Genomic DNA, 57671 nt, shown 5'->3' with positions numbered 1-57671 from the left:
GGCTGGATTGCAAAGCTACTTGGACCCGGTGTTGTAGCATTTGCAATTCCTCTTTATAAACAACGTCATGTTCTGCAAAAGTATGTTGTCCCGATTGCCGGCGGGGTATTAGTAGGTACAACAGTTGCAATCGCTAGTGATTTTGCCATTGCTTCACTTATGGGAACAGATAAAAGCTTAATCTTATCGTCTTTACCAAAATCGGTGACAATGCCAGTTGCGATGAGCGTTTCTGAACAAGTTGGTGGTGTACCTTCCTTAACAGCAGCTTTCGTTGTTATCGCAGGTATTACTGGAACGATTACAGGACCTCTCTTATTAAAATGGAGCCGTGTTACAAACTCAGTTGGTAAAGGTATCGGATTTGGATGTGCTTCTCATATTATGGGCGTTATGAGAGCGATGAAAAATAACGAACATGAAGGTGTTATTGGATCGGTAACAATGACATTAACAGCAATTTTGACATGTTTACTTGGACCGTTATTTGCAATGATGTTTATGTAATGGAAGAAAAGCGGGAGCGACTCTATAGCTCTCGCTTTTCTATAGGATTTATGCTACAGTTACAATAACTGAATCTTTGTAGGAGGTACGCCAAGTGCATACGTTATTATCCGTTTTACTTATTACTGTATCGATTTTAATGATTGTTATGGTACTTATGCAGTCTAGTAATAGCTCAGGCCTTTCAGGTGCAATTTCAGGCGGTGCAGAGCAATTATTTGGTAAGCAAAAAGCACGTGGAATTGAAGCAGTATTAAACCGTATCACAATTGTTTTAGCTGTATTGTTCTTTGTATTAACAATTGCTGTTACGTACTTAAACTTATAGAATTGAAAGAAGAAGCGTTAGTAAGATGTACTAATGGTTCTTCTTTTTTGTTTTGCCATTTGAAAGATGTTTCTAATTAGATTATAGAAATATAAATATGGTACACTAGATATAGAAAGAATACGACTAGATTACAGAAGAGAAAGAGGAGAAGTACATGATGAAATTAGCATCTCCGAAACCATTTACATTTGAGGGTGGAGACCGCGCTGTTTTATTACTACATGGATTCACAGGGAACTCAGCTGATGTACGTATGTTAGGGCGTTTCTTAGAGAAGAAAGGCTACACTTGTCATGCGCCAATTTATAAAGGGCACGGTGTACCACCAGAAGAGCTTGTTCATACAGGCCCTACAGATTGGTGGCAAGATGTAACGGAGGCATATCAGCTTTTAAAAGATAAAGGTTTTGAGAAAATTGCTGTTGTTGGATTGTCACTTGGCGGCGTATTTTCTTTAAAATTAGGTTATACAGTACCGGTTTTAGGTGTAGTACCAATGTGTGCACCGATGTATATTAAGAGCGAAGAAACGATGTACCAAGGTATATTGGCATATGCCCGCGAATATAAAAAGCGTGAGCAAAAGTCACCAGAGCAAATCGAACAAGAAATGTTGGAATTCCAAAAGACACCGATGAATACATTAAAAGCATTACAACAATTAATTGCTGACGTACGTAACAATGTGGATATGATTTATGCACCAACATTTGTTGTACAAGCACGTCATGACGAAATGATTAATACAGATAGTGCTAACATTATTTATAACGGTGTAGAATCTACGTTAAAAGACATTAAATGGTATGAAGACTCTACGCATGTCATTACACTTGATAAACAACGTGATGAGCTACATGAGGATGTATATAACTTCTTGGAGCAACTAGATTGGTAAGATCTAGTTGCCTCTTTTTTTCATAAGGAATTTTTTGTGAAAACTGTAAAAATCATAAGGGGAGTATTGAAGTTTCGCTTTATACATCCCCTATCTTTCGGATACACTAAATAATATAAGGTTTTAAAGGAGGTATTTTTGCTTGGAAGAAATCACACAAGAACATATTGATAAGTTGTTATTATTTATGAGAGAAGAAGCGTATAAACCGCTAACGATACAAGAGTTAGAAGAGGCATTTGGAATTGAAGGTTCTGAGGGCTTTAAAGATTTTGTAAAAGCACTTGTAATGATGGAAGAGAAGGGACTTGTTATTCGTACACGTAGTAATCGATACGGTCTTCCTGAAAAGATGAATTTAGTACGAGGTAAGTTAATTGGACATGCACGTGGCTTTGCTTTCGTTGTGCCAGAAGAGAAGAAAACTGGAGACGATGATCTTTTCATCCCTCCTACAGAATTAAACGGTGCACTTCATGGCGATACAGTATTAGCACGCCTTAGTTCTCAATCGAGCGGTTCACGTCAAGAAGGTTCAATTGTACGCATTTTAGAGCGTGGAACGAAAGAACTTGTTGGTACATATACAGAATCGAAAAACTTTGGATTTGTTATACCTGACAATAAGCGCTGGACGAGTGATATCTTTATCTTGAAAAGTGCATCAATGGGTGCTGTAGAAGGTCATAAAGTAGTTGTGAAAATTACGAGCTATCCAGAAAACCGTTTAAGCGCAGAAGGTGAAGTTATTCAAATTCTAGGTCATAAAAATGATCCAGGAGTAGATATTTTATCTGTCATTCATAAACATCATTTACCTTTAGCATTCCCTGAAGAAGTGATGGAGCATGCAAACAGTGTACCAGAAACGATTTCAGAAGAAGATTTAAAGGATCGTCGTGATTTACGTGATCAAATGATTGTAACGATTGATGGTGCAGACGCGAAAGACTTAGATGATGCTGTTACAGTAACGAAGCTTGAGAACGGTAACTACAAGCTTGGTGTTCACATTGCGGATGTAAGTCATTATGTTCAAGAAGGTTCTCCAATTGATGTAGAAGCAGCGGAAAGAGCGACGAGTGTGTATCTTGTTGACCGTGTAATTCCGATGATTCCACATCGTCTATCTAACGGTATTTGCTCATTAAATCCGAAAGTAGACCGTCTGACATTATCTTGTGAAATGGAAATCAACAACTTAGGTGATGTTGTTAAACACGAGATTTTCCAAAGTGTGATTAAAACGACAGAGCGTATGACGTATGCTGACGTAAGAAGCATTTTAGAAGATGAGGACGAAGAGTTAATTAAGCGTTATGAGCCATTAGTACCGATGTTTAAAGAGATGGGTCAATTGGCACAAATTCTACGTGAAAAACGTATGCGCCGTGGTGCAATTGACTTTGACTTTAAAGAAGCGAAAGTATTAGTAGATGAAGAAGGAAAACCGACTGATGTTGTTATGCGCGATCGTTCTGTATCAGAGAAGTTAATTGAAGAATTTATGCTTGTTGCGAATGAAACAGTAGCAGAGCACTTCCACTGGATGAACGTACCGTTTATGTACCGTGTCCATGAAGATCCGAAAGAAGATAAGCTTGAGCGTTTCTTCGAGTTTGTAACGAACTTCGGATATGCGGTAAAAGGACGTGCGAATGAAGTACACCCTCGTGCGCTGCAACAAATTCTTGAAATGGTTCAAGGACAGCCTGAAGAAGTAGTTATTTCAACGGTTATGCTTCGTTCTATGAAGCAAGCTCGTTACGATGCGGATAGTTTAGGGCATTTCGGTTTATCAACTGAGTTCTACACACATTTCACATCACCAATTCGTCGTTACCCAGATACAATCGTTCATAGATTAATTCGTGAATACATTATTAATGGTAAAGTCGACAATGAAACGCAAGCAAAATGGCGTGAAAAATTACCTGAGATTGCAGAGCACTCTTCTAATATGGAACGCCGTGCTGTTGAAGCAGAGCGTGAAACAGATGAGATGAAAAAAGCAGAGTATATGGTTGATAAGATCGGTGAAGAGTATGACGGTATGATTAGCTCTGTAACAAACTTCGGTTTATTCGTAGAGCTTCCAAATACAATTGAAGGTCTTGTACACGTTAGCTACTTAACGGATGATTACTACCGTTATGACGAGCAGCATTTCGCTATGATCGGAGAGCGTACAGGAAACGTATTCCGCATCGGTGACGAAATTACAATTCGTGTTATTAACGTAAATAAAGACGAGCGTGCAATCGACTTTGAAATCGTTGGCATGAAAGGTACACCTCGTCGTAAGTTCAAAGATCGTCCAGTCGTTATCGAGCAGCCAAGAACAGGCAGAAAGAAACGCGGTGGACGTAGCGAGCGCAGTAATGAGCGCGGCGGTGAACGTGGCACAGGTAGAAAGTTTGACCGTGGTGGCAAAGGTAAAAGCACAGGAAGAGGATCCGCATCAGCAACAGCATCCACGTCTGCTAGTCAGCCAGGGAAAAAAGATGGTAATGGCAAGAAGAAAAAAGGATTCTTCGAAAACGTACCAGGATTCAAGAAGAAAAAGAAAAAGCGTAAGTAAGAAAAGGATGGCTTCGCTTTGATGAAAAGCGAGGCTTTTTCTTTTTTTATTAGTGGCTTGAGAGCGAGCCACTTTCGCTTTCTAATGGAATCCAGCTACAGTGGCTAGAATGTTCGGCGGCTTCACTTCTTCCCGAGAGGCAAAGAGCGCCTCAAGGTCAGAAGCTCCATCCGTCTCACATTCTGAACGAGCCACTTTCGCTTTTTATTAACATTTGTTACAATAGTAAAAATAGAGGAGGGACGTTATATGCCAAAGGGTACAGGTAAGGTTATTGCACAAAATAAAAAAGCATTTCATGATTATTTCATCGAAGAAACATACGAGGCAGGGCTTGTCCTTCAAGGAACGGAAATTAAGTCGATTCGCGCTGGTCGCGTGAACTTGAAAGATGCGTTTGCACGTATACATAACGGTGAAGTATGGGTTCATAATATGCACATTAATACATACGAACAAGGGAATCGTTTCAACCATGATCCACTTCGTACGAGAAAATTACTTCTTCATAAAAAAGAAATTGATAAGCTAGCGGGCGCTGCAAAAGAAACAGGTTACGCATTAGTTCCACTTAGAATCTATTTGAAAAATGGATTTGCAAAAATGGCACTTGGTTTAGCAAAAGGTAAGAAACAATATGATAAACGTCACGATTTAAAAGAGAAAGAAGCGAAACGTGAAATTGCACGCGTGTTCCGTGATCGCCAAAAGATGTAATACAGATATTTACATTTGTAAAACGGCGCGCGTATGATATAATAACTTATGTAAGGTTGTTGCACATTGAAAAACAGCTCTTAGTAGCTATCACGATATTTTCTTCGTATGCTCCATTTTTATCATGGGGACGTTACGGATTCGACAGGGATAGTTCGAGCTTAGGTTGCGAGTCGAGGGGATCGGCCTCGTTAAAACGTCAAAGCCTATAATTGGCAAACAAAACAATCTTTCTTTAGCTGCTTAATTGCACTAAAGGTTCCTCCCTCCATCGTCCATGTGGTAGGGTAAGGGACTCAAACTAAGTGGACTACGCCGGAGTTCGCCGTCTGAGGGCGAAGGAAGAGAACAATCAGACTAGCAACTTGGAAGCCTGTCGATAGGCCGAAGAGTTCGCGAAATGCTAATATATCGACTACACTCGTAGAAGCTTAAGTGCCGATATTTTTGGACGTGGGTTCGACTCCCACCGTCTCCACCAATACATATTTGGTGGTTTTTTTATTTTGTGTGATTTGAACCATAAATTTGCCACTTTGGCAAGGTTATGGTTCTTTTTGTTTGCGGCAAAGATATGGTTCTAACAAACTCTTTTTATATTACTTATAAAAGGAGTAGCATCATGGAAATGGGTATATACAACGTTAAGAAAATTACAACATATAAAAAGGAAATTCCTAAGTGCAAAGGAATTTCCTTTTTATAACTGGCTCATGTTGCTAGCACCTTCTTTAATTTAATTACATTTACTCCCTCATTTTTCTAATAATGGAGCAAACTTTTCATGTTTATAAATTCCTTCAGATTCTGAAAATGCTTGAGAAAGAACAGTATCAATAGACTTAATTAATGAATTTAGGGCATATTGGACTGAACCATTCTCGAAATCCTCTAATTTCTCCGGTAATTCATCTTCGTCTAAAATAAAGTATTCACCATTTGGAAGTGCTAAAATATCAATAATTAAATCTTCAAAAGTCACCATTTTATCATTTATACATGTATTCTTTACAATGTTAAAATAGGAGCCTAGGTAATTCCCTTTATTGTCCCTCCAGAAATATAAATTATATGGACGATCTTTCCAATAATAAGCTATTGTATAACTTCCTCTAGGAATCGTTAATTTGTTTCGACCAGCCAACATTGTAAAGGAGTCTTCGATAATGTGAAATAGCACAAGGCTTTGATCTTGTGCATTTAAAAACTTACATTTATATTCTAGAACTTTAGAATCATATCGTATTTTCCTCTCTATAATTTCATCGCAGTGACATTGATGTGTATTTAAATTAAACAAAATTGTATTCACCCCTTCTTTAATCTACTAAATTAATTATAGTATAAGTTGGTAAAACTGTATGCCTCCTCTTGCGGTCAGCTTATGGGTTAATAATTAACTTACGGCCAAATTATGCTTCCCATTCTAGTGAATAATTAAATAATTATCTGCAAAAACAAGGGTTTTCTGGCAAACTTATGCTTCCTGTAGCGGCAACTTTATGGGTAAAGTCAAATTGTATGATATGAACCATAACTTTGCCAGGTTGGCGAGGTTATGGTTTTTTTGTTTGTGGTTTTATAGAATGCTGAAGTTGATGGGACGGTATCCTTGAAACAGAGAATAAAAAAATGGTTATTGATGATAAGTAGGGAGGTACTATAGCTGCTAGTAAACGCCCAACTGGTGAGTTTGTATTAAAATTTTAATTTATTACAATCTTCATATGTTTTGTGTTTTTAACCATACCTATTGTAAGATTATATAGAGTTCTCCTAATAAGCTGTTTTAATGGATTATTTAGGAATCTTAAATTTATAAATCTTAAATTGTTTTTTCGGGATAATTTTTTTATCTAAATAAGTTATATTGAAGTAGAGGTGAACCATCGGTGAGGCAGGTGTTAGTAATTAAGAATGAAAGGTCTTTAGCGAAGAAAATCGTAAGCGGTCTAACGCAAGAAGGCTATTTCATTTTAAAACTTCACAATGAAAACGAAGGTTTAAATATAATATATGAACAAGATTGGGATATTATCGTATTGGATTGGGATTCATTAAGTATATCGGGACCGGAAATTTGCAGACAAATACGACTTGTTAAAACGACACCGATAATTATTGTGACCGACAATATTTCTAGCGAGGATTGCGTGGCAGGGCTACAAGCAGGTGCAGATGATTATATAAGAAAACCATTTGTGAAAGAAGAATTAGTAGCAAGGGTTCAAGCTATTTTAAGGAGAAGTGATTGTAACCAGCAAAATGAGACGAATTTTTTTCAGTTTAAAGATCTCTTTGTTGATGCATCTAGCAATATTGTGAAAAAAGGTGGCGAAAACCTCTCGCTTACTAAGCGCGAGTACGACTTACTTGTATTTTTAATCAAGAATAAAAACACAATATTAAGCCGTGAAATGCTTTTGAATCAAGTTTGGGGATATAACGTAGTAGTAAATCCAAATGTAGTAGATTTATATATTGGGTATGTAAGAAAAAAGTTAAAGTGCGAGAAGAAAGACAGATATATTCAAACGATACATGGTAGAGGTTATTCAATGATTGAATGATAAAATAAGGTAATAGAAAAAAGAGTAAAACTGTTTCATTCAGTTTTACTCTTTTTTCTATTGAATCTAATAATCAAATAGTTTCTTAGAAGTATTAAAAGACGTAAAAAAATGGATTATAAAAATATTAGCTATTAATGAGCGTGTTTTGTAGAGGAAATCATGATTAATCAACACGCCTGACTTCACATATTACTTTTGGTGCCTGATTTTATGAATTCACACCATTCACAAGATTTTCACAGAATTAATGGCTATACTAATTAACAGGATGTTCAAATGAAAATGATTATCAATAGCGATTCAATTGAATAAAAATTAATTTCTAATTCAATCTATGGATGTCATCATTTTCGAAATAAATTACACTATAAGGAGTATACATATGAAAAAATCTATGCTTTTAAAATTAGTGAGTATTCTAGCAATTTTTACTTTAATGTTAGTAGCTTGCTCAAATCCAAGTAATGATACTAAAGAGTCAAAAGCTAATAAAGATAATGGTAGTGATAAGACAAAAACGGTTGAAATCACTGATGCTCATGGAACTGTTAAAGTCCCTGTAAACCCAAAGAATGTAGTTGCTTTGGATAACAGAACTTTTGAAACTTTATCTGATTGGGGAATTAAATTAGCGGCTGCTCCAAAGGATATCATGCCTGCAGATTCAGCATATAAAAAGGATGATTCAGTTCAAAACATTGGAAATCACCGTGAACCAAATCTTGAAATTATTGCAGCTGCAAATCCTGAACTTGTAATCGTTGGTCAAAGATTTGCTGGTCATTACGAAGAAATCAAAAAATTAGTACCAAATGCAGCTGTTATTGATCTTAATGTTGATGTATCTGAGAAGGCTACTAAGCCTGGCGAAAACTTAGTAAAAGGACTTAAAGATTCTACAGTTACTTTAGGGAAAATCTTTGATAAAGATAAAGAAGCTAAAAAATTAGTAGCTGATTTTGATAAATCTATTGAAAACGCAAAATCTGCTTATAACGGAAAAGATAAAGTTATGAGTGTTATCGTTACTGGTGGGAATATCGGTTTTGCTGCGCCGCACTCTGGTCGTGTTTGGGGACCAATGTATGAAATTTTCGGTTGGACTCCAGCATTAGAAGTTTCAAATTCTACTGCAGGTCATAAAGGTGACGACGTTTCTGTTGAAGCTATTGCACAAACAAATCCTGATTGGATTTTCGTATTAGATCGTGATGCTGCAACATCTGATGCAGCCACTTCAGCTCCAGCTAAGGATGTTATTTCTAAATCACCTGCTCTTCAAAACACAACTGCTGTTTCTAAAAACCAGGTTATTTATGCACCAGAAGATACTTACACAAATGAATCAATTCAAACTTATATAGAGTTATTTGGAAATATTTCAAAAACTTTAGCTAAGTAGTGTAAAGGAGTACGAAGCAGTGTCAAAAAATATAATTTCTAGGGTTGAGAATATTTCTCAACCCCAGTTTTATAATCACAATAAATTATGGACAAAACCTTTTATAATAGCGATTATAGTTGTTCTAATTTTAGGGATTATATCACTGTTTACTGGAGTTTATGATATACGTGGACAAGAGGACGGAATGGAGATGTTTTTCATCACTCGTGTTCCAAGAACAGTTGCATTAATGCTTACTGGAGCTGCAATGGCGATGGCAGGGCTCGTAATGCAACTCATTACACAGAATCGCTTTGTTGAACCTACTACAACAGGGACTATTGAATGGTCAGGCTTAGGCCTGCTTTTTGTGTATTTACTATTTCCTGCCCCAACTTTAGTTCAAAGAATGACTGGTGCAATCATTTTTTCTTTTATAGGAACTATGATTTTTTTTCTATTTTTAAGAAGAGTTAAGCTTCGTTCGTCTTTAATTGTCCCGATTATTGGATTGATGCTTGGAGCAGTTATTTCTGCAGTGTCTACTTTTTTGGGACTCCTTTTTCAAAAGACGCAAAGTATTGAAACTTGGTTCGTAGGTTCATTTGCGAACGTTCAGGTAGGAAGATATGAATATTTATGGCTGATTGTTATCATTACTTTTCTTATTTTTATGTATGCTAATAGATTGACTTTAGCTGGACTAGGAGAAGATGTCGCAACAAGCCTTGGAGTTAATTACAATAGAATTGTTCTTTTTGGGACTGCTCTTATATCTGTTGCAGTTGGAATTGTTGCAGCTGTTATTGGACACTTACCTTTCTTAGGATTAATTGTGCCAAATATCGTTTCAATGTTTAGAGGTGATGATCTTAGGAGTAATTTACCTTGGGTTTGTGTGATCGGAATGGGGTCAATAACTGCCTGTGACATCATTTCTCGAACAATTATACAGCCTTTTGAATTACCTGTTTCTTTAATACTTGCAACAGTGGGAGCAGTCGTGTTTATTACTATTTTATTGAGACAAAGAAAACCAAGGAGGCTACGATGATCACATTAGAATATAGAAAAAAAGAAAATGTCGAAATCGATTCTAGCCTTCATAATGAAAGTAGATCAGCTAGCGCTTTTCGGTCTAAGAAGGAAGCAAGACGTTATTGGATTTTACTGATTACATTGATTGCTTTAGGTCTCCTTTCTTCATATGGACTTTTAGTTTATAACAATCCAGTTCCGATAGATTCACCTTCTTTTATCCCAGTCGTTAAGAGAAGGATAGTAGCTATTGTTGCAATGATTATCGCTGCAGTTTGCCATAGCTTGTCGACAGTTGCTTTCCAATCTATTACGAATAATAAAATTATTACTCCATCGCTTTTAGGTTTCGAATCACTTTATTCAGCAATTCAAACGAGTACAATATTCTTCTTTGGTGCTAGTGCATTAATAAATTTTAATGGAATTGGATCATTTTTATTCCAAGTTGTTGTTATGGTCTTCATGAGTTTGATACTTTATGGATGGTTACTTTCCGGTAAATACGGGAATTTACAACTTATGCTTTTAGTTGGAATTATTATTGGTACCGGGCTAAATTCAGTGTCAACTTTCATGAGAAAACTACTTGCGCCTTCAGAATTTGATATTTTACAAGCAAGATTATTTGGTTCTGTTAATCATGCAGATCCTGCATATTTTCCTATTGTAATTCCTATGATCATAATTGTAGCAGTATTAATTTTGGTTCATTCTAAGAATTTGAATGTTTTGTCACTAGGAAAAGATGTTGCTACTTCTTTTGGTGTTAAATATCAACCTAGTGTAATTTATACGCTTGTATTAGTAGCTATTTTGATGTCCATTTCAACAGCTCTAATTGGACCACTTACTTTCTACGGCTTTTTAGTAGCAACTTTGAGTTATCAGGCAGCGTCAACTTATGATCATAGATACATTTTTCCGATGGCTTTTGCTATAGGATTTTTAATAATGACGAGTGCATACTTTTTAATGTATCATGTATTCCATGCTCAAGGTGTAGTTTCAGTTATTATTGAATTATTTGGTGGAATCATATTCTTAACTATAGTTTTAAGGAAGAGGGCTTTATGATAAAAATTGATAATGTTAAAAAGTTCTATACTGATAAGGTGAAGATAGGACCTTTGGATATTGAAATACCAAAAGCAGGCTTTACTTCTTTAATTGGACCAAATGGCGCTGGAAAGTCTACGACACTTTTGATGATTGGAAGACTTTTAGATATGGATGAAGGTCAAATTCAGGTAGCAAATATGGATGTTTCTGAATCCAAATCAAAAGACTTAGCAAAAATTTTGACTATATTGCGACAAGAAAATCATTTTGTAACTAGGCTTACTGTTAGACAATTAGTTGGATTTGGGCGCTTTCCTTATTCAAAGGGAAGATTGACTAAAGAAGATGAGGTTATCATTTCTAAATATATCGATTTCTTAGATTTAACTAGTTTAGAGAATAGATATTTAGATGAGCTTTCTGGTGGTCAAAGACAAAGGGCATATGTAGCGATGGTATTGTGCCAAGAGACGGAATATGTACTTTTGGACGAACCTTTGAACAACCTTGATGTTGCTCGTTCTGTTCAAATGATGGAGCATTTGAGACGTGCAGCTAATGAATTTGGACGAACAATTTTGACTGTCATGCATGACATAAATTTTGCGGCTAAATACTCTGATAAAATTTGTGCTATGAAAGATGGACAAATTGCTGCTTTTGGAACAGTAGAAGAGGTTATGGATCCAACACTTTTGACAGATATTTTTGAAACAAAAATAGAAATTATTAATGGTCCTTATGGGCCAATAGCAGTTTATTAGTTATAAAATGTCTTGCGTAGATTATGCAAGACACTCTAGTTGAAGTTGCTGTCTATATTTTATAGGCAGCAACTTTTTTTATGTGATTACTCATAAAATGCAAAAGAATGCTTCACCTTTTCAAGTATGTACCAAACGAAAAAAATATCTCTGTATAACTTTTTAAAAGAATTCAGTTTGTTTTTGATATGTAATATTGCATATCAGAGTGTATTGATAAAAGTGTAAGGTGTCACTATAATGAGGGCATAAAGATAAACCACATTATCGTAGCAAGAAAAAGGAGGAAATAATATGGAAATCGCAATGGCAGTTTTAAAATTTGTAGGTGGCGTAATCCCGTTAATTCAAGAACTTTTAAAAGCATTTATGTAAGTTTATTAATTAGCTATCATTTATCAATCATTATCATATTTTACTAAAAAAAGAACGGGGTTATTTTTCTGAATATTAAGAAAAACACTAAAAGAAGAAAGTTCCTTGCATGTTTATTAGTTAGTTTATGCACTATTAATTATTCATCTATTTCCTTCGCAGAAACACAAGCAAGCAATGTAACTGATGTAACTAAAAATGCTAGTGGCATTGATACTGGTATAGCAAATCTTAAATATAATAATCAAGAGGTTTTAGCTGTAAATGGTGATAAAGTAGAGAGTTTTGTTCCGAAAGAAAGTATCAATTCAAATGGTAAATTTGTAGTAGTGGAACGCGAGAAAAAATCACTTACAACGTCACCGGTCGATATTTCAATTATTGATTCTGTAGTGAATCGCACGTATCCAGGAGCTGTACAACTTGCAAATAAAGCTTTTGCAGACAATCAACCGAGTTTATTAGTGGCTAAGAGAAAGCCTTTGAATATTAGTATAGACTTACCTGGCATGAGAAAAGAAAATACAATCACTGTTCAAAATCCGACATATGGTAATGTAGCTGGAGCAGTAGACGATTTAGTATCTACTTGGAATGAAAAGTATTCTACAACACATACGTTACCTGCAAGAATGCAGTATACAGAATCTATGGTTTATAGTAAATCACAAATCGCAAGTGCTCTTAATGTTAACGCTAAATATCTTGATAACAGTCTAAACATTGATTTTAATGCGGTTGCAAATGGAGAGAAGAAAGTGATGGTAGCGGCATATAAGCAAATATTTTATACGGTAAGTGCTGAACTACCTAACAATCCATCCGATCTTTTTGATAATAGTGTTACTTTTGACGAGTTAACTCGTAAAGGTGTAAGTAATTCGGCTCCACCTGTTATGGTTTCAAATGTAGCTTATGGTAGAACCGTTTATGTAAAATTAGAAACAACATCTAAGAGTAAAGATGTACAAGCTGCTTTTAAAGCCTTACTTAAGAATAACAGCGTCGAAACGAGTGGACAGTATAAAGATATTTTTGAAGAAAGTACCTTTACTGCTGTAGTATTAGGCGGAGATGCGAAAGAGCATAACAAGGTTGTTACTAAAGATTTCAATGAAATCCGAAATATCATTAAAGATAATGCTGAATTAAGTCTTAAAAATCCAGCATATCCAATTTCATATACAAGCACTTTCTTAAAAGATAATGCAACTGCCGCTGTTCATAACAATACAGATTATATTGAGACGACAACTACAGAATATTCAAGTGCTAAAATGACACTTGATCATTACGGTGCTTACGTTGCTCAATTTGATGTATCTTGGGATGAATTCACATTTGACCAAAAGGGTAACGAAGTACTAACACATAAAACATGGGATGGTAGCGGAAAAGACAAAACGGCTCATTACTCTACAGTTATCCCTCTTCCACCGAACTCAAAAAATATAAAAATTGTAGCAAGAGAATGTACAGGTCTTGCATGGGAATGGTGGAGAACAATTATTAATGAACAAAACGTTCCATTAACAAATGAAATAAAAGTTTCAATTGGAGGAACAACATTATATCCAACTGCTAGTATTAGTCATTAGTTATAAAAAAAGCGCCCTATAAGTAGGGCGCTTTTTACTCTTTCCAAAATTGTTCTAATAGAATGACAAGCATGGTACCCACAAGTAAGCCATTACTTAAAACATATTGTAAGGAAGAAGGAACTCCGCTAAATGCACTTTCTGGAAGAAACAATATTCCCAAACTGATTAATAATGAAATTCCTAATATAGTTAATCGGCGTTGATTTAAATCTTCACGTAAAATGGATTGAAATGAAATGCCTATTACTTGGACAAATGTAGCTAAAAGTGCAGCATTAGCAATAGGTCCTGGTAGCAAGGATATAAAGTTTACAATTGAGGGAATAAAAGAAATTCCTGCTAATATAAGACTTGCTATAAGGAACGACTTCACTTTTCTTTGTCCTGTTAGTTGGATAAATCCTGCTGATGCAGGTAATGGTACAATTCCAATTGTAGAGAACAACGACGAGATAATATGTGATATACCTCCGACCCATACACCACGGTTCAGTGTTTGCTTTTCATTTTCTTTAGATAATGGAGCCACTTGTTTTACAGCCGAAATAGCAGCGATTGTATTTGCAACTAAAAGAAATGTAAATAAAGTTGCAGTTAGAGTCATTCCAATATCGAATCTAGGTGTGCCCCAAGCAAATATCTCTGGTAACTTAACTAGCGTTGTATGCGAAGGGATATGAGATGATTTTCCTAATACTGCATACAAAAGCCAACCACATGAAATTCCAAGTAACACAGCGTAACTTTTCATCCATCCTTTCCCTTTAATTGATAAGAAAGTAATAAGGGCAAAAACAAAGAGAGCAATAGTAGCTGTTGTATAGTCAGGATGGGTTGCAGATCCTTGTAATCCTATCATTCCTTTTAGTAACACACCACTAAGCTGAAGAGATAATATTAAAAGAAAGGTTCCTGTAACCAAGGGTGTAAATAAGCGTAAGATTCGATGAACAAGCCCTGTTATACCAAGAAAGAAGAGTAATATACCTGCAATAATTAATCCGCCTTCTAAAAGTTGCAATACGTCTTTTGCACTTTGTCCCTGATGCATAGCGACTTGTCCCAATATGACAAATATACTTACCCATGAACCGGCTGGCCCGTCCGCAATGGGGTAACGATGCCCAAACCACGCTTGTAGAAACGAACTTACTCCCACGACTAAAAAAGTTCGCTGCATTAATGTTGAGACATCCTCTATTTGTAAATGGAATATGCCACCAATAATGATAGGTAACGCAATTGCATTTGCTAATAGAAACACAAACCATTGTAGAATACTAAAACTCGTATCAAAGTGTTTTTTATTCATATTATTCTCCTTTGCCGAAAAAGAATCTCATAGTAAAAATCCATCCTTTCTACACAGTTAGATTAAAAAGGATGGATTTATTAAATCTATAAAATTATTTTAATTATATAGATAGATTTTTAATTAATTACCATGTACGGAATGGTAAGAATTTCCCATTAAGTGTAATCACGATACGAGGATCGCCACCTTTTGGATCTTCTTGTGTATCCACACCTAGGTTGAAGTTAATCGCACTCATTACACCTTCGCCGGCTTTTTCTAAGATTAACTCTCTAATAGTTGGTGCATATTGTAACATCATTTCATATAAACGATATGCAATCGGGTCCGTAGGAGGCATTTCCATCACTTGGCCGCGAAGTGGAACTACTGTTAATGCTTGAACTACTTTTTCATCTAATTCTAATAGTTTACCAATTTTTTCTGCTTCTGGACGTGTCATTGTAGCTTGTCCTAATAACGCTGTTACAACCCAAGTCTCAGAGTGTTCACTTACTTTTGCAATTTCTTCCCAAGTTAACCCTTTTTCAATTTTTGCCGCTAAAATTTTTTGCGTAGCTTCTTGTCTATTCATATCTAATACTTGTTTTTTCATATCTCATAACTTCCCTTCATATACGTGATAATTATTATTTTGTTTTACTATTTAACGCTTTATATCCATCAACCACTACATCTAATTTACCTGTGTGAGGGTCAATAACTAAACCATGTACAGGAACATCTTTTGGGATAAGTGGATGATTTCTTACTAAATCAACATTAGCTTGCGTTGAGTCGCAAACATCATCGAATCCGAATAACCATTTTTCAAGGTCAATACCAGCATATTCAATCGCTGATAAAATTTCTGATGAAGCTACTCCGCGATCTAATATTTTTTGAAGTGTTCCTTTTGGATTCGTTTGGCTCGCGCCACATCTATGGTGTCCAATAAGGAAGATTTCATCTGCATTTAAATCGTATACTGATGCTACAACACTTTGCATAACACTATCGAAAGCAGAAGCAATTTTACCACCTGCATTTCTGATAACCTTTGCATCACCATCGTGTATATCTAAAGCTTTTGGAAGTAGCTCAATTAAACGAGCATCCATGCAAGAAACAACAACCATACGTTTTTTAGGCATTTTTGTCGCTTCACGAGGAGCGTATTCCTTATTTTCTACAAAATGTTCATTGAACGATAGAATTTCTTGTAATAACATATTTGTAACCTCCTTTAAATCTAGATGTATTTTTTTGTTGTGTCCTCTGTGTTATAAGTAAATATAGCTGATAAATAATGTGATGTAAGAGGATAAACTAAGTATAGTGAATTGTATCGATAAGCAGAATAAGTTGGCGAAACACTTTCGGGCTTTCTACTTTCACGGTGAAAGGATTGGTTTATATCATTGATCAAACAGATTTTGAGATACTGAAATTATTAGGAGAAAACTCAAGAATACAATGGAAAGAACTTGGCCAAAAAATACATATGACGGGGCAAGCTGTAGGAAATCGAATTCGAAGATTAGAGGATTTAGGGATTATTGAACAGTATACAATTGCAATAAACCGAATCAAATTAGGACAAGTAGTGACTGCATTTGTTACTTTGTTCGTAACAACAGCTAATCACCAAGAGTTTATGAATTTCTTTCAAGGAGAAGAAGGGATTTCTGAAGTACACCGTATAAGTGGTGAGGGGTGTTATTTATTAAAAACACATTTTGCTTCCAACGAAGACTTAGATAACTTTCTAGGACGACTATTAAAATACGGGAACTATCGTGTTAACTTATCAATAGGAAAGTTGAAATAAGGTTTCTTTTCTTTGGAGGAGATAGTAACGTTATTTGCTAAACTTTATTTGTATAGAGATAATGAAGTCGTTTAATGTTTATCTTAAATAGTCAGAGCCTTACTACAATTTATGTGTAGTAAGGCTTTTTAAAGTTGTTATATTCAACAATTAAGCTGAAGTGTTGAGGGGGGATATGAGACGATTTCTTTCAAGAGAATCATAAATGATTTTGTCTTAAGGAAGATCTTGCAACTCAGTACAGGATCTTTAATTAAACGTTTTTAAAAGCTAAATTGTGGTTTCATATCCCCTTTATAAGGTTCATGTTCAACGAATATAGTTATATCCTTACCAGCTTGGTCTTTACCAGTTCTTTTATACGTAAATTTATTCTTATTTAGTTCAGTAAGTTCAAGAGCAGCACCATATTTATTATTTCCAATTGAAACATGGGCTCTTATTTTATTTTCATGTACAACATCGAAGTAGCCATAATCACCGCGGCTTTGACCTGTTTCGCTATTGAAGAACTCATATTTATTAGATTTGTCATCAAATTTTGCTAGACTTATAAAATTCGAATTAAATTGTGTTACATCGTTACCAGCTTCGTCTAATACCTTTGTTCCGTGCCAAAGGGTACCGCCTAAAATTTTATCTCCATCAACATTTTTAACAATATCTCCTGTAGTCGTGTTCAGCTGCTTGTCCGGATCAGTGAAAGAAAGTTCTTTTTCTTTATATGGAACATGTTCAACGAAAACTTCTACATCTTTACCGTTAGCGTCTTTCCCCATTCGTTTATAAGTAAATACATTTTTATTTAGTTTTGTCATGTCAACGACAGCATGATACTTCATTGATTCTGAAATTAATATTCTCTTCTTCCCATCATTTGTGACAAAGAAAGTTCCTTTATCGCCACGACTTGCACCTGTTTTAGCATCAAAAAATTCATATCTGCCTGACTTCGCATCATATTTTGCAAGACCAATGAAGTTTGCATTCTCTTTTGTTAAGTCATTCTTATCTTTGTCATACACTCGTGTACCTTGCCAATTTGTCTTGCTAAGAATATTAGCCATTTTTTGCCCTTTAGTTAATTTATTTTCCTTTTTTGTTTCTTTAGCAACTTGTTCTTGTTTTTGTTTCCCATGATTTTCTTCAGCTTTAGTACCAGCACACCCTGTTAATGCTAATGTGAATCCGAGCAGTATGGATGATAGTGCTTTTGTTTTTTTGTTCATGTTTTATCGTCTCCTTATTTTAGTACGGTTTGCGATTATAGTAGCAGTGCGTCATATATGAACTTAGTTGCTACGTTTCTTATGTTAATACCCGACTATAAACTGCCTCTAAATAAAACATTAAAAAAAGATAAACTAATTCCTAAAAAATGTTCATATTTATAAAAAATCGCTAGCTTGTTGTAGTGCCTACGAGTAATCCAAAAAATACATTGTAAAGAAGAAGGAAAGCCACTAACAATAATGTAATTGCTAATAGAGCTAATCGATTGTAGTGCAAAACTTTTGAGAAAAACTGTAGGGGAAATGAAGCTTTTATAGAATTCGTTTCGTATAGGAAGGGGGATGTCCATGTTTGATTCAACAGATTTTAAGATTATACAATTACTACAAGAAAACGCTAGAATGAACTGGAAGGAAATTGGGGAGATAGTACATTTGACTGGTCAGGCTGTTGGGAAGCGAATTAATAAATTAGAAGAGGCAGGTGTCATTCAAAAATATACGATAAATATTGACAGGGCTAAGCTAGAAGGATCTATTATGACCTTTGTTACACTATTTTTGCATGCACCGCATTATCATAATCAAATTCAAAATTTTTTTGAAAAAACGGACGTAATTACTGAAATGTATCGTATAAGCGGCGATGGGTGCTATGTCATGACTCTTCATACATCTTCGCATCAGCAATTAGAAGAGACTCTTGCAGATGTTTTACATTATGGTGATTATCGTATAAATACTGTCATTAAGATGATGGAAAAAAAGAAAGAATAAGATACTTATCCTTTCTTTTTTCATATGGAACTGTAATTCTTTATTTGCTTTTGGTTATAAAACAGTTTGCTGACATGACTGTTGCATAAATATCACCAAACTCTAATGCACTCATGAACGATTGATGAGCGTGTACTGCGGGGATTAGATTTCCTTGAAATTCTAAATCTTTTGTTGTACAAGCATCTTCAATTACAATACATTGAAATCCGAAGTCACTGGCAGCGCGTACTGTTGCATCAATACATACATGAGTCATCATACCGCAAATGACTAGTTGATCTATTTTTTCTGTCTTTAATGTTTCTAATAAATTTGTTCTTAAAAAACTGTTAGGGTGATGTTTTTGAATGACTCTTTCGTTAGCAATCGGTTGTACATCATCATAAATTTGAACACCTACTGTATCGGGTAAGAAGAAAGTAGCCCCTTCGTTGTTCGCAATATGTTGTACGTGAATAACTGTTTTATGCTTTTCGCGAAATACTCTCAAAACTTCTTTCGCTTTTTGTGCGGCTTTTTCAGGTTGATGTAATTCCATATTGCCACCTTCAAAGTAATCATTTTGTATGTCGACTAATAGTAACGCTTCGTTCATAGTTAATCCCCCCACATATATTTGTACAGTACGTTGTTTGTACTGTACCGTTATTATATAAAGTGTAGGTATGCGGAAGTAATAGCGTTATGAAACGATTTTAACGTATATAGTTTCATTGTGAAAAAGGTGAAAGTTGGTATAGGCACAAATGGATTTTGTGGAATTCACGGCAAAGTTATAGGTAGAGTGGCGTTGTAGGATAAAAACCATAACTTTGCTGGAGGATCGGGTTATGGTTTTTTTTATGAGGAAATGCGATTTTAAGTTTTTGCTGAAGATGTTTTTCTAGGATATGCTGTGAGTGATTGAAGTGAGGTAGTGTCGGATATTGTCGACCGATCGATATATTAGAAAAATCGTTGATATATTGTGAGTTATGATAGATATATTGGAAAAATCGTTGATATATTGCTAGTTGTGATAGATATATTGAAAAAATCGTTGATATATTTGTAAAGGGGTGTTTGAGGTGATTGTGAAAGAAAGAAAAATACCGATTTATATAAGACAGTTAGAAGCGCTTCTTAGAAGGTTACCTGTATATCATCCGAAACGAAATATAATTGGAGAAAACTTGGCAAAACACATGGCGGGGTATAAAGGGGAGCAAGCGATTGATTATCCACTTAGTTTTATTTCTGAGAAAGAGTACAGTGTTTTACATGATGTTCGCTTATCTAATCATGATCAATACTTTCAAATTGATACTATTATCATTTCCACAAAGTTTCTTCTGTTTCTTGAGATAAAAAATATAGCAGGTACATTAATATTTGATACAAAGTTTAATCAACTTATCCGAATAACAGAAGGAAATTCAGAGGGATTTCCAGACCCTGTTTTACAAATAAAAAGGCAGGAAATACAACTTAAAAAATGGTTAAGCTTACATGGATTTTCTTCTAGTCTTCCAATCGAGTCCCTCGTTGTTATTAGCTCGCCTCGTACCATTATAAAATCTTCAGATGACAATCTTCTTCATACAATTATTCATAGTGCAAATCTACCTCATAAAATAAAGTGGTTTGAAAGTAAATATAAGAAAAAAGTTATAGATAATGTAGATAGGCTCATTCATCAAATAATAGCGGAGCATTCTCCACTTCAACAAAATATACTTGAGCAATATAAAATAGAAAAAGAGGAGTTGCTAAATGGAGTACAATGTGAGAAATGCTTAGTTATTCCAATGGTTAAAGTTAAGAAGGGGTGGCGTTGTACAAGTTGTAAAGATTTTTCAAAAGTGGCACATGAGGGTGCTATACGAGATTATGCATTGCTCATTAGTAAGACATGTACGAACGGTAATTTGAAAGAGTTTCTCCATGTTTCGTCAGGTATGGTTGTAAACAGAATTCTCCACACACTAAATCTGGCCTATACTGGCAACAACAAAGGACGAATATATGATTTAACTTCTTTCCAATCGTAATTTTGCTATAATAAATAAGTACTTATACGAAGGGGAGTTTAAAGATAAAATGAAGTCGTTTAATATCGATCATGTTATAGCTAGTATTTTGCAATGGATATTAAATATAGCTTTAATTATATTATCCATTGTGTTATCGATTTTCTTAGTGAATGAGACGATCACGTTTGTGCAGTATATTTTTTCGTCAAAAGAGTATACGTCTTATAAATTGGTTGAAAGTATCATCGTCTATTTCTTATACTTCGAGTTCATTGCATTAATTATTAAGTATTTTAAATCGAATTATCATTTCCCGTTACGTTATTTTATTTATATCGGAATTACGGCTTTAATTCGGTTGATTATTGTGTCTCATGAGGAACCGATGGAGACGTTATTATACGCAGGAGCAATTCTTGTTTTAGTTATTGCTTTATACATATCGAATATGAGAGATTTGAGAAAAGAGTAGTAGTGCAGACGTAAGTTTGCACTACTTTTTTATGTGGAATTTTCCACCCTATGATTTTGGGGCTGTAATCAAATGAATAGTGTCAGGACATTCTAATTTATAAGTTACTTTGTTGTCTTCAATATCTTTCTTTATCTTTTGACATGTAGTATTCGAATATTGTATCTCTTGGTTTTCATTATGTTTCTCATTTGTTTTTGTGTAGTCGACATCATAATAGACGGAGGTAGATTCCTTTTCTTTTTTTACAGTTAAATCAATAATAATAGGCTCGTTCTTGTTATTAAATTTAGTAATTCTAACTGAATCGTCTTTATTTGAATTATAGTTTTTTACGAAAGTATCTAATTTCTCTATGTTATAAACTTCATCGTTTTTCTCAATAATATCACCACGTTTTTTGGAAGCCTCAAAAGTATATGTCTCGTTTTTATCGTTTTTTTGCTCATTATTAGTACAACCAATAAGAGTAAATAAGGCTAATGAGATTACAGATAACGCATATTTTCTATATTGTATTCTCATAGATTCAGCTCCTTTTCTTAATTTTTAACGATGATATATTTATAATTTTATTTTATCTTAATGAGCTTTTTGGAAAGCAAAAAGACTGTTCTTTTTTCGTTAAGTTACTGTAAATACCTACATTCTTTATTAATTAGTTATAAATTTCGGCATAATATTTTTACATTAGTTTTTACATCTTGACCTTCAAGTTGCTTGAAAGTTTACAATGAAATTAGGGCGTTTGAAATCGAAAAAAATTGAGAAATTAAGTGAAGAGGTTTCTTTTACTTGGAGGTTATAGGAATGAATCAGGAATTGAAGTTACGTCCATTAGAACGAGAAGATTTAAAGTTTGTACACGAACTGAATAATAATGCCCATATTATGTCGTATTGGTTTGAAGAGCCGTATGAGGCATTTGTGGAGCTGCAGGATTTATACGATAAACATATACATGATCAAAGTGAACGACGATTTATCGTTGAGAAAAATAATGAGATGGTTGGATTGGTCGAGTTAGTGGAAATCGATTATATTCACCGAAGAACTGAATTCCAAATTATTATTGATCCTAATTATCAAGGGCATGGCTACGCAGCAGAAGCGACGCGTTTAGCGATGGATTATGCTTTCGCTGTATTAAATATGCATAAGATTTATTTAGTTGTGGATAAAGAAAATGAGAAAGCAGTCCATGTGTATAAAAAGGTTGGATTTATAGTGGAAGGCGAGCTTTTAGACGAGTTTTTCGTTGATGGTAACTATCATAATGCGATAAGAATGTGTATGTTCCAGAAGGAATATTTTAAAAATAAGTAGTTGAATGATTTGGAGGTAATGTTGACGCTTCGTAAAACTGTATGCTAAAATCCCTTTTAAGTATTAAGGAAGGTGCAGAACATGCTTTATATAAAATTTGTAAAACTCATTAGAAAACTTTGCTCCGCACAAATGTATACGGTGAAGCGTTGTACGGAGCTTAATCAAGGGGCATAAATCCCTATATTCATCGACTGAATAACTTTTCTAAAAAAGTATAGTTTATCTATGCTTATTTGGTTATGGTTTTTCAGTTGATGTATAAAATAGATTAAGGGGCCATAGACAATGCTTTGTCTATGGCCCTTTGTGTATATTATTCCGATGAGTATTTACTGTAAATTGGAGTAGTATAGGAAAAACCACGAAGCAGAGGGCTAGTGTCGAATGACGCTATCTCTCTGCTTTTTTTAATTTCAGGAAAAGAGGAATAAAAATGAGTTTACTTAAAGTTGAAAGTTTATCACATAGTTTTATTGATAAAGTATTATATGAAAATGCTTCTTTTGATTTGCATAAAGGCGAGCATATGGGAATTGTTGGACAGAATGGTGCAGGGAAAAGCACATTAATGAAAATATTGGTGGGAGAAATTATTTCTGATAAGGGAGACATAAAGTGGCAACCCAATATTCAAATTGGACATCTTGATCAATACGCAGAAATTGATGAGGGTTATACCATTTCACAATATGTAAAGAGAGCCTTTTATGATTTGTATGAAATGGAAAAGAGAATGAACAAGTTATATGAAGAAAGTGCGATGACTGGAGGTGAGAATCAACTATTGAAAGCAGCTGAAATACAAGAACAGCTTGAGGCTCGTGATTTTTATTCAGTAGACAGCGTAATAAATAAGGTGGCAGCCGGTTTAGGTATTGATGCGATTGGGATGGATCGTGTTATTGGTGAATTAAGCGGAGGGCAGCGTGCAAAGGTAATTTTAGCAAAGCTTTTATTAGAAGAGCCTACTATTTTATTACTAGATGAACCGACGAATTTTCTCGATAAGGAGCATGTGGAGTGGCTTGCTAATTATTTAATGAATTTTGAAGGAGCGTTTATTGTCGTATCACATGATTTTGATTTTCTGGAAAAGGTAACTTCTTGCATATGTGATGTAGAGTTCGGAACGGTTAAGAAGTATTACGGAAAATACTCAGATTTTGTAAGACAAAAGGAGCATTTGCGAAAAGATTATATTCGCCAATATTATGCACAGCAAAAGAAAATTGAAAAAACGGAAGAGTATATTCGTAGAAATATTGCTGGGGTGAATTCAAAAATAGCGCAAGGTCGTCGAAAACAATTGGAGCGTATGGAAAGAATTGCGCCACCAAGTTTTACTCATAAACCGTCTATTCATTTTCAGGAACTTCCCATTTCAGTTCAGACAGTTTTTGAAGTAAATAACCTTGAAGTTGGTTACGACTTCGCTCTCTTACCAAAGTTGAATTTTTCAGTAATGGGTGGGCAAAAACTTGTTATTACAGGTTTCAATGGAGTAGGGAAATCTACTTTATTAAAAACAATCGTTGGAAATATTGCTAGTATTTCTGGAGAGTTTCACTTTTCAGAGCAACTAAAGATTGGATATTATGAGCAAGATTTAAATTGGAGCAATGATTCTTTAACGCCGCTTCAAATTATTTCAGAGCAGTTTCCTAAACTGAATATGAAGGAAATACGCCATCATTTAGCTGCGTGTGGTGTGAAGGATACGCACGTTTCGCAAGAAATTCGTACGTTAAGTGGTGGTGAACAATCGAAGGTGAAACTGTGCGGATTATTACTATCACCTTGTAACTTCTTAATTTTAGATGAGCCGACAAATCATTTAGATGCAGAAGCGAAGGAAGCTTTGCAAAAGGCGCTAATTCAGTTTAAGGGCAGCATTATACTCGTATCTCACGAAGCGAGTTTTTATCTTGATTGGGCAGATAGCATCTTTGATATAGAGACAGGATTAGTTAAGGGGGTGTGAAACATATGAGTGAAAACAATTGGAAAACGAAAATTATATTATTTTTGACCGCTCAAACTATTTCGTTGTTCGGTTCCTCTCTCGTGCAATACGCGATTATATGGTATATCACCCTTACAACATCATCAGGAGTGATGTTGACCATTTCAACTGTTTGCGGTTTCCTACCACAAATTGCGATATCTTTGTTTGCAGGTGTTTGGATTGATCGTTATGACCGTAAAAAGATGATTATGTTATCGGATGGGATTATAGCGATTGCGACGTTAGTTTTAGCAATTTTATTTTTAACAGGATATAAAAGTATTTGGTTACTTTTTATTGTGTTACTCATTCGTTCAGCTGGAACAGGAGTACAAACGCCAGCTGTGAATGCATTAATTCCGCAAATCGTTCCGAAAGAGTATCTTATGAAAGTAAATGGAATAAATAGCAGTATTACATCTTTAATTATGTTTCTTTCTCCAGCAGCAAGTGCTGCGATTCTTTCTATTGCCAGCATTGAAACAACATTTTTTATTGATGTTATTACGGCTATGATTGGAATTAGTATTATGCTTATCATTCAAGTAGAGGGACATGTGAATGCAGAGAATAAGCAAAAATCTAATCTACAAGGAATTAAAGAAGGATTCTCTTATTTAAAAGAAAATGTATTTATTAAAAGGCTAATCGTTTTATTGATTATCGTCATGATTTTAATAAGTCCAGCTGCTTTTTTAACACCTTTAATGGTAACTCGTTCTTTCGGGGCTGAAATGTGGAGACTTACTGCTAGTGAGATGACCTTTAGTGCGGGTGCGGCAGCTGGTGGCGTATTGATTGCGGCGTGGGGTGGCTTTCGTAATCGTATGTATACAACAGCGCTAGCTTGTGCATTATATGGACTGCTTATGATTGGACTCGGAATAGCACCGATATTTATTATGTATTTAGTATTTAATTTTTTAATTGGTATAACAATGCCGTGCTTCAATACACCAGTTACTGTGTTATTGCAGGAGAAAGTAGAACCATCGATGCACGGACGGATGTTCAGCCTTGTACAAATTGCGAATTCATGCGCGCTTCCTTTAGGAATGATAATATTTGGTCCGTTGTCGGATATGTTTAGTGTAGAGATTTTGTTAATTTATGCTGGGATATTCGTGTTATTTTGCGCAATGTATATTGTATTAAGCAAGAGGTTTGAAGTGTAAATATTTATAATTTAGAAGGTTTGTGAAGGAATTTAATATGCTTCGCAAACCTTTTTGTTATTAGTTTAGTCAATAATTATTTATTGTTTAACAATAAATAATTATTGACTGTTAATTTTATTTTAGATAATATGATGTTAACGATTTAAGGAGAATTACATAAGTAGAGGAGAATGTGAAATGAAAAATAAATACGTAGTAGCTATTTCTTTAATGATTTTAGCGATTATTTCTTTAACTATACATGCTTCAAACAGTAAAGTAGGAGCGGATGGATTCCTTGAAGAACCTTTCTTTTTCCTAGTACCGATAAGTTATGTATTGTTCCTTAGTGGTATAGGTATATTGCTATTTGGATTTATTACTTCAAAGCTGAAAAAGGGCAATAGATAGGGGGAACCCATAGGGACAAAACACTTACTATGAAATAGAAACATACCATATGGAAGAAAAAGAATAAGTGAGATGAATCATGATGAACCATCATTTTTATAATGGAAGACAAGTAGGAGCAGCTATTACACTGGCTGGGGCACAGGGGACAATTCATGCTGTGAATCAAGCTATTCAAATGCAACAACAAGCATATTTTGCACAAATAATGCAAAGTCAGTATATGCCGTATTCACAGCTTCCGATGCAAATTGTACATTACGATGTACATCCATCTGGTTTATTTTCCATTCCATATGGCGGGACATATTTCTTATGAAAGAAAGCGACTCAATAGAGTCGCTTTTTTTATATTCCACCTAGCTTCATCCCAAGGAATGCGAAGAGGATACCAATTATGTAAGTAGCACTTAAATATAAAAGGAAGATGTACGGTTTTTTAAGATTGAGAAGCTGAACAGATTCTAATTTAAACGTAGAAAATGTAGTGAATGCGCCCATAAATCCAGTCCCTAATAATAGTTGCCAGCCTGTATTGACCCCGTTTCCAATTATATATCCAAGTAAAAATGCTCCTGTTATATTAATAAGGAATGTAGCAATTGGAAATTGTGTTTTATTTCTTTTCTTAAACCAATTGCTAATTGCAAATCGTGTAATCGCACCGAAAAATCCTCCTGTTGCGACTAATAAAGCTTCTATCATGAGTAATCACCTTCCGTAAGAGAGTTCTTAATTAAGAAATCTCCAAGTATATAGCCAAGGCCAGACATAATGAGGCCACCAAGTATGCTACATGATACATATAAGAAGGCTATGCTCCACTCAGAATGATTGATCAATTGCACAGTTTCTACACTAAATGTTGAAAAAGTCGTAAAGGAACCGATGAATCCAGTTCCGATGCCTGTGATAACCTCTGAAGGTAAGATGTTTAGCCGAGCGATATAAGTAGTTAGCCACGCTAAGAAGAAGCAACCGATTAAGTTAATGAGTAATGTTGCCAATGGAAATGAATGATGCCAAAATGTGTTGATATTAAGACCTAAATAATAACGAGAAAGAGCTCCTAATATACCAGCAATGCCAACGATAATATAAATCAATTTCTTCACCTCTTTAAATAGCTTGCTCAAAAAAATAGACTCCTACCAGTAGTTATACTGGTAGGAGTCATTAGCTAAGCAGCAGTTATGGCGAACTCCATCGCCTTTGATTATTACATATAGTGTACTAAATATACCGTCTAATTTCTAGTGAGGAGGTGGGTGTAACTTTTCTTTTTTTGATGTCTGAAGGTTTTTTAGTAATTAAAATGAGATCGATTACTTATCAACTAAATATAGTGATATACAGTTTTAATTATGATAAAATGTTTCTTATGTGTGTCGTTTTATTTTATTTGACTGAAAATAAAGAAAAATAAATTCGCGTGAAAAGGAGTCATTTATTTGAAGAAATTTTTAAAAATCGTATTTATATGTGTTTTAGTATTAGCGGGCATTGTAGGAGGATTTCTAGCGTATATGACACTTACTAAAGAACAGCCTGCTGATGTTATAAGCTTGAAGGTGGAGAATAATAAGGAGCGCGTATTAGCGACTGGAAATGAATTTAAAGTTACAACATTTAATATTGGATATGCTGGGTTAGATAAGGATCAAGATTTCTTTATGGATGGTGGAAAGGGATCTGGTTCAAGTAGTAAAGAGCAAACGGAAATTAATTTAAAGAATATGCTTTCGTTTTTACAAAATGAGAATAGTGATTTTGCGCTATTACAAGAAGTTGATATAAAGTCACTTCGTTCATTTGATGTAAATGGACATGAATTTTTGAAAAAAGGATTACCTGATTATGTTTCGTCATTTGGCAAGAACTACGATACGAAATGGGTTCCAGTGCCAATAACAAATCCAATGGGATATGCGGAGGCTGGATTAAGTACGTTTTCTAAATACACTGTTCAAGAAGCGAAGAGGTTCCAGCTGCCTGGAATGGAGCCTTGGCCAAAGCGTTTGTTTGATTTAGATCGAGCAATTGTGGAATATAAAATTCCTGTTAATAATGGGAAACATGTTAGACTCGTAAATCTACATTTGTCTGCTTATGATGAAGGCGGGAAAATTAGAAAACAGCAAGTAGAGTATTTAAAAGAATATATGAACAAGCATTATGAAAATGGTGATTACGTAATAATGGGCGGAGATTGGAATCAATTAGTTTCGAACGCTCAATTAAGTGATCCGAAGTTTGTGAAAGAGCGTCCTGAGTGGTTAGTAGAGTTACCGAAGGATTTTACGGACGGTGGCTTTAAGTGGGCTGTAGATCCGTCTGTTATGACTGTGAGAGATGATGTAAAGAAATATGTCGAAGGTGAAAATTTCGTCACTATTATTGATGGCTTTATCGTTTCACCGAATGTAGAGATTGTAAATGTACAAGGGAAAGATTTAAAGTTTGAAAATAGCGATCATAACCCAGTGAGTGCGGTATTTAAACTGAAGTAATTGATATGTATAAGTAGAAGGTGGGGCTTCATATGGAGTGGTTAAAGAGGACTTGTTTTTCTAACCTTGAGAAAGAATCACAGAAAAATCATTTATTACTGTTTATAACGATTTGTAGTTTCTTCCTTGGGATAATCGCGATTGGGTATTATGGATATATTTTTACAGAGAGAGCAATGGCGTTTTGGATCTGTGGTATTTCTGTCGTTGTATTTGGAACGCTTTTTACTTTTATAAAAAGTATGGAATCAGCGTATAAATATATCATGACATTTATGTTGCTTACAATGTCTTACATTATGGTACAAGCTTTTAATGAAAGCCCGGCTGTATTTCAAATGGTCTATTTTACATTAGCTGTTTCACTTATTTACTTAAGTGAGCGCCTCATTTTAATTCTTGGCGGGGTAGCTGTTGTGATCACATTTATCCTTTGTAGCTATTGGCCGGAGCAATTTTTTGCTTATACAGCCTCATCTGAAGCTGCTAATTTCGCAAGTTTGTTAGCGATTGTAACAATCGCTATGTGGGGCGTCACGAAAATCGGTTCTAATCTGCTCCTTCGTTTAAGTGATGAGAAGCAAGAAGTAATGAGAAAAGCTCAGGAGTTAGAAGAGACCCAAAGACTTATTGAAGAAACAGTTGTGAAACTAGATAGTAATTTCAATCATTTAAGACAAAATATGAACACGTCGATGGAATCGATGAGTGAAATTAATTTTGCCTTTGAAGAGGTAGCAGTTGGTACGCAATCACAATCAGAAATGATGTATCGTTCGGTAGAAGTATTGAATGATATGGAGGGAAATATTGAACAAATTATATCTCAAGTAAGAACTGCATCGGCTCGTGTGGATGAAAGTTTAGACATTTCAAAAGGTAGTGTACATACTTTAAGAAATTTTGAAGCTAACATGAGAAGTTTAAATGATGTTGTTTCACAGTCTGGAATTATATTTAGAGATTTAATGATGCAATCGAAACAAATTAATGAAATTGTAGATGTAATAACGAATATTTCAAGTCAGACGAGTTTGCTAGCTTTAAATGCAAATATTGAAGCTGCGAGGGCAGGTGAGCATGGAAAAGGTTTTGCTATTGTAGCGAGTGAAGTGTTAAAGCTTGCTGAAGAATCAAATCGTTCTGCGGGAAGAATTCAAGGGATTTTGAAGGAGTTTAGTAATCAAGCAAGTAAGGTAGAAGTGCAGGTAGAGAAGTCAGAAAGAGTACAAGAAGAGTGTAACGAAATGTTAGCAAGCGTTTTAACAAACGTAACTGATTTAGGGAAGTTTATTGATGCGATTAATAAAGTAATGCGAGAGGTTGTTATTCATCAAGAAAGTTTCCAAGTTAAAACGACGAATATTGTAAAGGATGTTACGCATGCTTCTAACGTAATTCAGCAAACTTCTACAGCTACAGAAGAAGTGCTAGCGAGTGTGGAAGAAGAAAAACATCGAAATGATATATCGGTGAAGACGTTACATACTGTTAGCGAGCAAGTGAAGTTACTAGAAGATATTCTAGAAAAGTAATATTTCTTGAAAAGGGCACACCATGTGTGCTCTTTTTTCATTTAAATGAATACTTGATAGTAATTTAATTGCTTTTCTGCGCGTTTTCTGCCAAGCTTAAGGAGATAAAGTGAGACTAATACCTACTGATTATTAGTTGAACCTCGCAAATAGCGGGATAAAATACTTCAAAGAAAGAATTATATAGGTGACGAATATGATTGAAGTTAAGACTTCTGAACTTAGTGATGGAGAATTTAATAGAGGTGTATTTGCAACTCGTGATATTAAAAAGGGTGAGTTGATTCACTCAGCACCAGTTATCTCTTATCCGAATGAACAGCATGAACACATTGAAAAAACGTTACTTGCTGACTACGCATTTGAGTATGGGGTAAATCATACGGCATTCCTGTTAGGATACGGCATGTTATTTAATCATGCATATAATCCGAATGCAACGTATGAAATTGTCTTCGAGAATCATACTTTTAACTTCTTCGCGTATAAGGATATAAAAGCGGGAGAAGAAATTTTAATCAATTATAATGGTGAAGTGGATGACGATGAGCTATTATGGTTTGATAAGGAAAAAGAAGAGAACGAAAAATAATTTAATGAGTATAGAAAGAGCACATTCTGTGGAATGTGCTCTTTTTTCATTGATGTAAATAAAGTAAAAAGTACAAAAAAATACCACTTTCTTTTTGTATGGTATAGTAAGATACTGAGGGATAGTGTTTTGAAAAAGTCACATATTTTACAAATTGTTGTCTTTCTGATGACATGTCAAGTTTAGTAGTCCATTTGGGTTGCTTTATTATGCAATATATATTTTAATATGAGTGGCACCTCTTATAAATTAAGAGGTTTATAGGTGTCTCGAATTGATTTTGGGTACACTGTATCCACCACTTTAGGTTCTTTCATGTACGTGGGGATATTATGGGCCCGTATAACGGGATAAAATGAATATAGAAATAGAGGAATCGTAAAATGAATATGCAAGAGGTTTATAAATATTTAAGTACGGTATTGCCTGAAGGACATGTTAAACAAGATGAAATGTTAAAGAATCATACGCATATTAAAGTTGGCGGAAAAGCAGATGTTTTCGTTGCGCCTACAAATTATGATGAAATTCAAGAAGTTATCAAATATGCGAACGAATATAATATTCCAGTTACGTTTTTAGGAAATGGATCGAATGTCATTATTAAAGATGGTGGAATTCGCGGGATTACAGTAAGTTTAATTCATATTACAGGTGTTACTGTAACAGGAACGACGATTGTAGCACAGTGTGGTGCAGCAATTATTGACGTATCACGTATTGCTTTAGACCATAACTTAACGGGTCTTGAGTTTGCTTGTGGTATTCCAGGTTCAGTTGGCGGAGCGTTATATATGAATGCTGGTGCTTACGGTGGTGAAGTATCGTTTGTGTTAACAGAAGCTGTTGTAATGACAGGTGATGGAGAGCTACGTACTTTGACGAAAGAAGCATTTGAATTTGGATATCGTAAGAGTGTATTTGCTAACAACCATTACATTATTCTTGAAGCGAGATTTGAACTTGAAGAAGGTGTACGTGAAGAAATTAAAGCAAAAATGGATGATTTAACGTTTAAGCGTGAGTCAAAACAGCCTCTAGAATATCCTTCATGTGGTAGCGTATTTAAGCGTCCACCAAATAACTTTGCTGGTAAGTTAATTCAAGACTCAGGACTACAAGGTAAGCGAATTGGTGGAGTGGAAGTTTCTTTAAAACACGCTGGATTTATGGTGAATGTTGATAACGGAACAGCACAAGATTACATCGATTTAATTCACTTCGTACAAAAGACAGTTGAAGAGAAATTTGGCGTGAAGTTGGAGCGAGAAGTAAGGATTATTGGAGAAGATAAAGAATAACGAAATACGTATGAAGATATGAATTATTTTAAAATAATATTTGGGTATTGTTGACAATTTGTTTTCAATTCAATATAATGGCTAATAATTTAACAAATAACATACGTTGAAAGAGCCCAGTAGCAGTTTGTCACTGTTAACGAGAGAGCTAGGGGTTGCTGGAACCTAGCACAAACAAACTTGCGAATTACACTCTGGAGTATCTTAGGTAATGCTAAGCGGACTAGCAATCGATATTATTGCTAAGAGTGGTATGAGTAGCTATGCTATTTATGCAAACTGGGTGGTAACACGGTGAATAATCGTCCCTATGTCTATCGTAGACATAGGGGCTTTTTTGTTTTTTAAAAATAAAGGGGATGACAAAAGATGAATATTATTGATGAATTAGAATGGCGTGGCGCCGTTAATCAGCAGACTGACGAAGAAGGCTTACGTAAGCTAGTAGAAGAGAAAAAGATTTCACTATACTGCGGAGTTGATCCAACTGGTGATAGTATGCATATCGGACATTTGATTCCGTTTATGATGATGAAGAGATTCCAATTAGCTGGCCATCATCCTGTTATTTTAATTGGCGGGGCAACAGGAACAATTGGTGATCCGAGTGGACGACAATCAGAGCGTCAACTTCAAACGTTAGAAGTGGTTCAGCATAATGTAGATGCGTTAACAGCACAAATGAAAAAGCTATTTGATTTTGGTGGAAATAGCGAAGTGAAGATGGTAAATAACTATGATTGGACACATGAAATAAATATTATTGAGTTTTTACGTGATTACGGGAAAAACTTTAGCATCAATAGCATGTTAGCGAAGGATATTGTAGCAAGCCGCTTAGATACAGGTATTTCTTTCACAGAATTCACATATCAAATTTTGCAAGCGATGGATTTTCACCATTTATACACGAAAGAGGATGTTCAACTTCAAATTGGTGGTAGTGACCAATGGGGAAATATTACGAGTGGTTTAGATTTAATTCGTAAGTTAGAAGGTCATGAGGCTAAAGTATTCGGATTAACGATTCCGTTATTATTAAAATCGGACGGTACGAAGTTTGGTAAATCAGCAGGTGGTGCAGTTTGGCTTGATCCTGAAAAAACGACACCGTTTGAATTTTACCAGTTCTGGGTAAATACAGATGACCGTGACGTAATTAAATACTTGAAATACTTTACGTTCTTAACGAAAGAGCGTATTGATGAATTAGCAGCGAAGGTAGAAGTCGAGCCTCATAAACGTGAAGCGCAAAAAGTGCTAGCGGAAGAAATGACGAAATTCGTTCATGGAGAAGAGGCGTTATTACAAGCTGAGAAAATTACAGCAGCGTTATTTAGCGGAGATATTAAATCGTTAACAGCTGATGAAATTGAACAAGGTTTTAAAGAAATGCCAACATTCCATTCTTCAAAAGAGACAAAAAATATTGTAGAGTGGCTAGTTGATTTAGGAATTGAACCATCCAGACGACAAGCACGCGAGGACATTAATAATGGTGCGATTTCTATGAATGGTGAGAAAGTAACAGATGTGGGTACGGATGTTACTGTAGAAAATTCATTTGATGGAAGATTTATTATTATTCGTAAAGGGAAGAAGAACTACAGCCTTGTGAAGTTAGGCGAATAGTTTGTGTGAAAGGGGTGGGAGTAGGAAGAATACTTCCACCCCTTTCATATACACAATTTGGACATAAAATAATCAGTAAATTTAGATAATTAAAAGGGTTATATTATTCTTCTGCCGAATATATAAGTTAGAGAAAATTACGGATAAAGTGAAACTTTAATCAGTGGGGGGATTGTTCCTCCCCACTGATTATTAGTTGAACCAATCGGGCTTTTACGGGCAGTTAATCTTCCGACTTCATCCCTGCATTCACTGGATTTTAAGGTGGAGGTTTTACTGCCCGTTAATGCGGGATAAAAATAGCCCGAACCATGCTGGGCATGATTCGGGCTTATATTCAGATTAGTAAGCTAAGCTGAATAGACCTTTAATATGTGATAAGTAACGAACGTTACTTGCTTCTTTCATTAATGATGCTGGTAAGCCTTTAAGTGGAGTATTGCTTGCTCCAATTGTAGCAACCGCATCTTTACGTCCTAGACTAGCAAGTGTTCCAGAGTTTACAGGTGCGAACTCTTCGAATGCTTTGCCTTCTAGTGCTGCGTATAAGTTGTATCCAATTAACTCACCCATTTGCCAAGCGATTTGTGCAGTTGGTGGGTATGGACGACCGTCTGGAGAGAAGACAACAGCGCTGTCTCCAGCAACGAATACGTCTTTGTGAGAAGTAGATTGCAGGTATGCATCAACTGTTGCACGACCACGGTTAACTTCAAGACCTGATTCACCGATTAATGGGTTACCTTGTACGCCACCTGTCCAAACGAATGTGTTAGCAACAAGTTTTTGACCGTCTTTTAAGTCGATCTCATTGCCAGCAACGTTTGTTACAGGAAGACCTGTTAAGAATGTAACACCGCGTGCTTCTAGGCTAGTAGTTGCACGTTCGATTAAGTGGTCTGGTAATACTGGAAGGATTTTTGGACCTGCTTCAACAAGAAGAAGTTTAACTTCTTTTGGATTTACGCCGTGGCTTTTTGCAAGTTTAGGCATAATGTCAGCAAGCTCACCAACTAGCTCAACGCCAGTTAATCCGCCACCACCGATTACGATTGTAGCATCAGCTTCGTTTTTCGTTTTCGCGTATTCACGAATACGGTCTTCAACGTGTTTGTAGATTTTGTTTGCATCAGCAGCAGATTTTAATACCATGCTGTTTTCTTCTAGTCCTGGAATACCGAAGTAAGCAGTTTTACTTCCTAAAGCAACTACAAGTGCATCGTAAGATAAAGTAGTGCCGCCAGCTAGTTTGATTTCTTTGCTATCAACAGAGAATGACTCAACTGTTGCAATTTTAAGATCGATATCTTTGCCTTTGAAAAGCTTTGTAAGTGGCATTGCAATTGCTTGCTCAGACACGTTACCAGCTGCTAGGCGGTGTAATTCAGTGATGATTTGGTGTGTTGGGTATTGGTTAATCACTGTAACTTGTGCTTCTGATTTGCTGTAATATTTACGTACGTTTAAAGCGGCAAGAAGACCGCCATAACCAGCGCCTAAGATGACAATTTGTTTTGACATAGTATGATATCCCCCGTCTTTACTAATTGTTGTTATAAGTTAAATTATTTATTGTTACGTTCTGCACTAATTTGAAGATATGCGTTCACAAAGCGGAACATTTTTTGTGCTTGTGGATCTTTTAGTAATTTTAATAGACCGAATAGGCCGATAACTTCAGTACTTTCGTCAGCACGATCTTTCGCTTCGATTGCAGTTGCAGCCATGCTTTTCACTGTATCTTTTACAGGTTCTACAAGCTCTGTAATTGCACCAACAGTGTCGCTTTTTAATACTTCATCAGTAGCAACAGTTTGAGCGAAGTCATAAGACTTAGTTAAAATGTTAACAAGCTCAGTTAATTTTGGAAGCTGTTCTACTAGTGTTGTTAATGATTCTTGTACCTCAGGTTTTAACAACTGATCAAGTACATCAAGTTGTCCTTGGCTAGCAGAAATTTGTACAGTTTCTTGTTCTGGCTTTGTTTGAGTCATAGTTTCTGGCATCTCCAATTCTCCTTTACGATAGCAATACTCTTATTTTTTATAAGTAAGATAGTAAACGTTTACGAAACTTTATGCAAAGTTTCACAAAACACAATAAAATGCCTTTAAATATATGGCAGCAAACAAGCTGACATATATCTAAAACCACATTTTCTTACCTATTGTTTATGAACTGTCCGATACATGGCTTGTCCGCATAATGGAAAAGCTCCGCTACCGGAAAGTGTATATAATATATATCCTATATTATATACTATATGCACCTATGTTAACATAAAAATGATTCCTAATTATTTGATATTGAGTGTATAACCTAGTGCTGACAAGGTATGAAAGCGTATAAAATATTTTGTTTTAGTTAGAAATGTACATATATATATAGAAAAAAAGGAAAAAACGAACAAATTCATGTTCGTTTTTTCCTTTTTTCCTATTATTCACCTTCTGCAATTAGCATCGATGTATTACCTTCTTTTTCAAGATGACATTCGCCCCAAGTACAAAGAGAGTCAAGAATTGATTCTAAAGACCAACCGTAATCAGTAAGGGAGTATTCTACTTTTGGCGGGACTTGGTTGTAGACTTTTCTTTGAATGACCCCGTCGTCCTCTAATTCGCGTAATTGCTGAGTTAACATTTTTTGTGTAATACCAGGCATTAAACGTTTTAGTTCACTCGTTCTTTTTGTGCCTTTCGTTAGATGACAAAGGATAACAACCTTCCATTTTCCACCGATAACCTCTAAAGTCGCCTCTACAGGAATATTGTATTTCTTCATATGAAACCCTCCTTTTATGAGTAAAGTAAGCTTAATAATACAAATGTTACTTTTTAGTACCTATAGCACTTTAAAGTACGTACTTTTTATCATGTTAAATATGTTTCATAATAGCACATGTGAGAAGCAAGTGAATAGTACGGTACCAAAAAGTGACTATGTTACTTTTTAGTGCCTATCGTACTTTAAAGTGCGTTCTTCAAAAAAGGAATGAAACCATTCATAATAGCATTTGTAAGTATAAAATATATTTTTTAGAAGATAAAAGGGCCTTTTTATCACACTATTATGATTGGATTTCTTGTAATAAGGAGGAATTCAATTGAGTTCATATACAGTACCATCTTCAGAAGTTCAGACGAATCGAAGAAGTATGTTTGCTTTATTAGCACTAGCAATTAGTGCATTTGGGATTGGTACGACCGAGTTTATTAGTGTCGGTTTACTACCATCTATTTCGAAAGATTTAAATGTTTCGGTTACAACAGCTGGTTTAACCGTTTCTTTATATGCATTAGGAGTAGCGTTTGGTGCTCCAGTATTGACGTCATTAACAGCTAGTATGTCGCGAAAGACGTTGTTAATGTGGATTATGATTATTTTCATTATTGGCAATGGTATTGCGGCAGTAGCAACAAGTTTTACTGTGCTACTTATCGCGAGGGTTGTATCTGCGTTTGCGCATGGGGTTTTTATGTCAATTGGATCTACAATTGCGGCTGCGCTTGTACCTGAGAATAAACGTGCAAGTGCAATAGCATTTATGTTTACTGGTTTAACTGTTGCGACTATTACAGGTGTACCAATTGGAACATTTATCGGTCAACAATTTGGCTGGAGAGCATCGTTTATGGTTATTGTGGCAATTGGAGTCGTTGCTTTAATCGCCAACAGTATGCTAATTCCTTCTAACTTAAAAAAGGGTACGTCTGTATCATTTCACGATCAATTTAAGTTGATTACGAACGGAAGACTATTACTTGTATTTATCATTACTGCATTAGGATACGGGGGAACATTCGTAACATTTACGTATTTATCTCCGTTATTACAAGAAGTAACAGGATTTAAAGCAAGTACCGTTACAATTATTTTGTTAGTATACGGAATTGCAATTGCGATTGGGAATATGGTCGGCGGAAAATTATCAAATTATAATCCGATTCGAGCGTTATTTTACATGTTCTTTATTCAAGCGATTGTATTATTTGTTTTAACATTTACAGCGCCATTTAAAGTTGCTGGATTCATTACAATTATTTTTATGGGACTATTTGCGTTTATGAATGTCCCAGGGCTACAAGTGTATGTCGTTATCTTGGCTGAGAGGTTTGTACCTAGCGCTGTTGATGTAGCATCAGCGATTAACATTGCAGCATTTAACGCAGGAATTGCTCTTGGTGCTTACTTGGGCGGTATTGTAACGAACTCGTTAGGATTAATTCATACGGCTTGGGTAGGCGGAATTATGGTAGTAGGTGCTGTGATTTTAACAGCGTGGAGCATGACATTAGAAAAAAGAGATCAAGTAAAATAAAAGGAGAGAAAATAAAATGAAAAACTTACAAAGTAAAACAGTATTAAATAATGGTGTAGAAATGCCTTGGTTCGGTTTAGGTGTATTTAAAGTAGAAGAAGGACCAGAACTTGTAGAAGCTGTAAAATCAGCGATTAAAGCAGGATACCGTAGCATCGATACAGCTGCAATTTACGGAAATGAAAAAGCTGTAGGTGAAGGAATCCGTGCCGGTATTGAAGCGACTGGTATTTCAAGAGAAGAATTATTTATCACTTCAAAAGTATGGAACGCAGATCAAGGATACGAAGAAACAATTGCTGCATACGAAGAGAGCTTAAAGAAATTAGAACTAGATTATTTAGACCTATATCTTGTTCACTGGCCTGTAGAAGGAAAATATAAAGATACGTGGAGAGCGCTAGAAACACTTTATAAAGAAGATCGCGTACGTGCAATTGGCGTAAGTAACTTCCAAATTCACCACTTACAAGATGTAATGAAAGATGCAGAAATTAAGCCAATGATTAACCAAGTAGAATACCACCCTCGTTTAACACAAAAAGAATTACAAGCTTTCTGTAAAGAACAAGGTATTCAAATGGAAGCATGGTCACCACTTATGCAAGGTCAATTATTAGATAACGAAACATTACAAGCAATTGCTGAGAAACACGGTAAAACAACAGCACAAGTGATTTTACGTTGGGATCTTCAAAACGGAATAATCACAATTCCAAAATCAACGAAAGAACACCGCATTATTGCAAACGCGGATGTATTTAACTTTGAATTAACAAAAGAAGACATGGAAACAATCGATGCGTTAAACGAAAATCACCGCGTTGGTCCAGATCCTGATAACTTCGATTTCTAAGATTAAAGTAAGAAAGAAAAAAGAGTGCTTTTATGCACTCTTTTTTTGTGCATAAAAATATTTTCTAATTAAATACTACTTAGTATTAAGTTTGTTATTAAGGGGCTGTAAATATGAATATAAAGCAATCGTTCAAACTTTTAGCTATGTTTTTAAGTGTCTTATTTGTATTATTCCCACTTCAAAAAGCATTCGCAGAGGTTATGGACCATACAAAGTATGAAATGGATTGGAGTTATAGTAGGTCAAAGAAGAAACCAATCCGAACAGAACTTATTAAAACGGCAGATGGAAAAATTGCATTTTGCTTAAATGTAGACTTAAAATCTCCGAGCGGTCAAGACTTACCAGAAATGGGTAAAGTAGATATTAACGTGTACCGTGTACTGTTGAATGGATATCCACAAAAGAGCCCACAAGAATTAGGGGTATCTGATTGGAGAGAGGCGCATTACGCAACGCAACTGGCAGTGTGGAATGCGTTAAAACAAATTGATGTTAATGATTTAGATTTCCGCAATAAAAATGTAGAGAAAGTAACGAAAGACATCGTTGCAAAAGCAAACGCTAGTGAAGAGTTACAAGAAATTACGATGAGTGTAACTCCTACAGAAGAACAAGAAGCAGTATTAAAAAATGATTTCTTTGAAACAGGTTTATATACAGTAGAAACAAATGCAAAAAGCGGAACGTATAAAGTGCAAGCAACAGGTGCACCAGCGGGCGTGAAGTTTGCAAATGAAAAAGGCGAAACAAAAACAGAATTTAATGTAGGAGAGAAGTTCCGCATTTTAATTCCGAAACAAACACCAGCTGGTGGATTTAGCTTTAAAGTATCAGGAAATTTAACGAAATTACAAGGGATTGCGCATAAAGGTACACCGACTATTCAAAATGCAGTAGTATTACTTGAGCGTAGTGAAGAGAAAACGAGCCCTGAGTTAGCGGTAAGTTGGAAAAAGGCTGAGGCTCCAAATAAACCAAATAAGCCATATACTCCAAATGAACCGCATAAACCGAATCAATATAAAAGGTAAATAAAAGCATTGGCCTATGCCAATGCTTTTTGTATGCAAGGATTAAAGTTATATTAAGAAAATAATAAAATAGATAAAATAGTGTTTTTACAGAGTAAATTATATTTTAAAATAATATAAATATAATTAAATCCTAACGTTACGATTAATAGATTAAATTCACAAAATTGTAATATTATTCTTGGAGGGAGGCTATTAAATGAAGGTAAAAGCGTGTAAAATTCATTTGGAAAAACTACCTATAGATGGTCATATATGAAGAAAATGTAAGGTTTTATTTTTAGATGTATAGATGACGAGACTAAAATATATCTTTTACTATTTTCCTTTTATGTAAGAAGAGAACTCATCACAAGTAGAGCGAAGTGAGGAGGGCGTAATACATAAAAAAATTTACAATATAAGAAAGCGAATACATTTAGAGAAATGCGGTAGTAATTGATATAGGTGCGAGAGGTGTTAGTCTATTCAATAAATGTTTTTATAAAAATAATAGGATTTCTTATTAAATGAATATATAGGATGGTTTGTCTAAAAAAAGGACAGGGGACACAGATTATGTCAAAGCAGAAAAAGAGTAGGGTATTAGTAGCTGGTATTTGTATATCTACATTATTATCACCAGTAGCTTTCGAAGCATCGAAAGGATATGCGGCGCCTTTGGAAGAGAATAAGGGCGGGCAGTTGGAAGAGAGTAAAGAGAATCGTTTGGAGCAGAGAACGTTTCATTTGCCTGGGAAAGGTAGTGTTGAAGAAGAGCAAAAACGCTTAAAAGTACGTTATGTACTTTCAACAAATGAACCAACTGGAATTTATGCTGGTCCAAATGAAGAAATTAAAATTGAAATAAAAGGAACGCAATCTATTAAAGCGTTCATAGGAACGAAGTCATATGATGAAAAAGGGTTTGAAGAATTTGAGTTAAAACCTGGTGAAAATAATATTTCATCTTCAAGAGGTGGAATACTATATTTTTATAACATGAATAATGATGGCGAAGTAACAGCTTCAGTTATTCATGGAGGAAGTCATTTTCCATTATTTGTATTAGGGAAACACACAAAAAAAGATTGGGATGCAATGTTAAAAAAGTATAAAAATCCTTATGCAGTTGAATTGAAGGGTGAGAGAAGTTTAATTACTGCAAGTCCTGAAGCAGTGGCAAACTATATGGGAGAGACGGATCCAGTAGAATTAATGAGGCTACATGATAAGATTATTCGCTTTGAAAATTCTGTAGCAGGATTATCTGAAGATGGTATAGGGGTGTCAAAAGCTCCAAACCACTATATCCAATTTGTTGAAAAGAGAAAACCAGATAAAGATGATTGGATGTTTGCTACTCATTATCATACAGGGTATGTTCCAGAGACTATGGATAGGGTTTTAAATATAAAGAGATTACAAGGAGATGGCTGGGGACCGTGGCATGAAGTAGGGCATTTACATCAGCAAGCTCCTTGGTTTTGGTCAGGTGTAGGAGAAGTAACAGTAAATATATATTCATTATCGGTTCAAAGAATGTTAGGCAATAAATCAAGTCTAGAAGAAGATGGTCATTATAAAAAAGCTTTTGCTTACTTAGATAATCCTGATGCTCAAAAAAAGATGGAAGAATTCGAGAAACTAGTAATGTTTTGGCAACTTGATTTAGCTTATGGAGAGCATTTTTACCCTAATTTACATCAAATGTATCGCTTATTACCAGAATCTGAAATGCCTGCTTCAGATGAAGATAAAAAGCAAATGTTTATTTATATGGCATCGAAAGCGGCTAAACAAAACTTAGTGCCGTTTTTTGAGAAATGGGGATTAGGTCCAAATGATGAGGTTAGAGGGAAAATCGAAAATTTAAATTTACCTAAATTAGAAAAAGAAATATGGAAAGCATCAGATAGTAATATTATTCGTGAAAAACAAGTGAAACCATACGGCGGGCTTCCTTATGGTGAAGCGTCTACTGTGGTACAAGATCTCATCGTTGGTGCGAATTTTAATGAAAATCTAGCAAATAGTCTTGTTCAAAATTTAGGTGAAAATGTAAAAGTAACAGGTAGAATTATGTGGCCGTATTTAGAGGTTGGAAAAAGAGCGGTATTAGTAGAAATTGAGGATGAGAAAGGACAGAGAAATTTCATTTCTGTTCCAGTTAACAGTCTTTATGGAGATACTATGGTATTTAAAGGTTACGGTGATGAGGTAAATTCTGTTATAACGCTCCTTCATGATGAAAAGAAAATCAACGTTTCTTTCGTTGGTAATGAGTTTCATGAGCGCTTTAAAAATGAAAAGTATGTAGGGATTACCTTATATGATAAGGATGGAAATGAAAAGAAAAATATTTCTATAGAAGGGCAAGAAAATTCTAAAAAAGTTGCTTTGCAACTTGAAGGTGTTGAACTTCAATATGGCGATATTATGAAAGTATATCATGCAGAACCAAGTCGTTTCGATTGGTATCAAAGTAATAAACTTGTAGATCAAGGTGGAGCTAAGAATAAAAAAGAAAAGTTCTTTAAGATTACTCCACAAGGATATGAACTAATAGACGGTATACAGGAAGTAGAAGCAGTACCGCAAAAAGTATTAATCGGGGCAGACGCTGAAAAATTAGAAGCGAAAAACTTTGTTCAAGTAAAAGGTGGAGAAGTAATTGGATTTGTAGAAAAACCGAATACAATGAAAATCGGTGAACAAAAAGTAAAAGTAGAAACGAAAGATCGTTTCGGAAATAAGAAAGTGACGGAAGTGCCAGTAGAAGTAACTTATGGAGATAGCCTATTTGTATATGGATTAAGTTATGGTAGTGACGATATGAAATCGATTATAACGTTACATCATGATACGAAAAAAATGAGTGCGACAGATACGGATAATTTGATTCATGATTACTTTGGAGATGAGAAGTATTTTGAATTCACCTTGTACAATAAAGAGGGAAAAGAGAAGAAAAATATAGAGGTAAAAGGCTTGGAGAATACAGAAGCTTTTGCCAAGGAAGCAAATGGGTTAGCATTTGAATATGGAGATGTGGTGAAAGTATACCATGCAGAGTCTTCACGTTTACATTGGTATCAAAAAGGTTTATATGTGGGAGAAGGAAAAAATAAAGAAATAAAAGAATTATTCTTCGAAATTACTGAAAATGGATTTGAAAGATTAGAAGCTCTGCAAGAAGTAACAGCAGTACCACAAAAAGTAGTTATTGGAACTGACGTTGAAAAATTAGAAGCAAAAGATTTTGTGCAAGTCAAAGACGGAGAAGTAGTAGGATTTGTAGAAAAACCGAATACGACAAAGATTGGTGAACAAAAAGTAAAAGTAGAAACGAAAGATCGCTTTGGTAATAAGAAAGTGACGGAAGTTTCATTAGAAGTGGTTTATGGAGATAGCATTGCATATGCAGGAAATGGCGATGATATTGCTTCAATTGTAACTTTAAGGCACGAAGAGAAGAGATTCCATGCAACTGATATGGATAGCGAAATTCATGAGTATTTTAATAAAGAGCTATACATGGGGATCGCGTTATACGATGGAGAAGGAAAAGAGAAAAAACATGTAACAGCAGAGGGACAAGAAACATCAGAGAACTTTGCGAAGCAAGTGAATGGTATACAGTTCGAGTATGGAGATGTAGTGAAAGTATTCCACGCAGAACCGGATCGTTTGAAATGGTATCAAAATAATACACTTACTGGTCAAGGTGAGAAAAAAGGAACAAAAGAACTATTCTTCAAAGTGACAGAAAAAGGTTTTGAGAGAATGGACATGTTGCAAGAAGTCACAGCGAAACCTCAACAAGTAGTAATCGGAACAGATGTTGAAAAATTAGAAGCGAAAAATTTTGTTCAGGTGAAAGACGGAGAAGTAGTAGGATTTGTAGAAAAACCAACTACAGCAAAAGTTGGAAAACAAACAGTAAAAGTAGAAACGAAAGATCGCTTTGGTAATAAGCAAATAACAGAAGTGCCAGTAGAAGTGATTTACGGAGATAGCATTATGTTCTTCGGTACATGGCACGACGAAACGAATATTAAATCGATTGTTACATTAAATCATGAAGAAAAGAAATTCAGTACAACAGATTCAGAAGGTCCAATGCATACTTCATTTGCAGATGAGAAGTATATGGGAATGACTGTGTATGATAAGGATGGAAAAGAGAAGAAAGATTTATCAGTAAAAGCATCGGAGAATACGAAAGTATTTGCAGAACAATTTAATGGAATGACTTTTGAATACGGTGATGTAATAAAGGTATATCAAAGAGAGTTTGATAGATTTAAAGTGTATAAAAAGAATGAACTAATGAATGCGCAGTATGGTGTTCATGAAGTGCTCTTTAAAGTGACAGAGCAAGGTTTTGAGAGAATGGAAGCACAACAAGAAGTAACAGCTATACCGCAAAAAGTAGTAATCGCAACAAACGCTGATAAATTAGATGCAAAAAACTTTGTTCAAGTGAAAGATAGAGAAGTAATTGGATTTGTAGAAAAACCAAATACAACAAAAATCGGTAAACAAACAGTAAAAGTAGAAACGAAAGACCGTTTTGGAAATAAGAAAGTAACGGAAGTACCAGTAGAAGTAACATATGGAGATAGTCTTGTATACCAAGGGCTGGGTGATGATATTCGTTCTATTGTAACGTTAAATCATGATGATAAGAAACTACATGTAACGTCTACAAATGAACAAATTCATAGTTACTTTAACAATGAATTATATATGGGAATTACCCTATATGATCAAAATGGAACGGAGAAAAAACATGTAACAGCAGAAGGACAAGAAACTTCAAAGAATTTTGCTGAGCAAGTAAATGGTATGATGTTCGAGTATGGTGATGTAGTAAAAGTGTATCATGCAGAATCTGATCGTTTAAGTTGGTATAAAACTGGTGAGTTAATTGGAAAAGGGGATGCGAAAAAATTTAAAGAGATTTCCTTCAAGATTACTCAAAATGGCTTAGAGCAAGTACGATAATAAGAAAAAGCTCGTAAAACATTATGTTTTACGAGCTTTTTTATTATTCAGCTTCAGAAACAACTGTGAAGCGTTCGTTTACATGTTTTGGATTTTCGATTTCATCAAGTGCTGCAACTGCGAAGTCCTCGTAACTTACGTAGCTATCACCTTTTGAGTTAACAAGAAGATTGTCTTTGCCAGCTTTGTAAGAACCAGTGCGTTTTCCTAATGCGAATAGTGCAGAAGGGCTGATGAATGTCCAAGTGATATCATTTGTTTGTTGCAAGATTTCTAAGTTTTTACCTTGGTTTTGAGCTGTTGCAAGGTATTCGCCTGGGAAACCTGGTGTATCAAATACACGTGTTGTTTTTTCTTCGTCTACAAATAAGCTTCCTGCTCCGCCAACTACAAGTAATTTTGTATTTGGTGCACCTTTCACAGCTTCAATAAGTACGTTTCCTGCATCTACGTGAAGGTGTTCTTGCCCTGCTGGAGCGCCAAATGCATTTACAACTACGTCGAATGCTTGTAGGTCGTTAGATGTAAGAGAAAATACGTCTTTTTCTAAAACTTCTACGTTTTCTTCTGTAATTTTTGCAGCGTTTCTTACGATTGCAGTTACTTCATGTCCACGATCTAATGCTTCTTTTAAAATACGACTTCCTGCTTTACCAGTTGCTCCGATAATTCCGATTTTCATAATAAATCCCTCCAAAGTGTTTTGTTAAATTGTATATCTGAAAGTGAATGAATGTATTGTAATTAGGTTTGTTACAACCTGTTGTAATCATTATAGTTACAGGTAGGTGTTTTTGTCAATGGGGTAGTTTGTAGATTTATTTTTTGTTTTAGTATGCACAGTTAGAGGGAGGAGAGTCATAAAGATATTGTTACTTCGCGCTTGGCTAATATTTGGAAATTGCAAATTGTCGAAAAATGTTGATTTTTGAATGTTTTTTAAATATAATTCGTTTTATGGAGAAAAGGAGGGGTTAATTGTATGAATATTTTGGAACAATTCGTTTCATCAACGAATACGATTCTTTGGTCATATATTCTTATTGCAATGTTAATTGGTTTAGGGCTTTATTTTTCTATTAAATTGAAATTCGTACAGCTTACTCATTTAGGAGAAATGATTCGTTTAATGAGTGATGGACTAACTGGCAAGACACGTAAAAAGGGCAGTGTATCATCGTTCCAAGCATTTTGTATGAGTTCTGCAGCTCGTATTGGTATCGGGAACTTAGCTGGTGTAGCGTTAGCTATTTCTATGGGAGGACCTGGAGCTGTATTTTGGATGTGGGTTATTGCGATTATCGGTGCTTCTTCAAGTTTCGTAGAAAGTACGCTTGCGCAAATTTATAAAATAAAAGATGGCAGTGGCTTCCGTGGTGGTCCTGCTTATTATATGGAAAAAGGTTTAAATAAACGTTGGATGGGGATTTGGTTCTCTATTCTGATTACAATTAGTTACGGTTTAATTTTCAACTCAGTACAAGCAAATACAGTAACATTAGCATTTGAAAATGCATTTGGCTTAGAGCGTTATATTGTTGGTATTGTATTAGCTGCATTAGTTGCGGTTATTATTTTTGGTGGTGTAAAAAGTATTGCACGTATGTCGGAAATGATTGTTCCGCCAATGGCGCTTATTTATATTGCCGTAGCTATTTTTGTTGTCATTAAAAACTTCTATTTAATACCAGATGTGTTTACGGAAATCTTTAAAGGTGCATTTGGTTTAGATTCAGCTGTAGGTGGCGGTATCGGTGCTGCGATGAAATATGGTATTCAGCGCGGATTATTTGCGAACGAAGCAGGTATGGGTAGTGCGCCGAATGCGGCAGCAACAGCTGATGTAACGCATCCAGCGAAACAAGGTTTTATTCAAACGATTGGAGTATTAGTAGATACATTCTTAGTATGTACATCAACAGCATTTATCGTACTATGTTCTGGTGCATATAAAGCAACGAATTTAGAAGGTATTGAATTAACACAAAATGCATTAAGTTCACAAATTGGCCCATGGGCGAGCAGTTTCTTAGCGATTATTATTTTCTTATTTGCATTTAGTTCACTTCTAGGAAACTACTATTATGGTGAAACAAATATTGAATTCATTAAGCAAAGCAAAACGTGGTTAACAATTTATCGTATTGCGGTAGTTGGAATGGTATTATTCGGTTCTGTTGCGACGCTTCAAGTTGTATGGAATATGGCGGACTTATTTATGGGGCTAATGGTAATCACGAACTTAATTGCGATTACACTTCTCGGCCGATTTGCGTATGCTGCATTGGCAGACTATGTAAGGCAAAAGAAACAAGGAAAAGATCCAGTCTTCAGTGCAGATTCTATTCCTGGTTTAACGAATACAGAGTGTTGGGATAAGTCAGCGGTAACAGATAAAGAAAAAGCAGTGTAAATGAAAAGGCGAGCATCGAGGTGAATTCGATGCTCGCCTTTTTTGTTGTAGGAAATGATGAAAAGGGTGAGAGGTAATTATTAATATAATTTTTTTGTTTATTTCTCTCTCGTTATTTGTGGGGAACGTGCTGTATTAAAAGTATGACTGGTCGAAGAGGATAAGTGATTGAGTATTGGATAAATGTATGTAATGGCTATATTTTTATGTAAAAAAAACACGTATGTTAATTTTATTAACATATTCATGTTATAAAACCTTACATAAAGTTCTTGATTACTTAAAGTTTTTAGAATATAATTTTCTTATTGTTAGGAAGAGGGGGCAATGCAAATATGGATTTTTTAGCTAGGGTAATTGGGGATGTAAATAATATCCTTTGGTCATATGTCATTATTGCGATGTTAATTGGGTTAGGGCTCTATTTTTCATTTCGTGTGAAATTTGTCCAAGTTCGTTACTTCGGTGAAATGATTCGTTTGCTTGGGGATGGAGCAAGCTCGAAAACGAGAAAAGCGCAAAAAGAGAAGAGCGGCGTATCATCATTTCAAGCGTTTTGTATGAGTACAGCTTCTCGTGTAGGTACTGGTAACTTAGCTGGTGTAGCTATTGCAATCTCAGCAGGTGGTCCAGGAGCAGTATTTTGGATGTGGTTAATCGCGGTAATTGGGGGTGCTTCTGCATTTGTAGAGAGCACATTAGCGCAAATTTATAAAGTAAAAGATGGGAATGCATTCCGTGGGGGCCCAGCGTATTATATGGAAAAGGGTTTAAAGAAACGCTGGTTAGGTGTTGTGTTCTCTGTTCTAATAACAGTAAGTTTCGGATTGATTTTTAACGCTGTACAGTCTAATACTGTAGCGGCTGCCTTTGATGGGGCGTTCAAAACAGATAGTAGATTAGTAGGTCTTGTTATGGCTGGTTTACTTGCAGTTATTATTTTCGGCGGAGTAAAACGAATTGCTCGCGCGGTTGAAATGATTGTTCCAGTAATGGCAATTATTTATGTAGCAGTGGCATTATTCGTTGTTGTAACAAACATTACGGCAATTCCATATGTATTTAAAGAAATTTTCTTACATGCTTTCGGAATTAAAGAAGTAGTAGGTGGAGGATTAGGAGCTGCGATTTTATTAGGGGTAAAACGTGGATTATTCTCAAATGAAGCAGGTATGGGTAGTGCGCCGAACGCAGCAGCGACTGCAAACGTAACGCACCCAGTTAAACAAGGTTTCATTCAAACTTTAGGGGTATTTACAGATACATTATTAATTTGTAGTTGTACAGCATTTATTATTCTTTTATCAGATGTGCATAATGCAGCTGATTTAAATGGAATTCAATTAACGCAGCAGGCGTTAAGTCAACATATCGGTCCATGGGCTTCTATATTTGTAGCAGTTGCAATCTTCTTGTTTGCATTCAGTTCATTAGTAGGTAACTACTACTATGGTGAAACGAATATTGAGTTCTTAAATGGAAGTAAAGTGCTATTAAATGCATACCGCATTGCTGTACTTGGTATGGTTATGCTAGGGTCCGTGGCGACAATTCAAATCGTTTGGGATTTAGCAGATTTATTTATGGGAATTATGGCTGTTATTAACTTAGTAGCAATTGTATTCCTTTCTAAGTACGCTTTCGCAGCGTTATCAGATTATATTAAGCAAAAGAAACAAGGGAAAGATCCAGTCTTTTATGCGGAGTCTATTCCAGGTTTGAACAATACAGAGTGTTGGGATAAGCCAGAGGTAGCTGATAAAGAAAAAGCAGTATAATGAGGTGAGCATCAAGTGAAACTTGATGCTCATTTTTTGTTGGTTCAGCTATTTGTGTGAAGTGAAACTCCCGTTCATTAAAGTTTCGCTTTATAATGAAAAAGACGAACATTCATGAATGTTTCATAATAAAACGTATTTTTTTTAAGAAAAATGCGGATATGAATTATGATTTATGTTAGAATGGAAAATGCCTTTGAAATAAGAGGTTTTATGATCTTTCCTATCCGATTGAAGGTTTTGGAGGAGAAATGGAAAGTTCGGATTATTTCTTGTTTCGAATGGTCAGACGTTCAACGTTAATGAAGAGTTAAATGGAGGATTTTATTAATGAAGTTTGTTATGTTCCTTGTAGGATTACTCGTTGTATTTGTACTCGGTTTTCTTATAAGTGCCGATCGAAAGAAGATTAAGTATAAACCAATCGCAATTATGCTTATTATTCAGCTAGTATTATCTTATTTCTTATTAAATACGCAAGTTGGTTATATTTTAGTAAAAGGAATTTCAGATGGATTTGGCGCACTTCTTGGATATGCGGAAGCTGGAATCGTTTTCGTATTTGGTGGTCTTGTTAATAAAGGAGAGGTTTCATTCTTCTTAACAGCGCTATTACCAATCGTATTCTTTGCGGTTTTAATCGGAATTCTGCAACACTTTAAAATTTTACCAATATTTATTCGTGCTATTGGTACGTTGTTAAGTAAAGTAAATGGTCTAGGAAAACTAGAATCATATAACGCAGTAGCAGCTGCCATTGTTGGACAAGCAGAAGTATTTATTACAGTAAAAGATCAATTAAGTAAAATCCCAAAACATCGTTTATATACATTATGTGCATCTTCTATGTCGACAGTATCGATGTCAATTGTTGGTTCTTATATGAAAATGATTGAACCAAAATATGTAGTAACAGCACTTGTATTAAATTTATTTAGTGGTTTCATTATCATTCATATTATTAACCCGTACGATATTACAGAAGAAGAAGATACACTGAAATTAGAAAATAAGAAGAAACAATCATTCTTTGAAATGCTAAGCGAATATATTATGCTTGGTTTCACAATCGCGATCACAGTAGCGGCAATGTTACTTGGTTTCGTAGCATTAATTACAGCAATCAATAGCTTGTTTGATTCAATGTTCGGTATTACATTCCAAGCTATTTTAGGATATATTTTCTCACCATTAGCATTCGTAATGGGCATCCCGCAAGCAGAAATGGTAACAGCGGGACAAATTATGGCAACAAAATTAGTATCAAACGAGTTTGTTGCGATGCTTGATCTTGGAAAAGTAGCTGGTGATTTATCGGCTCGTACAGTTGGTATTCTTTCTGTATTCCTTGTATCATTTGCGAACTTCTCATCTATCGGAATTATCGCAGGTGCAACGAAAGGTATCGATGAAAATCAATCAAATGTTGTATCATCATTCGGCCTACGCCTTGTGTACGGTGCGACATTAGTAAGTATTTTATCAGCGATTATCGTTGGTGTTATGTTATAAAGTGAAACTTTAATTAGTGGGGGGAGCTTTATCCCCCGCTGATTATCAGCCCTCACCAATCGGGCTTTTATGGGCAGTTAATCACCCATCTAACTTCTTTGTTTTCGCTGAATGTTGAGATGGGGGTCTTACTGCCCGTTAAAGCGGGGTAAAAAAAGGATGGCTCTAGCTCATAGCTAGGGCTATTTTTTTATGGTAAATTTGCATGAAAAAACCAATTAATTAGGAATATATTAACATATAAAAATCTTTTAAAATTTATATTGCATTTCACCTAGATAACGCTTACAATTTGATTTGTAGGTGGTATCAATTTCAGACTTTCAAGTATGGTAGGAGAGAAGAAGCTACCTTTTATAAATTGCAATTTATGTAAACGCTTACTGATTTTAGATGACAGTTGAATAGTTTTTAGGGGTTTTAAATTTTTTTAACAACAATGGTCAGACGTCATTCGTTATACGTTATACGACCAATAACTCGTGGGAGAAGTGGGGGATTCACATATGAAAATAGTAATGTTTCTAGTCGGTTTACTTGTAGTGTTTGTACTAGGTTTCCTTATCAGTTCAGATCGTAAGAAAATTAAATATAAACCAATTGCACTTATGCTTGTCATTCAATTGGTACTTGCGTATTTCTTACTAAATACAAAGGTCGGATTTGTATTAGTAAAAGGGATCGCAGATGGATTTGGTTCTATTTTAAAATTTGCGGAAGCTGGGGTTAACTTCGTATTTGGTGGTCTAGCAAACGATGGACAAGCACCATTCTTCTTAACAGTATTATTACCGATTATTTTCTTAGCAGTATTAATCGGGATCCTGCAACATATTAAAGTTTTACCGATTATCATTCGTGCAGTCGGTTTCCTATTAAGTAAAGTTAACGGTTTAGGAAAACTAGAATCATATAATGCGGTAGCGGCTGCAATCGTTGGTCAAGGGGAAGTATTCATTACAGTAAAAGATCAACTAAGCAAATTACCGAAAAATCGTTTATACACACTTTGTGCATCTTCAATGTCTACAGTATCGATGTCAATCGTCGGTTCTTATATGAAAATGATTGATCCAAAATATGTAGTAACAGCACTTGTATTAAACTTATTCAGTGGATTCATTATCGTTCATATCATTAATCCATATGAAGTAAAAGAAGAAGACGATATTTTAGAATTACAAGAAGACAAGAAACAAACATTCTTTGAAATGTTAGGCGAATATATTATGCTTGGTTTCTCTATCGCTGTAACAGTAGCGGCGATGTTAATCGGTTTCGTAGCATTAATTACAGCAATTAACGGTGTATTCGATTCAATTTTCGGAATCACATTCCAAAGCATTTTAGGATACATTTTCTCACCATTAGCATTCGTAATGGGTATTCCAACATCAGAGATGCTACAAGCAGGACAAATTATGGCAACAAAATTAGTGACGAACGAATTCGTTGCAATGCTTGACCTTGGAAAAGTAGCTGGCGATTTATCAGCTCGTACAGTAGGTATTTTATCTATCTTCCTTGTATCATTTGCGAACTTCTCATCTATCGGAATTATCGCAGGTGCAACGAAGAGTATCGATGGCAAACAAGCAAACGTTGTATCATCATTCGGTTTAAAACTTGTATACGGTGCAACGTTAGTAAGTATATTATCAGCGATTATCGTTGGGGTTATGCTTTAATAAATTAAGAAAAGCAATGAGCGTAAGCTCATTGCTTTTTTGTTTAACTTGCTTTATCCAAATCTCTTTTAAAACGTGGTTTCTCTAAATAAGTTCCCAGTCTCCACACATATTCCACTGGACCCATCCGGTATTTCTGGAGCCAATAGGTGCTAACGAATAATTGAATCGTATAAATTCCGATGGTTAAAAGAATACCGAAGAAATAACCGATTTTACCGTATAGGCCAAATCCATATGCGTAAAAAATAGTTGTTGCAATAATAGATTGTGCTAAGTAATTACTAACGGACATTTTTCCCATGTTCGCCATGTATGTTAGTAGACGAGATGCTTTTTTGTAATGGAATAATAAAATAATCGTACTTCCGTAAAAGAAGGTCATAGTTACTGGTGTAAGGCCATCTTGTAACATAATTAACATCGGATGCTTTACGAACATAGCTAAGATTTTAATTGTAAAAGAGAAGAGACCGGTGGCAAACCATATTTTTTTGACAGCAGGTATATGTTTATTGACCTCAAATAGCCAGCCTTTTTTCCCTACATACATTCCGAGTAGGAACAGTGGAGACATAAAAATTATTGCGAAAACTGATATGAAAAATAATCCGAATGCACCGTCAATTCCCATGTAATCAAAAGGATTTTCAGTCAATCTAAAGTTGACGTGATCCATATAGCCTCCGGTTTGATGGACTTTATGTTCTTTTTCAGTATAAGGTGCGAAATCATTTATATTTGTAGATGGATCAGTTTGATAGGACATAAGTGTAATAAGTGCGAGTAGAATAATCGCCCAAATGAGCAAAGTTTTCGGTTTTCGATTGATGAATATCATTAAAAAAATCCCGATTATTCCGTATGCAAATAAAATATCTCCCTCCCAAACAAAAGTACCGTGAATGTAGCCGAGTAGTAAAAGAATGATAATACGTCTTATGTATGTAGGGAAGAATTTTTTTCCTTTTGCGATAATACTTTTTTGTAACAAAATAATGCTAAGCCCAAATAGAAAAGAAAATAGGGATATAAAGTTATGTGTGCCGAAAAATTGAATAAACCAATTAGCACCTTTATCAAGATCGCCAAATAGATAAGTGGGTTTTTCACTGGTGAAGAACCCAAATTGAATTAATGTCATATTGACTAGTAAAATGCCAAACAAAGCGAAACCACGAATTGCATCAACAGATTCTACACGTTGATTCATTTTTTCTCTCCTCGTATATTCGTTTTTATATTGAAAATAATACCATTTTATATCTGGCACTATGTTAAATATGAGGAAATTTAAGGTGATTTTAAGATAGAGAGCAAACAAAAAAATCACCTTAATACATGTATTAAGGTGATTGAAATATTACTCAGCTGGAGGCGTAAATGTACGTTTCTCTAATTCAGCATCTAGCATAAACAGTGCGTTTGAATCGCTTGTAATACGTTTTAGTTTTTGGATGATGCTATCGAATGAAGCTTCTTCTTCTACTTGCTCATCGACGAACCATTTTAAAAATGTAATTGTTGCATGTTCACGCTCATCCCAAGCGATATCAGATAAGTTGTAAATACGTTTCGTTACTTCACGCTCGTGCTCAAGTGCGACTTCAAAAGCGTTTAATACAGATTCGTATTCGTTATTCGGATTATCAAATCCAGTAATAATAGCGCGCTCTCCGCGGTCATTAATATAGTTGTAAAGCTTCATTGCGTGGAAACGTTCTTCTTCAGCTTGTACAAGGAAAAAGTTAGCGAATCCATCATAGCTCTCAGCTGTACAGTAAGCAGCCATTGCCATATAAGCATGGGCAGAGTAAAATTCAAAGTTCATTTGTTCATTTAATGCGTCGTGCAATTTTTTTGATAACATAAAATCCCCCTTAGTATTGTGACAATAATATTATACCATAATTGATAATATTCTCATTTAGATGCTTCGAATCTTTTCGAAAGCTTTGTGACGTGTGCGTCCATAATGTCTTGTAAATCTAAATCATATTTTTGCGAAAGAATAATAAGGTTAGATAGTACATCGCCAAGTTCTTCTTTTAGTTCTTGTTTTAGCTCTTCTTCTGTTTTCGCATCTTCATCAGGGCGATCGCGGCCGATTTCAATAGCGCGAACGACTCGTGAAATTTCCCCAACTTCCTCAGTTAAGAAATTTAAGCGAATAAAGGCATTATACTGTGACCAGCTTCGTTTTTCGTAAAATTCCTCAACCCATCTTTGGAATGCAACGATATCCATTTCTTCCTCATCTCCTCAATATGTTGTACAATATTCATTGTATCATAACAATATATAGTTCCGGGGTGTAGGGATGAGAAAGATTTGTGTGTTTGCAGGTTCTAATTTAGGGGAGAGACCAGAATTCAAAGAGCAGGCAATTCAGTTAGGTAAAATGTTTGTTGAGAACGACTATGAGCTCGTATACGGTGGTTCATGTGTCGGATTAATGGGAGAAGTAGCAAACGAAGTTCTTCGTTTAGGTGGACGTGTAACAGGGGTTATGCCGCGCGGTCTATTTCGAGGAGAAATTGTACATACAGGATTAACAGAATTAATTGAAGTAGAGACAATGCATGAACGTAAAGCGAAAATGGCAGAGCTTGCGGATGCTTTTATTGCGCTTCCAGGCGGATACGGAACGTTTGAAGAACTATTTGAAGTTGTATGTTGGTCACAAATTGGTATACACAATAAGCCAGTTGGTTTATTAAACATAAAAGGTTTTTATGGACCAATTCTGCAAATGGTTGAACGTGCAGCAGAAGAAGGATTTATGAATCCATCAAATAAAGAATTGATCGTTTCAGCTGAGACGGCAGATAAACTAATTCATGCAATCCAAAATTATGAGCGTCCTGTTTTGGGAACGAAGTGGAAGCAACTATCATAGCAAATACGGAAACACATGTCGTTTTAATTGAAAAAGGCATGTGTTTTTAATTTGGTTAAATATGTTAATGTTTAGATGTAATGTTTTTGGGAAAGGAGAAATAGATGGAGGAGTTTGTGTATTTACGTCCGGTTTTTAAAAGTATTTTAGCAGCGTCTATTCTTGTTATGCTAATTGTTTCAACACAGAAGAAAGAGCTAATTAATGAATTTTCGCTTTGGTTTATTTCGATATTGTGTATCGGTGTTTCGGCGATAACGCTCTTTATGATTGGTTTTATCGTTGATGAGTATAATCTAGGTGGAGATCCACAATCGTTTTGTATGTTTATTGCGATTGGTTGTATTAATGGTCTGAATTTCATTATTTATTACAGAAGGCAATAAAAGAGGCATTCCATATTACTTTGGAATGCCTTTATCATTTTGATTGCTTTGTTTTTTATACAGGTACCAGCCACCCCAGCCGCCACCAATTGCTACGACAACGAGGAAAGCATAGTCCTTAACCTCGACACGTATATTGAAAATATTAGCTATAAGTAAGAGAATCCCAACTGTTATTAACGCAAAAAACGCTCTAATTAAGTAGTCTTTCAACTGAACCACTCCCGTCATTTAAGTAGTAAATGATGAATTTGGAAAAGCCTTTTGGATCTATGATACTAAAGGGTGTTTCCTATATTTTAACATAAAAAGGATTGTAATATAGTGATAAAAGTGGGGGCGAATTGTGTGTTAATACTGTCGTGATTTGTCGGTAAATTGATATCCCTTGTCGAATCGTTGATATATTGAGGGTAATGATCGATATAATGAAAAAATCGTTGATATATTAAGGGGAATGATCGATATATTTGAAAAATCGTTGATATAATTTCGTGTACCGTTAAGTGCAACCATTACAGAAAAAAGCGACTCTGAGCGAGCCGCTTCTGCTTTTAATGATATCCAGCTCCAGTGACTAGAACAGTCGGTCATTTCGCGCCTTCCTGTGAGGCAAAAAACGCCTCTTCGTCAGGAGCTCCAATGCCCTCCTGTTCTGAGCAAGTCACCTCCGCTTTTAATTAATATCCAGCTCCAGCGGCTAGAATCTCCGGTCATTTCGCTTTCTCGCTCGAAGCAAAAAGCGCTTCAAGGTTGAGAGCTCCAATGCCCTGCGATTCTGAGCGAGCCGCTTCTGCTTTTAATGATATCCAGCTCCAGCGGCTAGAACAGTCGGTTGTTTCACTCCTTCATTCGAGGCAAAAAGCGCCTCGTAATCAGGAGTTCCAACACCCTCCTGTTCTGAGCGAGCCGCTTCCGCTTTTAATGATATCCAGCTCCGGTGACTAGAACAGTCGGTCATTTCGCGCCTTCCTGTGAGGCAAAAAGCGCCTCTTCGTCAGGAGCTCCAATGCCCTCTTGTTCTGAGCAAGTCACCTCCGCTTTAAAGTCTATTATTGATTCAAGAACGCGCGTAGCATCCAAGCGTGTTTTTCTAGTTCTGTGTAGATGCCTAGTAGTAGGTCAGATGTCATTTCGTCGTCAGAGTCTTGAGCGATTTCCATGCCTTTTTTCAGTTCGACTAGCATCATTTCGTAGTCTTTCATGATTGCTTCGACCATCCCTTCTGCAGTTTCTCCGTATGCTGCTTCTTGAATAGAAGATAGTTCTAAGTATTCTTTCATTGTTGCTACTGGTTTGCCGCCAATTGCTAAAATACGTTCTGCAATTTCATCGATGTGAGTAGCTGATTCTGTGTAAAGTTCTTCGAATTTCTCGTGTAATGTGAAGAATTGAGGCCCTTTTACGTACCAATGGAAGTTGTGAAGTTTTGTGAATAAAACGCTCCAGTCTGCTACTTGTTTGTTTAATACCTCGATTACTTGTTTGTTCATTATGATCAATCTCCTTTTGAGTTGTTATGTTATATCAATTACTAATTTATAATTATTATAATCTAGTAATTGATATAAAACAACCCTTTTGCTGAAATTAATTTGAACAAATTATGAACTGTTGTAAATAAAAATCCCTATTACGGTGAGGTAATAGGGATTTTGTTTGATATATAGCTCTAGTTCTAAATGAGCCGCTTGTGCTTTTAATGATATCCAGCTCCGGTGACTAGACCAGTCGGTCATTTCGCGCCTTCCTGTGAGGCAAAGAACGCCTCTTCGTCAGGAGCTCCAATGCCCTCCTGTTCTGAGCAAGTCACCTCCGCTTTTAATTAATATCCAGCTCCAGCGGCTAGAATCTCCGGTCATTTCGCT

Annotated in this window: 54 protein-coding genes, 1 other RNA gene, 1 riboswitch and 1 other annotated feature (1 of these 57 only partly in view); of the genes, 36 read left to right on the top strand and 19 right to left on the bottom strand. The window is 35.4% G+C overall.

What is annotated here, in order from left to right; genetic code table 11:
- The 6 genes from DOS87_RS27780 to ssrA all read left to right on the top strand — a co-directional run.
- A protein-coding gene (locus tag DOS87_RS27780; RefSeq protein WP_000078304.1) for an LrgB family protein crosses the window boundary here: on the top strand, positions 1-507 show its 3' portion. The gene continues 186 nt to the left of window position 1, outside the view; only the last 507 of its 693 coding nucleotides appear in the window; its start codon lies off the left edge, out of view; it ends in the stop codon at positions 505-507.
- Positions 508-601: 94 nt separating this feature from the next.
- A complete protein-coding gene (gene secG, locus DOS87_RS27775; protein WP_000557266.1) occupies positions 602-835 on the top strand; it encodes a preprotein translocase subunit SecG in 234 nt (77 codons plus the stop codon).
- A gap of 160 nt (positions 836-995) precedes the next feature.
- Positions 996-1736, top strand: coding sequence for a carboxylesterase (estA, locus tag DOS87_RS27770; protein ID WP_000761986.1), 741 nt, complete (start codon positions 996-998; stop codon positions 1734-1736).
- 142 nt (positions 1737-1878) lie between these two features.
- Positions 1879-4317, top strand: a complete 2439-nt coding sequence (gene rnr, locus DOS87_RS27765) for a ribonuclease R (protein ID WP_000391343.1) — start codon at positions 1879-1881, stop codon at positions 4315-4317.
- Positions 4318-4566: 249 nt separating this feature from the next.
- The gene (smpB, locus tag DOS87_RS27760; RefSeq protein WP_001123917.1) at positions 4567-5034 is read left to right on the top strand and encodes an SsrA-binding protein; all 468 of its coding nucleotides are present in this window, start codon (positions 4567-4569) and stop codon (positions 5032-5034) included.
- Between the two features lie 126 nt (positions 5035-5160).
- Positions 5161-5515: a transfer-messenger RNA gene (gene ssrA, locus DOS87_RS27755) on the top strand.
- A 273-nt stretch (positions 5516-5788) separates the two neighbouring features.
- Here the strand turns inward: ssrA and DOS87_RS27750 are convergent.
- Positions 5789-6334 (bottom strand): ribonuclease FAU-1 family protein, encoded by a 546-nt coding sequence (locus tag DOS87_RS27750; protein ID WP_000482658.1) that lies wholly within the window; start codon positions 6332-6334, stop codon positions 5789-5791.
- 592 nt (positions 6335-6926) lie between these two features.
- Here DOS87_RS27750 and DOS87_RS27745 point away from each other — a divergent pair.
- The 6 genes from DOS87_RS27745 to alo all read left to right on the top strand — a co-directional run bounded on the left by DOS87_RS27745 (position 6927) and on the right by alo (position 13828).
- Positions 6927-7604 (top strand): response regulator transcription factor, encoded by a 678-nt coding sequence (locus DOS87_RS27745; RefSeq protein ID WP_001250260.1) that lies wholly within the window; start codon positions 6927-6929, stop codon positions 7602-7604.
- Between the two features lie 385 nt (positions 7605-7989).
- Positions 7990-9009, top strand: coding sequence for a siderophore ABC transporter substrate-binding protein (locus DOS87_RS27740; protein WP_000749440.1), 1020 nt, complete (start codon positions 7990-7992; stop codon positions 9007-9009).
- A 19-nt stretch (positions 9010-9028) separates the two neighbouring features.
- Positions 9029-10045: an ABC transporter permease gene (locus tag DOS87_RS27735; protein WP_000041823.1), complete on the top strand. Its 1017-nt coding sequence runs from the start codon at positions 9029-9031 to the stop codon at positions 10043-10045.
- Entirely contained in the window at positions 10042-11106 is a 1065-nt protein-coding gene (locus tag DOS87_RS27730) for an iron chelate uptake ABC transporter family permease subunit (RefSeq protein WP_016078160.1), read from the top strand. Before DOS87_RS27735 ends, DOS87_RS27730 begins: the two co-directional genes overlap by 4 nt.
- Positions 11103-11855, top strand: a complete 753-nt coding sequence (locus DOS87_RS27725) for an iron ABC transporter ATP-binding protein (RefSeq protein WP_000590056.1) — start codon at positions 11103-11105, stop codon at positions 11853-11855. Before DOS87_RS27730 ends, DOS87_RS27725 begins: the two co-directional genes overlap by 4 nt.
- A 443-nt stretch (positions 11856-12298) precedes the next feature.
- Positions 12299-13828, top strand: coding sequence for an anthrolysin O/cereolysin O family cholesterol-dependent cytolysin Alo (gene alo / locus DOS87_RS27720; RefSeq protein WP_151524808.1), 1530 nt, complete (start codon positions 12299-12301; stop codon positions 13826-13828).
- Between the two features lie 34 nt (positions 13829-13862).
- Here alo and DOS87_RS27715 read toward each other — a convergent pair whose 3' ends face one another.
- The 3 genes from DOS87_RS27715 to DOS87_RS27705 all read right to left on the bottom strand — a co-directional run bounded on the left by DOS87_RS27715 (position 13863) and on the right by DOS87_RS27705 (position 16357).
- Complete coding sequence (locus tag DOS87_RS27715) at positions 13863-15143, bottom strand: purine/pyrimidine permease (protein ID WP_208730157.1); 1281 nt, start codon at positions 15141-15143, stop codon at positions 13863-13865.
- A 127-nt stretch (positions 15144-15270) separates the two neighbouring features.
- Positions 15271-15720 (bottom strand): cyanase, encoded by a 450-nt coding sequence (gene cynS / locus DOS87_RS27710; RefSeq protein WP_041488180.1) that lies wholly within the window; start codon positions 15718-15720, stop codon positions 15271-15273.
- A 55-nt stretch (positions 15721-15775) separates the two neighbouring features.
- A complete protein-coding gene (locus DOS87_RS27705) occupies positions 15776-16357 on the bottom strand; it encodes a beta-class carbonic anhydrase (RefSeq protein WP_000926482.1) in 582 nt (193 codons plus the stop codon).
- Between the two features lie 167 nt (positions 16358-16524).
- Between DOS87_RS27705 and DOS87_RS27700 the strand changes: the two genes are divergently transcribed.
- Entirely contained in the window at positions 16525-16956 is a 432-nt protein-coding gene (locus DOS87_RS27700) for an Lrp/AsnC family transcriptional regulator (protein WP_002008929.1), read from the top strand.
- A gap of 263 nt (positions 16957-17219) precedes the next feature.
- Here the strand turns inward: DOS87_RS27700 and DOS87_RS27695 are convergent, their stop codons facing one another.
- Complete coding sequence (locus tag DOS87_RS27695; protein ID WP_208730156.1) at positions 17220-18185, bottom strand: DUF4822 domain-containing protein; 966 nt, start codon at positions 18183-18185, stop codon at positions 17220-17222.
- Between the two features lie 351 nt (positions 18186-18536).
- Here DOS87_RS27695 and DOS87_RS27690 point away from each other — a divergent pair, with 351 nt between their 5' ends.
- A complete protein-coding gene (locus DOS87_RS27690) occupies positions 18537-18965 on the top strand; it encodes an Lrp/AsnC family transcriptional regulator (protein WP_225986878.1) in 429 nt (142 codons plus the stop codon).
- Between the two features lie 40 nt (positions 18966-19005).
- Here DOS87_RS27690 and DOS87_RS27685 read toward each other — a convergent pair whose 3' ends face one another.
- Positions 19006-19563: a cysteine hydrolase family protein gene (locus DOS87_RS27685; protein ID WP_151618829.1), complete on the bottom strand. Its 558-nt coding sequence runs from the start codon at positions 19561-19563 to the stop codon at positions 19006-19008.
- Between the two features lie 478 nt (positions 19564-20041).
- Here DOS87_RS27685 and DOS87_RS27680 point away from each other — a divergent pair, with 478 nt between their 5' ends.
- Both DOS87_RS27680 and psiE read left to right on the top strand, forming a co-directional pair.
- Positions 20042-20998 carry a nuclease-related domain-containing protein gene (locus tag DOS87_RS27680; protein ID WP_151618838.1) on the top strand — a complete coding sequence of 319 codons (957 nt, stop codon included), beginning with the start codon at positions 20042-20044 and terminating at the stop codon, positions 20996-20998.
- A gap of 49 nt (positions 20999-21047) precedes the next feature.
- Positions 21048-21452, top strand: a complete 405-nt coding sequence (gene psiE, locus DOS87_RS27675; RefSeq protein WP_000834707.1) for a phosphate-starvation-inducible protein PsiE — start codon at positions 21048-21050, stop codon at positions 21450-21452.
- Between the two features lie 48 nt (positions 21453-21500).
- Here the strand turns inward: psiE and DOS87_RS27670 are convergent, their stop codons facing one another.
- A complete protein-coding gene (locus DOS87_RS27670) occupies positions 21501-21977 on the bottom strand; it encodes a DUF4362 domain-containing protein (protein WP_001222628.1) in 477 nt (158 codons plus the stop codon).
- A 285-nt stretch (positions 21978-22262) separates the two neighbouring features.
- On the opposite strand from DOS87_RS27670, the gene speG reads away from it, so the two are divergent.
- The 5 genes from speG (at position 22263) to DOS87_RS27645 (ending at position 26673) form a co-directional block, all read left to right on the top strand.
- Complete coding sequence (gene speG / locus DOS87_RS27665; RefSeq protein ID WP_016099169.1) at positions 22263-22778, top strand: spermidine N1-acetyltransferase; 516 nt, start codon at positions 22263-22265, stop codon at positions 22776-22778.
- A 436-nt stretch (positions 22779-23214) separates the two neighbouring features.
- Entirely contained in the window at positions 23215-24762 is a 1548-nt protein-coding gene (locus DOS87_RS27660; protein WP_098425143.1) for an ABC-F family ATP-binding cassette domain-containing protein, read from the top strand.
- Positions 24763-24767: 5 nt separating this feature from the next.
- Positions 24768-25961 (top strand): MFS transporter, encoded by a 1194-nt coding sequence (locus tag DOS87_RS27655; RefSeq protein ID WP_016513211.1) that lies wholly within the window; start codon positions 24768-24770, stop codon positions 25959-25961.
- A 159-nt stretch (positions 25962-26120) separates the two neighbouring features.
- Positions 26121-26354 carry a DUF3955 domain-containing protein gene (locus DOS87_RS27650; RefSeq protein ID WP_081143898.1) on the top strand — a complete coding sequence of 78 codons (234 nt, stop codon included), beginning with the start codon at positions 26121-26123 and terminating at the stop codon, positions 26352-26354.
- A 79-nt stretch (positions 26355-26433) separates the two neighbouring features.
- Positions 26434-26673: a DUF3947 family protein gene (locus DOS87_RS27645; RefSeq protein WP_079246125.1), complete on the top strand. Its 240-nt coding sequence runs from the start codon at positions 26434-26436 to the stop codon at positions 26671-26673.
- Between the two features lie 29 nt (positions 26674-26702).
- Here DOS87_RS27645 and crcB (DOS87_RS27640) read toward each other — a convergent pair whose 3' ends face one another.
- Positions 26703-27059 carry a fluoride efflux transporter CrcB gene (gene crcB / locus DOS87_RS27640; RefSeq protein ID WP_000568576.1) on the bottom strand — a complete coding sequence of 119 codons (357 nt, stop codon included), beginning with the start codon at positions 27057-27059 and terminating at the stop codon, positions 26703-26705.
- Positions 27056-27460 (bottom strand): fluoride efflux transporter CrcB, encoded by a 405-nt coding sequence (crcB, locus tag DOS87_RS27635; RefSeq protein ID WP_176212512.1) that lies wholly within the window; start codon positions 27458-27460, stop codon positions 27056-27058. Before crcB (DOS87_RS27635) ends, crcB (DOS87_RS27640) begins: the two co-directional genes overlap by 4 nt.
- 54 nt (positions 27461-27514) lie before the next feature.
- A riboswitch (Fluoride riboswitch) is annotated at positions 27515-27574 on the bottom strand.
- Positions 27575-27805: 231 nt separating this feature from the next.
- Here crcB (DOS87_RS27635) and DOS87_RS27630 point away from each other — a divergent pair.
- The 5 genes from DOS87_RS27630 (at position 27806) to tyrS (ending at position 33924) form a co-directional block, all read left to right on the top strand.
- Positions 27806-28864 carry an endonuclease/exonuclease/phosphatase family protein gene (locus DOS87_RS27630; protein WP_000714043.1) on the top strand — a complete coding sequence of 353 codons (1059 nt, stop codon included), beginning with the start codon at positions 27806-27808 and terminating at the stop codon, positions 28862-28864.
- Between the two features lie 32 nt (positions 28865-28896).
- Entirely contained in the window at positions 28897-30399 is a 1503-nt protein-coding gene (locus DOS87_RS27625) for a DUF4077 domain-containing protein (protein WP_081143897.1), read from the top strand.
- A 196-nt stretch (positions 30400-30595) separates the two neighbouring features.
- The gene (locus DOS87_RS27620) at positions 30596-30991 is read left to right on the top strand and encodes an SET domain-containing protein (protein ID WP_000573651.1); all 396 of its coding nucleotides are present in this window, start codon (positions 30596-30598) and stop codon (positions 30989-30991) included.
- 383 nt (positions 30992-31374) lie between these two features.
- Positions 31375-32292: a UDP-N-acetylmuramate dehydrogenase gene (gene murB / locus DOS87_RS27615; RefSeq protein ID WP_001057106.1), complete on the top strand. Its 918-nt coding sequence runs from the start codon at positions 31375-31377 to the stop codon at positions 32290-32292.
- A gap of 97 nt (positions 32293-32389) precedes the next feature.
- Positions 32390-32605, top strand: a binding site (T-box leader).
- 56 nt (positions 32606-32661) lie between these two features.
- Entirely contained in the window at positions 32662-33924 is a 1263-nt protein-coding gene (gene tyrS / locus DOS87_RS27610; protein ID WP_151618821.1) for a tyrosine--tRNA ligase, read from the top strand.
- Positions 33925-34266: 342 nt separating this feature from the next.
- Here tyrS and DOS87_RS27605 read toward each other — a convergent pair whose 3' ends face one another.
- The 3 genes from DOS87_RS27605 to DOS87_RS27595 all read right to left on the bottom strand — a co-directional run bounded on the left by DOS87_RS27605 (position 34267) and on the right by DOS87_RS27595 (position 36708).
- On the bottom strand, positions 34267-35445 hold the full coding sequence (locus tag DOS87_RS27605) for an NAD(P)/FAD-dependent oxidoreductase (RefSeq protein WP_000043199.1): 1179 nt from the start codon (positions 35443-35445) through the stop codon (positions 34267-34269).
- A 44-nt stretch (positions 35446-35489) separates the two neighbouring features.
- Entirely contained in the window at positions 35490-35930 is a 441-nt protein-coding gene (locus DOS87_RS27600) for a DUF1641 domain-containing protein (RefSeq protein WP_001115310.1), read from the bottom strand.
- Positions 35931-36363: 433 nt separating this feature from the next.
- Entirely contained in the window at positions 36364-36708 is a 345-nt protein-coding gene (locus DOS87_RS27595; RefSeq protein WP_000760473.1) for a winged helix-turn-helix transcriptional regulator, read from the bottom strand.
- A 373-nt stretch (positions 36709-37081) separates the two neighbouring features.
- Between DOS87_RS27595 and DOS87_RS27590 the strand changes: the two genes are divergently transcribed.
- The 4 genes from DOS87_RS27590 to DOS87_RS27575 all read left to right on the top strand — a co-directional run bounded on the left by DOS87_RS27590 (position 37082) and on the right by DOS87_RS27575 (position 45127).
- Entirely contained in the window at positions 37082-38245 is a 1164-nt protein-coding gene (locus tag DOS87_RS27590) for an MFS transporter (RefSeq protein WP_164852167.1), read from the top strand.
- 16 nt (positions 38246-38261) lie between these two features.
- Positions 38262-39101 (top strand): aldo/keto reductase, encoded by an 840-nt coding sequence (locus DOS87_RS27585; protein WP_000793558.1) that lies wholly within the window; start codon positions 38262-38264, stop codon positions 39099-39101.
- Positions 39102-39214: 113 nt separating this feature from the next.
- A complete protein-coding gene (locus tag DOS87_RS27580) occupies positions 39215-40138 on the top strand; it encodes a thioester domain-containing protein (RefSeq protein WP_001022528.1) in 924 nt (307 codons plus the stop codon).
- A gap of 558 nt (positions 40139-40696) precedes the next feature.
- Positions 40697-45127 (top strand): putative mucin/carbohydrate-binding domain-containing protein, encoded by a 4431-nt coding sequence (locus DOS87_RS27575; RefSeq protein WP_098578424.1) that lies wholly within the window; start codon positions 40697-40699, stop codon positions 45125-45127.
- Between the two features lie 43 nt (positions 45128-45170).
- Here DOS87_RS27575 and DOS87_RS27570 read toward each other — a convergent pair whose 3' ends face one another.
- Positions 45171-45809: an NAD(P)-dependent oxidoreductase gene (locus DOS87_RS27570; protein ID WP_000689884.1), complete on the bottom strand. Its 639-nt coding sequence runs from the start codon at positions 45807-45809 to the stop codon at positions 45171-45173.
- A gap of 300 nt (positions 45810-46109) precedes the next feature.
- On the opposite strand from DOS87_RS27570, the gene DOS87_RS27565 reads away from it, so the two are divergent.
- From DOS87_RS27565 to DOS87_RS27550, 4 genes are all read left to right on the top strand, one after another.
- A complete protein-coding gene (locus tag DOS87_RS27565) occupies positions 46110-47540 on the top strand; it encodes an alanine/glycine:cation symporter family protein (protein ID WP_001022952.1) in 1431 nt (476 codons plus the stop codon).
- Positions 47541-47875: 335 nt separating this feature from the next.
- The gene (locus DOS87_RS27560) at positions 47876-49318 is read left to right on the top strand and encodes an alanine/glycine:cation symporter family protein (RefSeq protein WP_000346410.1); all 1443 of its coding nucleotides are present in this window, start codon (positions 47876-47878) and stop codon (positions 49316-49318) included.
- Between the two features lie 330 nt (positions 49319-49648).
- Entirely contained in the window at positions 49649-50830 is a 1182-nt protein-coding gene (locus DOS87_RS27555; protein WP_000673845.1) for a NupC/NupG family nucleoside CNT transporter, read from the top strand.
- A 506-nt stretch (positions 50831-51336) separates the two neighbouring features.
- Entirely contained in the window at positions 51337-52518 is a 1182-nt protein-coding gene (locus tag DOS87_RS27550; protein ID WP_000706853.1) for a NupC/NupG family nucleoside CNT transporter, read from the top strand.
- 43 nt (positions 52519-52561) lie between these two features.
- Here DOS87_RS27550 and DOS87_RS27545 read toward each other — a convergent pair whose 3' ends face one another.
- From DOS87_RS27545 to DOS87_RS27535, 3 genes are all read right to left on the bottom strand, one after another.
- Positions 52562-53731, bottom strand: coding sequence for a DUF418 domain-containing protein (locus DOS87_RS27545; RefSeq protein WP_208730155.1), 1170 nt, complete (start codon positions 53729-53731; stop codon positions 52562-52564).
- Between the two features lie 150 nt (positions 53732-53881).
- Positions 53882-54388 (bottom strand): ferritin, encoded by a 507-nt coding sequence (locus DOS87_RS27540; RefSeq protein WP_000949403.1) that lies wholly within the window; start codon positions 54386-54388, stop codon positions 53882-53884.
- Between the two features lie 53 nt (positions 54389-54441).
- Entirely contained in the window at positions 54442-54765 is a 324-nt protein-coding gene (locus DOS87_RS27535; protein WP_208730154.1) for a MazG nucleotide pyrophosphohydrolase domain-containing protein, read from the bottom strand.
- 88 nt (positions 54766-54853) lie between these two features.
- Here DOS87_RS27535 and DOS87_RS27530 point away from each other — a divergent pair, with 88 nt between their 5' ends.
- Complete coding sequence (locus DOS87_RS27530; protein WP_002062664.1) at positions 54854-55417, top strand: LOG family protein; 564 nt, start codon at positions 54854-54856, stop codon at positions 55415-55417.
- A gap of 104 nt (positions 55418-55521) precedes the next feature.
- Positions 55522-55803 carry a hypothetical protein gene (locus DOS87_RS27525; protein ID WP_098425139.1) on the top strand — a complete coding sequence of 94 codons (282 nt, stop codon included), beginning with the start codon at positions 55522-55524 and terminating at the stop codon, positions 55801-55803.
- Positions 55804-55818: 15 nt separating this feature from the next.
- Here DOS87_RS27525 and DOS87_RS27520 read toward each other — a convergent pair whose 3' ends face one another.
- The 3 genes from DOS87_RS27520 to DOS87_RS27510 all read right to left on the bottom strand — a co-directional run bounded on the left by DOS87_RS27520 (position 55819) and on the right by DOS87_RS27510 (position 57296).
- A complete protein-coding gene (locus DOS87_RS27520; RefSeq protein ID WP_000656312.1) occupies positions 55819-56016 on the bottom strand; it encodes a hypothetical protein in 198 nt (65 codons plus the stop codon).
- A gap of 586 nt (positions 56017-56602) precedes the next feature.
- Positions 56603-56764, bottom strand: a complete 162-nt coding sequence (locus DOS87_RS27515) for a hypothetical protein (protein WP_000128781.1) — start codon at positions 56762-56764, stop codon at positions 56603-56605.
- 91 nt (positions 56765-56855) lie between these two features.
- Positions 56856-57296, bottom strand: a complete 441-nt coding sequence (locus DOS87_RS27510) for a Dps family protein (protein ID WP_001041895.1) — start codon at positions 57294-57296, stop codon at positions 56856-56858.
- Positions 57297-57671 lie beyond the last annotated feature (375 nt).

It is taken from the genome of Bacillus sp. CR71, assembly GCF_003429245.1.
GTDB classification, from domain to species: Bacteria; Bacillota; Bacilli; order Bacillales; family Bacillaceae_G; genus Bacillus_A; species Bacillus_A thuringiensis_S.
This window is presented reverse-complemented; position numbering and strand designations above follow the sequence as displayed.

What these genes read in the sequence shown, in the direction of transcription:
- DOS87_RS27555 (WP_000673845.1), top strand. Translation starts at nt 49,649, where the DNA reads ATGAAGTTTGTTATGTTCCTTGTAGGATTACTCGTTGTATTTGTACTC.
- DOS87_RS27545 (WP_208730155.1), bottom strand. Translation starts at nt 53,731, where the DNA reads ATGAATCAACGTGTAGAATCTGTTGATGCAATTCGTGGTTTCGCTTTG.
- crcB (WP_000568576.1), bottom strand. Translation starts at nt 27,059, where the DNA reads ATGATAGAAGCTTTATTAGTCGCAACAGGAGGATTTTTCGGTGCGATT.
- psiE (WP_000834707.1), top strand. Translation starts at nt 21,048, where the DNA reads ATGAAGTCGTTTAATATCGATCATGTTATAGCTAGTATTTTGCAATGG.
- DOS87_RS27560 (WP_000346410.1), top strand. Translation starts at nt 47,876, where the DNA reads ATGGATTTTTTAGCTAGGGTAATTGGGGATGTAAATAATATCCTTTGG.
- DOS87_RS27730 (WP_016078160.1), top strand. Translation starts at nt 10,042, where the DNA reads ATGATCACATTAGAATATAGAAAAAAAGAAAATGTCGAAATCGATTCT.
- DOS87_RS27535 (WP_208730154.1), bottom strand. Translation starts at nt 54,765, where the DNA reads ATGGATATCGTTGCATTCCAAAGATGGGTTGAGGAATTTTACGAAAAA.
- murB (WP_001057106.1), top strand. Translation starts at nt 31,375, where the DNA reads ATGAATATGCAAGAGGTTTATAAATATTTAAGTACGGTATTGCCTGAA.
- DOS87_RS27620 (WP_000573651.1), top strand. Translation starts at nt 30,596, where the DNA reads ATGATTGAAGTTAAGACTTCTGAACTTAGTGATGGAGAATTTAATAGA.
- DOS87_RS27565 (WP_001022952.1), top strand. Translation starts at nt 46,110, where the DNA reads ATGAATATTTTGGAACAATTCGTTTCATCAACGAATACGATTCTTTGG.
- DOS87_RS27670 (WP_001222628.1), bottom strand. Translation starts at nt 21,977, where the DNA reads ATGAGAATACAATATAGAAAATATGCGTTATCTGTAATCTCATTAGCC.
- DOS87_RS27645 (WP_079246125.1), top strand. Translation starts at nt 26,434, where the DNA reads ATGATGAACCATCATTTTTATAATGGAAGACAAGTAGGAGCAGCTATT.
- DOS87_RS27510 (WP_001041895.1), bottom strand. Translation starts at nt 57,296, where the DNA reads ATGAACAAACAAGTAATCGAGGTATTAAACAAACAAGTAGCAGACTGG.
- DOS87_RS27550 (WP_000706853.1), top strand. Translation starts at nt 51,337, where the DNA reads ATGAAAATAGTAATGTTTCTAGTCGGTTTACTTGTAGTGTTTGTACTA.
- DOS87_RS27715 (WP_208730157.1), bottom strand. Translation starts at nt 15,143, where the DNA reads ATGAATAAAAAACACTTTGATACGAGTTTTAGTATTCTACAATGGTTT.
- DOS87_RS27605 (WP_000043199.1), bottom strand. Translation starts at nt 35,445, where the DNA reads ATGTCAAAACAAATTGTCATCTTAGGCGCTGGTTATGGCGGTCTTCTT.
- DOS87_RS27660 (WP_098425143.1), top strand. Translation starts at nt 23,215, where the DNA reads ATGAGTTTACTTAAAGTTGAAAGTTTATCACATAGTTTTATTGATAAA.
- estA (WP_000761986.1), top strand. Translation starts at nt 996, where the DNA reads ATGAAATTAGCATCTCCGAAACCATTTACATTTGAGGGTGGAGACCGC.
- tyrS (WP_151618821.1), top strand. Translation starts at nt 32,662, where the DNA reads ATGAATATTATTGATGAATTAGAATGGCGTGGCGCCGTTAATCAGCAG.
- DOS87_RS27580 (WP_001022528.1), top strand. Translation starts at nt 39,215, where the DNA reads ATGAATATAAAGCAATCGTTCAAACTTTTAGCTATGTTTTTAAGTGTC.
- DOS87_RS27690 (WP_225986878.1), top strand. Translation starts at nt 18,537, where the DNA reads ATGTTTGATTCAACAGATTTTAAGATTATACAATTACTACAAGAAAAC.
- DOS87_RS27725 (WP_000590056.1), top strand. Translation starts at nt 11,103, where the DNA reads ATGATAAAAATTGATAATGTTAAAAAGTTCTATACTGATAAGGTGAAG.
- smpB (WP_001123917.1), top strand. Translation starts at nt 4,567, where the DNA reads ATGCCAAAGGGTACAGGTAAGGTTATTGCACAAAATAAAAAAGCATTT.
- DOS87_RS27595 (WP_000760473.1), bottom strand. Translation starts at nt 36,708, where the DNA reads ATGAAGAAATACAATATTCCTGTAGAGGCGACTTTAGAGGTTATCGGT.
- DOS87_RS27695 (WP_208730156.1), bottom strand. Translation starts at nt 18,185, where the DNA reads ATGAACAAAAAAACAAAAGCACTATCATCCATACTGCTCGGATTCACA.
- speG (WP_016099169.1), top strand. Translation starts at nt 22,263, where the DNA reads ATGAATCAGGAATTGAAGTTACGTCCATTAGAACGAGAAGATTTAAAG.
- DOS87_RS27515 (WP_000128781.1), bottom strand. Translation starts at nt 56,764, where the DNA reads ATGACCGACTGTTCTAGTCACCGGAGCTGGATATCATTAAAAGCGGAA.
- cynS (WP_041488180.1), bottom strand. Translation starts at nt 15,720, where the DNA reads ATGAATAGACAAGAAGCTACGCAAAAAATTTTAGCGGCAAAAATTGAA.
- DOS87_RS27570 (WP_000689884.1), bottom strand. Translation starts at nt 45,809, where the DNA reads ATGAAAATCGGAATTATCGGAGCAACTGGTAAAGCAGGAAGTCGTATT.
- DOS87_RS27575 (WP_098578424.1), top strand. Translation starts at nt 40,697, where the DNA reads ATGTCAAAGCAGAAAAAGAGTAGGGTATTAGTAGCTGGTATTTGTATA.
- DOS87_RS27740 (WP_000749440.1), top strand. Translation starts at nt 7,990, where the DNA reads ATGAAAAAATCTATGCTTTTAAAATTAGTGAGTATTCTAGCAATTTTT.
- DOS87_RS27685 (WP_151618829.1), bottom strand. Translation starts at nt 19,563, where the DNA reads ATGAACGAAGCGTTACTATTAGTCGACATACAAAATGATTACTTTGAA.
- DOS87_RS27655 (WP_016513211.1), top strand. Translation starts at nt 24,768, where the DNA reads ATGAGTGAAAACAATTGGAAAACGAAAATTATATTATTTTTGACCGCT.
- DOS87_RS27540 (WP_000949403.1), bottom strand. Translation starts at nt 54,388, where the DNA reads ATGTTATCAAAAAAATTGCACGACGCATTAAATGAACAAATGAACTTT.
- DOS87_RS27600 (WP_001115310.1), bottom strand. Translation starts at nt 35,930, where the DNA reads ATGCCAGAAACTATGACTCAAACAAAGCCAGAACAAGAAACTGTACAA.
- DOS87_RS27590 (WP_164852167.1), top strand. Translation starts at nt 37,082, where the DNA reads ATGTTTGCTTTATTAGCACTAGCAATTAGTGCATTTGGGATTGGTACG.
- DOS87_RS27585 (WP_000793558.1), top strand. Translation starts at nt 38,262, where the DNA reads ATGAAAAACTTACAAAGTAAAACAGTATTAAATAATGGTGTAGAAATG.
- DOS87_RS27525 (WP_098425139.1), top strand. Translation starts at nt 55,522, where the DNA reads ATGGAGGAGTTTGTGTATTTACGTCCGGTTTTTAAAAGTATTTTAGCA.
- DOS87_RS27705 (WP_000926482.1), bottom strand. Translation starts at nt 16,357, where the DNA reads ATGTTATTACAAGAAATTCTATCGTTCAATGAACATTTTGTAGAAAAT.
- DOS87_RS27625 (WP_081143897.1), top strand. Translation starts at nt 28,897, where the DNA reads ATGGAGTGGTTAAAGAGGACTTGTTTTTCTAACCTTGAGAAAGAATCA.